The 56,639-nt window shown below is 73.2% G+C and carries 53 protein-coding genes and 1 pseudogene (2 of these 54 cut by a window edge); 37 read left to right on the top strand and 17 right to left on the bottom strand.

The features are described 5' to 3' along the window. On the top strand, positions 1-606 hold the 3' portion of the coding sequence (locus OIE75_RS00535; protein WP_307017456.1) for an AfsR/SARP family transcriptional regulator. Its footprint begins 216 nt before the window's first position; the window shows 606 of its 822 coding nt (coding positions 217-822); its start codon lies beyond the left edge, outside the window; it ends in the stop codon at positions 604-606. Positions 607-639: 33 nt separating this feature from the next. Here the strand turns inward: OIE75_RS00535 and OIE75_RS00530 are convergent, their stop codons facing one another. After that, positions 640-864 (bottom strand): DUF6059 family protein, encoded by a 225-nt coding sequence (locus OIE75_RS00530; protein WP_307017457.1) that lies wholly within the window; start codon positions 862-864, stop codon positions 640-642. A gap of 710 nt (positions 865-1,574) precedes the next feature. Between OIE75_RS00530 and OIE75_RS00525 the strand changes: the two genes are divergently transcribed. From OIE75_RS00525 to OIE75_RS00515, 3 genes are all read left to right on the top strand, one after another. Next, the gene (locus OIE75_RS00525; protein WP_307017459.1) at positions 1,575-2,552 is read left to right on the top strand and encodes an aromatase/cyclase; all 978 of its coding nucleotides are present in this window, start codon (positions 1,575-1,577) and stop codon (positions 2,550-2,552) included. A 95-nt stretch (positions 2,553-2,647) separates the two neighbouring features. Continuing rightward, positions 2,648-4,459 (top strand): acyl-CoA dehydrogenase, encoded by a 1,812-nt coding sequence (locus OIE75_RS00520; protein WP_329468947.1) that lies wholly within the window; start codon positions 2,648-2,650, stop codon positions 4,457-4,459. Between the two features lie 94 nt (positions 4,460-4,553). Next, positions 4,554-5,516 (top strand): 4'-phosphopantetheinyl transferase family protein, encoded by a 963-nt coding sequence (locus OIE75_RS00515; protein WP_329468946.1) that lies wholly within the window; start codon positions 4,554-4,556, stop codon positions 5,514-5,516. A 12-nt stretch (positions 5,517-5,528) separates the two neighbouring features. Here OIE75_RS00515 and OIE75_RS00510 read toward each other — a convergent pair whose 3' ends face one another. Then, complete coding sequence (locus OIE75_RS00510) at positions 5,529-5,996, bottom strand: nuclear transport factor 2 family protein (RefSeq protein ID WP_307017464.1); 468 nt, start codon at positions 5,994-5,996, stop codon at positions 5,529-5,531. Between the two features lie 165 nt (positions 5,997-6,161). Here OIE75_RS00510 and OIE75_RS00505 point away from each other — a divergent pair, with 165 nt between their 5' ends. The 8 genes from OIE75_RS00505 to OIE75_RS00470 all read left to right on the top strand — a co-directional run bounded on the left by OIE75_RS00505 (position 6,162) and on the right by OIE75_RS00470 (position 14,131). Then, complete coding sequence (locus tag OIE75_RS00505; protein ID WP_307017467.1) at positions 6,162-7,643, top strand: FAD-dependent monooxygenase; 1,482 nt, start codon at positions 6,162-6,164, stop codon at positions 7,641-7,643. Between the two features lie 47 nt (positions 7,644-7,690). Continuing rightward, positions 7,691-8,386: an antibiotic biosynthesis monooxygenase family protein gene (locus OIE75_RS00500; protein ID WP_329468945.1), complete on the top strand. Its 696-nt coding sequence runs from the start codon at positions 7,691-7,693 to the stop codon at positions 8,384-8,386. A 103-nt stretch (positions 8,387-8,489) separates the two neighbouring features. Continuing rightward, positions 8,490-8,819: a TcmI family type II polyketide cyclase gene (locus tag OIE75_RS00495; RefSeq protein WP_329468943.1), complete on the top strand. Its 330-nt coding sequence runs from the start codon at positions 8,490-8,492 to the stop codon at positions 8,817-8,819. Between the two features lie 98 nt (positions 8,820-8,917). Then, on the top strand, positions 8,918-9,193 hold the full coding sequence (locus OIE75_RS00490) for a phosphopantetheine-binding protein (protein WP_307017473.1): 276 nt from the start codon (positions 8,918-8,920) through the stop codon (positions 9,191-9,193). Between the two features lie 13 nt (positions 9,194-9,206). Then, a complete protein-coding gene (gene fabG, locus OIE75_RS00485; RefSeq protein WP_329468940.1) occupies positions 9,207-9,992 on the top strand; it encodes a 3-oxoacyl-ACP reductase FabG in 786 nt (261 codons plus the stop codon). Between the two features lie 68 nt (positions 9,993-10,060). Further along, complete coding sequence (locus OIE75_RS00480) at positions 10,061-11,005, top strand: aromatase/cyclase (protein ID WP_307017476.1); 945 nt, start codon at positions 10,061-10,063, stop codon at positions 11,003-11,005. 1 nt (position 11,006) lies between these two features. Beyond that, entirely contained in the window at positions 11,007-12,512 is a 1,506-nt protein-coding gene (locus OIE75_RS00475; protein WP_329468938.1) for an FAD-dependent oxidoreductase, read from the top strand. 101 nt (positions 12,513-12,613) lie between these two features. After that, complete coding sequence (locus OIE75_RS00470) at positions 12,614-14,131, top strand: FAD-dependent monooxygenase (RefSeq protein ID WP_443078434.1); 1,518 nt, start codon at positions 12,614-12,616, stop codon at positions 14,129-14,131. 172 nt (positions 14,132-14,303) lie between these two features. Here the strand turns inward: OIE75_RS00470 and tnpA are convergent, their stop codons facing one another. After that, on the bottom strand, positions 14,304-14,720 hold the full coding sequence (gene tnpA / locus OIE75_RS00465) for an IS200/IS605 family transposase (protein WP_329468936.1): 417 nt from the start codon (positions 14,718-14,720) through the stop codon (positions 14,304-14,306). Between the two features lie 25 nt (positions 14,721-14,745). Between tnpA and OIE75_RS00460 the strand changes: the two are divergent. Next, positions 14,746-15,953 (top strand): annotated as a pseudogene (locus tag OIE75_RS00460) (RNA-guided endonuclease InsQ/TnpB family protein). 34 nt (positions 15,954-15,987) lie between these two features. Here OIE75_RS00460 and OIE75_RS00455 read toward each other — a convergent pair. Further along, the gene (locus OIE75_RS00455; RefSeq protein ID WP_307017486.1) at positions 15,988-17,070 is read right to left on the bottom strand and encodes a methyltransferase; all 1,083 of its coding nucleotides are present in this window, start codon (positions 17,068-17,070) and stop codon (positions 15,988-15,990) included. A 267-nt stretch (positions 17,071-17,337) separates the two neighbouring features. Between OIE75_RS00455 and OIE75_RS00450 the strand changes: the two genes are divergently transcribed. The 8 genes from OIE75_RS00450 (at position 17,338) to OIE75_RS00415 (ending at position 26,228) form a co-directional block, all read left to right on the top strand. After that, the gene (locus OIE75_RS00450) at positions 17,338-17,667 is read left to right on the top strand and encodes a 4Fe-4S dicluster domain-containing protein (RefSeq protein WP_307017489.1); all 330 of its coding nucleotides are present in this window, start codon (positions 17,338-17,340) and stop codon (positions 17,665-17,667) included. Beyond that, entirely contained in the window at positions 17,664-19,628 is a 1,965-nt protein-coding gene (locus OIE75_RS00445) for a hypothetical protein (RefSeq protein ID WP_329468935.1), read from the top strand. The genes OIE75_RS00450 and OIE75_RS00445 overlap by 4 nt, the downstream gene beginning before the upstream one ends. Before the next feature lie 10 nt (positions 19,629-19,638). Further along, positions 19,639-21,027 (top strand): amidase, encoded by a 1,389-nt coding sequence (locus OIE75_RS00440; RefSeq protein ID WP_307017493.1) that lies wholly within the window; start codon positions 19,639-19,641, stop codon positions 21,025-21,027. A gap of 86 nt (positions 21,028-21,113) precedes the next feature. Next, on the top strand, positions 21,114-22,565 hold the full coding sequence (locus OIE75_RS00435) for a glutamine synthetase family protein (RefSeq protein ID WP_329468934.1): 1,452 nt from the start codon (positions 21,114-21,116) through the stop codon (positions 22,563-22,565). 32 nt (positions 22,566-22,597) lie between these two features. Beyond that, the gene (gene purB / locus OIE75_RS00430; RefSeq protein WP_307017497.1) at positions 22,598-23,884 is read left to right on the top strand and encodes an adenylosuccinate lyase; all 1,287 of its coding nucleotides are present in this window, start codon (positions 22,598-22,600) and stop codon (positions 23,882-23,884) included. Then, a complete protein-coding gene (locus OIE75_RS00425) occupies positions 23,868-24,272 on the top strand; it encodes a GNAT family N-acetyltransferase (protein WP_307017499.1) in 405 nt (134 codons plus the stop codon). Before purB ends, OIE75_RS00425 begins: the two co-directional genes overlap by 17 nt. 122 nt (positions 24,273-24,394) lie before the next feature. Then, complete coding sequence (locus tag OIE75_RS00420) at positions 24,395-25,192, top strand: response regulator transcription factor (RefSeq protein WP_329468933.1); 798 nt, start codon at positions 24,395-24,397, stop codon at positions 25,190-25,192. Between the two features lie 622 nt (positions 25,193-25,814). Next, positions 25,815-26,228 carry an enediyne antibiotic chromoprotein gene (locus OIE75_RS00415; RefSeq protein ID WP_329468932.1) on the top strand — a complete coding sequence of 138 codons (414 nt, stop codon included), beginning with the start codon at positions 25,815-25,817 and terminating at the stop codon, positions 26,226-26,228. Positions 26,229-26,306: 78 nt separating this feature from the next. Here the strand turns inward: OIE75_RS00415 and OIE75_RS00410 are convergent, their stop codons facing one another. Further along, positions 26,307-26,753 carry a helix-turn-helix domain-containing protein gene (locus tag OIE75_RS00410; RefSeq protein ID WP_307017505.1) on the bottom strand — a complete coding sequence of 149 codons (447 nt, stop codon included), beginning with the start codon at positions 26,751-26,753 and terminating at the stop codon, positions 26,307-26,309. Beyond that, the gene (locus tag OIE75_RS00405) at positions 26,753-27,196 is read right to left on the bottom strand and encodes a VOC family protein (protein ID WP_307017507.1); all 444 of its coding nucleotides are present in this window, start codon (positions 27,194-27,196) and stop codon (positions 26,753-26,755) included. Before OIE75_RS00405 ends, OIE75_RS00410 begins: the two co-directional genes overlap by 1 nt. 182 nt (positions 27,197-27,378) lie before the next feature. On the opposite strand from OIE75_RS00405, the gene OIE75_RS00400 reads away from it, so the two are divergent. Next, positions 27,379-28,203: an AraC family transcriptional regulator gene (locus OIE75_RS00400; protein ID WP_329473907.1), complete on the top strand. Its 825-nt coding sequence runs from the start codon at positions 27,379-27,381 to the stop codon at positions 28,201-28,203. Here the strand turns inward: OIE75_RS00400 and OIE75_RS00395 are convergent. The 3 genes from OIE75_RS00395 to OIE75_RS00385 all read right to left on the bottom strand — a co-directional run bounded on the left by OIE75_RS00395 (position 28,192) and on the right by OIE75_RS00385 (position 31,278). Beyond that, positions 28,192-29,379 (bottom strand): ParB N-terminal domain-containing protein, encoded by a 1,188-nt coding sequence (locus OIE75_RS00395; protein ID WP_329468931.1) that lies wholly within the window; start codon positions 29,377-29,379, stop codon positions 28,192-28,194. The genes OIE75_RS00400 and OIE75_RS00395 overlap by 12 nt on opposite strands. Positions 29,380-29,515: 136 nt before the next feature. After that, a complete protein-coding gene (locus OIE75_RS00390) occupies positions 29,516-30,355 on the bottom strand; it encodes an ABC transporter permease (RefSeq protein WP_307017511.1) in 840 nt (279 codons plus the stop codon). Next, positions 30,352-31,278, bottom strand: coding sequence for an ABC transporter ATP-binding protein (locus tag OIE75_RS00385; protein WP_329468930.1), 927 nt, complete (start codon positions 31,276-31,278; stop codon positions 30,352-30,354). The genes OIE75_RS00390 and OIE75_RS00385 overlap by 4 nt, the downstream gene beginning before the upstream one ends. 227 nt (positions 31,279-31,505) lie before the next feature. On the opposite strand from OIE75_RS00385, the gene OIE75_RS00380 reads away from it, so the two are divergent. Beyond that, positions 31,506-32,261 (top strand): gamma-glutamyl-gamma-aminobutyrate hydrolase family protein, encoded by a 756-nt coding sequence (locus OIE75_RS00380; RefSeq protein WP_329468929.1) that lies wholly within the window; start codon positions 31,506-31,508, stop codon positions 32,259-32,261. 62 nt (positions 32,262-32,323) lie between these two features. Then, the gene (locus tag OIE75_RS00375; RefSeq protein ID WP_114533038.1) at positions 32,324-32,830 is read left to right on the top strand and encodes a carboxymuconolactone decarboxylase family protein; all 507 of its coding nucleotides are present in this window, start codon (positions 32,324-32,326) and stop codon (positions 32,828-32,830) included. 64 nt (positions 32,831-32,894) lie between these two features. On the opposite strand, the gene OIE75_RS00370 is transcribed toward OIE75_RS00375, so the two are convergent. From OIE75_RS00370 to OIE75_RS00360, 3 genes are all read right to left on the bottom strand, one after another. Beyond that, positions 32,895-34,268: an NDP-hexose 2,3-dehydratase family protein gene (locus OIE75_RS00370; RefSeq protein ID WP_329468928.1), complete on the bottom strand. Its 1,374-nt coding sequence runs from the start codon at positions 34,266-34,268 to the stop codon at positions 32,895-32,897. Beyond that, a complete protein-coding gene (gene rfbB, locus OIE75_RS00365; RefSeq protein ID WP_307017516.1) occupies positions 34,265-35,245 on the bottom strand; it encodes a dTDP-glucose 4,6-dehydratase in 981 nt (326 codons plus the stop codon). The genes OIE75_RS00370 and rfbB overlap by 4 nt, the downstream gene beginning before the upstream one ends. A 247-nt stretch (positions 35,246-35,492) precedes the next feature. Continuing rightward, positions 35,493-35,840 carry a VOC family protein gene (locus OIE75_RS00360; RefSeq protein WP_307017519.1) on the bottom strand — a complete coding sequence of 116 codons (348 nt, stop codon included), beginning with the start codon at positions 35,838-35,840 and terminating at the stop codon, positions 35,493-35,495. 180 nt (positions 35,841-36,020) lie between these two features. Between OIE75_RS00360 and OIE75_RS00355 the strand changes: the two genes are divergently transcribed. Further along, positions 36,021-37,562 carry an alpha/beta fold hydrolase gene (locus OIE75_RS00355; protein ID WP_329468925.1) on the top strand — a complete coding sequence of 514 codons (1,542 nt, stop codon included), beginning with the start codon at positions 36,021-36,023 and terminating at the stop codon, positions 37,560-37,562. A gap of 81 nt (positions 37,563-37,643) precedes the next feature. Here OIE75_RS00355 and OIE75_RS00350 read toward each other — a convergent pair whose 3' ends face one another. Beyond that, the gene (locus tag OIE75_RS00350; protein ID WP_307017524.1) at positions 37,644-38,963 is read right to left on the bottom strand and encodes a nucleotide disphospho-sugar-binding domain-containing protein; all 1,320 of its coding nucleotides are present in this window, start codon (positions 38,961-38,963) and stop codon (positions 37,644-37,646) included. Between the two features lie 457 nt (positions 38,964-39,420). Between OIE75_RS00350 and OIE75_RS00345 the strand changes: the two genes are divergently transcribed. The 6 genes from OIE75_RS00345 (at position 39,421) to OIE75_RS00320 (ending at position 46,737) form a co-directional block, all read left to right on the top strand. After that, positions 39,421-40,770 (top strand): formylglycine-generating enzyme family protein, encoded by a 1,350-nt coding sequence (locus OIE75_RS00345; RefSeq protein WP_307017527.1) that lies wholly within the window; start codon positions 39,421-39,423, stop codon positions 40,768-40,770. Then, positions 40,767-41,546, top strand: coding sequence for a phytanoyl-CoA dioxygenase family protein (locus OIE75_RS00340; protein WP_307017529.1), 780 nt, complete (start codon positions 40,767-40,769; stop codon positions 41,544-41,546). Before OIE75_RS00345 ends, OIE75_RS00340 begins: the two co-directional genes overlap by 4 nt. Beyond that, the gene (locus OIE75_RS00335) at positions 41,543-42,937 is read left to right on the top strand and encodes a formylglycine-generating enzyme family protein (protein ID WP_307017532.1); all 1,395 of its coding nucleotides are present in this window, start codon (positions 41,543-41,545) and stop codon (positions 42,935-42,937) included. The genes OIE75_RS00340 and OIE75_RS00335 overlap by 4 nt, the downstream gene beginning before the upstream one ends. After that, positions 42,934-44,223 carry an MFS transporter gene (locus OIE75_RS00330; protein WP_307017534.1) on the top strand — a complete coding sequence of 430 codons (1,290 nt, stop codon included), beginning with the start codon at positions 42,934-42,936 and terminating at the stop codon, positions 44,221-44,223. The genes OIE75_RS00335 and OIE75_RS00330 overlap by 4 nt, the downstream gene beginning before the upstream one ends. Before the next feature lie 113 nt (positions 44,224-44,336). Beyond that, positions 44,337-44,828: a pyridoxamine 5'-phosphate oxidase family protein gene (locus OIE75_RS00325; RefSeq protein ID WP_307017536.1), complete on the top strand. Its 492-nt coding sequence runs from the start codon at positions 44,337-44,339 to the stop codon at positions 44,826-44,828. Positions 44,829-44,985: 157 nt separating this feature from the next. After that, entirely contained in the window at positions 44,986-46,737 is a 1,752-nt protein-coding gene (locus tag OIE75_RS00320) for an FAD-dependent monooxygenase (RefSeq protein ID WP_329468922.1), read from the top strand. Positions 46,738-46,811: 74 nt separating this feature from the next. On the opposite strand, the gene hemG is transcribed toward OIE75_RS00320, so the two are convergent. The 3 genes from hemG to OIE75_RS00305 form a co-directional block, all read right to left on the bottom strand. Further along, positions 46,812-48,290, bottom strand: a complete 1,479-nt coding sequence (gene hemG / locus OIE75_RS00315) for a protoporphyrinogen oxidase (RefSeq protein WP_329468921.1) — start codon at positions 48,288-48,290, stop codon at positions 46,812-46,814. A gap of 115 nt (positions 48,291-48,405) precedes the next feature. Continuing rightward, positions 48,406-49,872 carry an FAD-dependent monooxygenase gene (locus OIE75_RS00310; RefSeq protein WP_329468919.1) on the bottom strand — a complete coding sequence of 489 codons (1,467 nt, stop codon included), beginning with the start codon at positions 49,870-49,872 and terminating at the stop codon, positions 48,406-48,408. A 35-nt stretch (positions 49,873-49,907) separates the two neighbouring features. After that, the gene (locus OIE75_RS00305) at positions 49,908-51,389 is read right to left on the bottom strand and encodes an FAD-dependent monooxygenase (protein WP_329468918.1); all 1,482 of its coding nucleotides are present in this window, start codon (positions 51,387-51,389) and stop codon (positions 49,908-49,910) included. Between the two features lie 221 nt (positions 51,390-51,610). Here OIE75_RS00305 and OIE75_RS00300 point away from each other — a divergent pair, with 221 nt between their 5' ends. Next, entirely contained in the window at positions 51,611-52,366 is a 756-nt protein-coding gene (locus OIE75_RS00300) for an SDR family oxidoreductase (RefSeq protein ID WP_329468917.1), read from the top strand. Positions 52,367-52,474: 108 nt separating this feature from the next. Continuing rightward, positions 52,475-53,353 carry an NmrA/HSCARG family protein gene (locus OIE75_RS00295; protein ID WP_307017546.1) on the top strand — a complete coding sequence of 293 codons (879 nt, stop codon included), beginning with the start codon at positions 52,475-52,477 and terminating at the stop codon, positions 53,351-53,353. Positions 53,354-53,363: 10 nt separating this feature from the next. Here the strand turns inward: OIE75_RS00295 and OIE75_RS00290 are convergent, their stop codons facing one another. Further along, entirely contained in the window at positions 53,364-53,981 is a 618-nt protein-coding gene (locus OIE75_RS00290) for a mycothiol-dependent nitroreductase Rv2466c family protein (RefSeq protein WP_329468916.1), read from the bottom strand. A gap of 210 nt (positions 53,982-54,191) precedes the next feature. Here OIE75_RS00290 and OIE75_RS00285 point away from each other — a divergent pair, with 210 nt between their 5' ends. The 4 genes in view from OIE75_RS00285 to OIE75_RS00270 are tightly spaced (at most 52 nt apart) and all read left to right on the top strand, a layout consistent with a single transcriptional unit that may run on beyond the window. Continuing rightward, positions 54,192-55,220, top strand: a complete 1,029-nt coding sequence (locus OIE75_RS00285; RefSeq protein ID WP_307017550.1) for a methyltransferase — start codon at positions 54,192-54,194, stop codon at positions 55,218-55,220. A gap of 52 nt (positions 55,221-55,272) precedes the next feature. Continuing rightward, positions 55,273-55,716 carry a carboxymuconolactone decarboxylase family protein gene (locus OIE75_RS00280; RefSeq protein WP_307017552.1) on the top strand — a complete coding sequence of 148 codons (444 nt, stop codon included), beginning with the start codon at positions 55,273-55,275 and terminating at the stop codon, positions 55,714-55,716. An 18-nt stretch (positions 55,717-55,734) separates the two neighbouring features. Next, positions 55,735-56,400 carry a sulfotransferase family protein gene (locus tag OIE75_RS00275; protein WP_307017554.1) on the top strand — a complete coding sequence of 222 codons (666 nt, stop codon included), beginning with the start codon at positions 55,735-55,737 and terminating at the stop codon, positions 56,398-56,400. A gap of 18 nt (positions 56,401-56,418) precedes the next feature. Then, positions 56,419-56,639, top strand: partial view of a dTDP-4-dehydrorhamnose 3,5-epimerase family protein gene (locus OIE75_RS00270; RefSeq protein WP_307017556.1) — the beginning only. The gene runs 388 nt beyond the window's last position; 221 of the gene's 609 nt are visible here — the first part of the coding sequence; the start codon lies at positions 56,419-56,421; its stop codon lies off the right edge, out of view.

Here is a 56,639-nt window from a genome sequence, read left to right as displayed (position 1 = left end):
CTGGGTACCGCGATGGGGCCCGGCGCTCCGGGCACCGCCAAGGACGTCCTGGCCACCCGGCACGGCGGCTATCTGCTGCAGATACCGGCCGAGGCGGTCGACGTCCACGCCTACGAACGCCTCGTCGCCGAGGGCCAGCAGGCCTTCGAGGACGGCGAGGACGAGCGGGCCGCCCGCACCTACCGCACCGCGCTCAGCCTGTGGCAGGGGCCTCCGCTGGTCGACGTTCCCGTCGGCCCGGTCCTGGAGATCGAGGCGATGCGGCTGGCGGAGAGCCGGCTCGTCACGCGCGAGCGCCGCATCGACGCCGACCTCAGGATCGGCCGGCACGCCGAAGTCACCGCCGAACTCACGGACCTGATCGCCCGCCACCCCGAACACGAGGGGCTGCACTCCCAGGCCATGGTGGCGCTCTACCGCTGCGGGCGGCAGGCCGCCGCGCTCGACGTCTTCCACCGGCTGCGCCGCCGCCTGGTCGACGAGCTGGGCGTGGAGCCCTCGCCGCAGCTGCAGCGGCTGCACCAGGCGATCCTCGCCGTGGACCCCCAGCTCGACCTGGCGTCCGGGCCGCGACGCACCTCTACCTTCGACCTGTACGCGGCCTGACCCGGCGACGGCCCGGCGGCTGCACCGCGTCCGTCAGCGTGCCGGGCCGATGTCCTTCAGCAGCGCGCGCTCCAGCGCGGTCAACGGCACGTCGGGGCGCAGGCGTTCGGGGTGACCCGGCGCAGGCGCGTCCACCAGGCGGGTGTCGGCGCGGGCCGTCTCGCCGGCGAGCTGGACGGCGCCGACGGCGACCATGGACTGCCAGACAGTGGTGGCCAGGGCGCGGGACAGCCGGAGCAGACGCCGGGCGATCGTCATCGGGGCCCCCTTCGGTCGGCGGATCGTCGTGCCACTCCGCTCAGGCTGGAAGCGGCCCCTCGAGGACCGTCTGACGTCCTCTGGACTCCGAGTCGAGCGTTCGGTGACCGGGCTGGAGGTCCCGGCGCAGTGATGGTCGCGGGGGCCGGTGTTCCGTGACCCGACGTGGTGTCACCCGGTGCGGGAAGCGGCCGTGGGACGGGTGTGAGTGGGGCGGGCGCAACTCCTCAGGCGAGCGTGAAGGCCCTGGGCCGGTGTCGGTGTGGGCGGTGGGGGAGTGGCCGGGCTCTGGGCCGGTGTGGGTGTGGGCGGTGGGGGAGTGGCCGGGCTCTGGGCCGGTGCCGGTGTGACGCGGCGGGGGAGCGGCCGGGCCCGGTCTTGGGGTGAGGAGAGCGCCCGGACGAGTGGCCGGGTCGGGTGCGGGGGCGGCGTGGCGTTTGCCCGGCGCGGCCGTCCGGACACCGGTGTGGGGGAGCGGTGCCGCAGGGTGGGGCAGGGAGGTCGTGCCCTAATCGATCCGGCGTCCAGCACGGTCGTCGTTCACGGGGGCGCCCCGTGTTCCGCTGCGGATTCCAGCGGTGTTCGAGAAGCGGACGAGTCGTTCTCCACCGGATCAGGACACAGTCCATGGCGAGCCTGTACCCACAGGCGGGCGGCGTCCACGGCGGCCCGCCCCGCCTTCCGGACGCCGAGACGAGAGAGGTGTGGGGATGTATCTCGCGCCCGTGCACCGCATGGCCCAGCACGCGCAGGTCGACGCCCCCGCCGGCGTGCTCTACGGTCTGATCGCCGACGCGCTGCGCTGGCCCATCTTCCTGCCGCCGACCCTCCATGTCGAACAGCTCGAGTTCGACGGTGAGTCGGAGCGGCTGCGGATGTGGGTCATGGCCAACGGCGAGGTCAAGTCCTGGACCACCCGACGTGTCCTGGACCCGGTGGCGCACCGGGTCGACTTCCGCCAGGAGGTGCTGCCCCGGCCGGTGACCTCGATGGGCGGCAGCTGGACCGTCGAACCGCGAGGCCCCGAGCGGTCGCTCGTCACCCTCAGCAACGACTTCACCGTGACCGACAACGCGCGCGCCGACGTGGACTGGGTGAAGAGGGCCACCACCGCCAACAGCCGGGCCGCCCTCGACAACCTCCGGCAGCTCGCCGAGCGCTGGCGCCGCCTCGACGACCTGGTCCTGTCCTTCGAGGACGCCGTGAGCGTCGACACCCCCGTCGAGCCGGTGTACGACTTCCTGCACCGGTTCGGCGACCGGCCCGACGCGGTACCCGGCGCGAAGGGGATCGACATCGCCGAACGCGGGCCCGGAGTGCAGCTGATGACCGTGGAACTCGACGGCGCCGACGGGACCGCGCGGACGACGGAATCGGTACGGATCGGATTCCCGCACGCCGGGCGCATCGTCTACAAGGACATCAGGGACACCGAGGAGCCGGCGCTGCTCGCCGCGCACGCGGGGGAATGGTCGGTCGAACCCAACCCCTGGGGCGCGGGGGTCACCGTCGTCGCGCGGCACCACGCGGTCCTCGACGAGGACGGTGTCCGCGAGCGGTACGGCGACGGCGTGGACGCGGTACGCCTCGCACGTAAGGCCCTGCGCTCCCGGCTCGCCCGGGAGAGCGGCGTCGCGCTGCGGCTGGCCAGGGAGCACGCCGAGTGCGCGCCGGCCCGCCGGGCCTGAGCCGCACCGCCTCCCCCCGGGCCGCACCCCTCCCGCTCATCGCGCTGTTCTTGCCCCTCCGCCCCCGCCGGACGGGCCGACGTTGGAGGTCGCACGTGAACGACAGTCTCACCGCGGGTTCCGGCACGACCGTGGCCGCGGGTGTGACCGCTCACGCCCGGGTCCCGCGGGTCTTTGGTGACGGAGCCGCCCGGGCCCGGTACCTCGAGGACCTGCTCGGCGACCCCTTCGCCGACGGCAACCCGCACGGCCAGCAGGCGCTGCTCGCCGCCGACGAACGGCGCGAGGTACCCGCCGCCACCGAAGACCTGCTCGGCCGCTTCAAACTGGCCGCCGAGTTCGTGCCCACCGTCCTGGGCGGCCGCTTCACCGGCGTCGAGGCACTCACCCAGGTGCTGCGGCCGGTCTTCCGCAGGGACGTCGCGCTCGGCTTCGGCGCCGGGGTGACCGCCCTGTTCGCGGCGTCCGTGGTGTGGACCGCGGGCGACGAGCGCCAGCGCCGGGACACCGCGTCGCTGCTGCTCGGCGGCGGCCGGATCACGATCCTGCACCGCGAGTTCGCCCACGCCAACGCGATCCTGCGCGGCGAGTACACCGCACGGCCCGCGCCCGACGGCTACGTGGTCGACGGCCGCAAGGACGTCGTCATCAACGCCGACCGCGCCGACACCTTCGTCGCCTACGTCCGCACCGCGCCCGGCGACGGCCCGGACAGCCACTCCGTGTTCCTGCTCGAGAGCGGCAGGCTGCCGGCGCACGCCGTGCACCGGCTGCCCCGCGCCCGCACCCACGGCATGCGCGGCGCACACTACGCGGGGCTGCGGCTCGAGGACTGCCCGGTGCCCGCCGACGCCCTGGTGGGAGAGCGGGGCGAGGGCGTCAGCCTCTCCCTGCGCACCTTCCAGGTCAGCCGGGCGCTGGTGTCCGGCGGTGCTCTGGTCGGCGGAATGGACAGCGCGCTGCGCTACGCCGTCCGGGCCGTCAGCGAGTCCCGGCGCGGCCTGACACTGCGCGGCCGCCGCGGCCGGGTGCTCGCCGGAGTCTTCGCCGACCTGCTCGCCTGCGACAGCCTCGCCGTCACCGGTCTGCGGCTGCTCGACCTGGCGCCCGAGCACGCACTGGTTCCCTCCGCCGCCGTCAAGTACGCCGTGTCGGCACTGCTCCATGAGGACCTCGACGAACTCGCCGCGGTGCTCGGTGCGCGCGGGTACGACCGCGGCCCCGCCTACGGCGGCTTCCAGAAACTCGTGCGCGACCTCCCGGTGGCCGGGCTCGGACACGCCGGCACCGCCGACACCCAGGCCGTGCTCGTCCCCCATCTGCGCACCCTCGCCCACGCGGCCCGCGACGCAGACAACGGACAGGAAGCACCCGGCGCCCTCTTCACCCCGGGTGCCGGGCGCAGCGCGCTCGACTTTAGACGGCTCGACGCAAAACCCCGCGATCCGCACAGCGGCTGCGACGGTCTGCTCGCCGTACTGCCCGGCGCCGCCGCCCGGCTCGACGGCACGCGGGACCGCGGCCCCAGGTGGGCCGCGCTCGCCGACCTCGCCCGCGCCTTCGCCGCCGAGGTGCACAGCCTCGCCCAGCGGTGCGCCACCCTCCTGGGGCGCCCGGACACCGGGGCGCTCGCACCGGCCGCGTACGTCCTCGTCGACCGGTACTGCCTGCTGCTCGCGGCCGCGTCCTGCCTCGGGGTCCGCGAGAACGCCGGCCTCGGCACCCCGGACGGCGGCCTGCTCGCCGAGCCCGAGTGGGCGCTGATCGCCCTGACCAGGTTCGGCCGCCGCCTCGGACTGGACGTGCCTGACCTGCCGGACGGCATCACCCAGGAGCTGGCGGCCCGGCTCGTGGACCGGTACCGCGACGGGCGCAGCTTCGACCTCTACGGGATGCGGCTCGCGTGAGGCCCCCACTGGGCAGAAACGATCCGGCCCGGGATGCCGGCCGGCCCGGGAGCCGGCCGCCGGACCCGCAGGACGACGCTGGGAGGCGAACACCATGAACCACAGGGAGCCTGTGGCCGCACGCGGGGACGACGGCCGCGTCACGGACGACATCGACTCCCGTGACGCCGTGGGCGTCCTCGACACCCTGCGGCGTCTGAGCGCACTGGGCGTCGTCGCCACCGCGCACGGTTCCGCCGTCGCGCCGCCCGTGCACATCCCGCGCCCGGACAGCTCCTGGCTGCGCATACGCGAGGACCTCCTGGAGCGCGGGACCACGGTGGCGTACGCGACGTGGACCGAGTGGTTTCCCGCGGTGCTCACCACGCCGCGCCTCGAGGCGCTGCTGGGGCGGGACTGGAACCGCTACACCGGCACGAACGACCCCGCCGTCCGCAGCCGGTTCGCCGCTTCCCGGCTGCTCATCAAGTACACCGCGGCGGCCGCGCTCGGCATCCGGCCCGAGGACATCGACATCGCCTACCGTCTCGGCGGCCGCCCCTACCTGCGCGGCCTCGACCAGGTGGAGGTCGCGCTGACGCACACCGGTGAGCTGATGGCCGTCGGGATCAGCCGGATGGGCCGGATCGGACTGGACGCCGAGTGCGCGGACCGGCGCTTCGACCTGGACCTGATGCTCGGCCGGATGTGCACGCCGGCCGAGGTGGCCGAACTCGACGCGCTGTCCGCGCAGCAGCGGGCGGCGTGCGTGCTGCGGCTGTGGACCCTGAAGGAGGCGTACACCAAGGCGCTCGGGCAGGGCATGCGGCTCGCCTTCACCGAGTTCGGCTTCGGCCTCGCCCTCGGCGGCCTGCGCACCCCCGACGGTGCCGCGGCACTCGGCGACGAGTGGGCGTTCGCCACCCATCCGGTGCTCGGCCGCTACCTGATCAGCGCGGCCTGCCACGACGCCGGGCTCGACCCGGCCGGGGACACCTCGGTCACCACCATGCTGGACCCGCGCCTGCTCACGGCGATGACCCCGCCCGGGGAGGAGGGCCCGGCCGTGGACATCTGAGCCCCGCGGTGATCAGCCCCGTACGGGGGGCTCGCCCTCGGTGAACAGGACCCGGAACGACAGCTCGCCGATCCGCCACCCGGCAGCCGTCCTGCGGGCCTCGCCGGAGGCGAGCGTCCCCGCACGAAAGAGCGGCGGCCGGTCCCCGCCCGGGTGATGCACGTGCGTGGTCAGCACGTTGGCGCGGAACACCGCGCTGTCCCCGGTGACGGTCACCACCGCCGGCGAGCCCAGGTGCTGGGTGCGCGCGAACGCCGCGAGCGAGGCGCGGTGCCACTCGGCGAGTCCGGCGCACCCCTGGTGGCGGCTCATCGGGAAGGCGACGGTCGCGTCCTCGGTGAACAGGCTCCGGGCCCACGCGTCGTCGGGCTCCTCGTCGTCGAGCGTGACCAGATAACGGCCCATGAGTTCGGCGACCACTGCGGCGTCCGCGGAATCGGCGGCCGCGGCCGAATCGGCGGGCAAGAGAGGGGAAGTCACCGCTCGAGCATGGCGCCGGGCGCGGCCGGCGGACCAGCACCCTGCCAGAGATCTGACATTACCGGCGAAGTTCTGTAATGGATTGCGCAAAGCCTGTACCGGACTCGCTTTACCGTTCCTCCATGGTCCGGCAATACTCATCAAACACCAGTCGGAAGAGGGAAGATGGACACCTTTGACGCGGACGTGATCGTAGTAGGAGCAGGGCCCACCGGACTCATGCTCGCGGGCGAGTTGAGTCTCCATGGAGTCTCCGCCCTGGTCGTGGACCGGCTTGCCGAACCCATCAAGGAATCCCGCGCCCTCGGCTTTTCCGCGCGCACGATCGAGGAATTCGCACAGCGTGGACTCATATCCCGGCTCGGCGATGTCGACGTCATTCCGTTCGGTCATTTCGGTGGAGTGCCGCTCGACTACCGGGTCATTGCGAACGGCTCGTACGGAGCCCGCGGAATCCCCCAGTCGCGGACCGAGGGCATGCTCGCCGGCTGGATCGCGGAGCGCGGTGTCGAGGTGCGCCGCGGAGTCGAGGTCACCGGCGTCGAACAGGACGACGACGAGGTCCGCGTCCACGTGGCCACCGCCGAGGGCACCGGCACGCTCCGCGCCCGCCACGTCGTCGGCTGCGACGGCGCCCGCAGCGTCGTGCGCACCAGCGCCGGGATCGACTTCGACGGCACCGCGCCCACCGTCGAACTGCGCTTCGCCGACATCGCCGGCGTACAGCTGCGCCCGCGCTTCAGCGGCGAGCCGGTGCCCGGCGGCATGGTCATGGTGCTGCCGCTCGGTCCGGACCGCAGCCGCGTCATCTACTACGACCGCGCACAGCCGATGCGCACCGGCCAGGGCCCGATCACCTTCGACGAGGTCGCCGAGGCGTTCCACCGCCTGTCCGGCGAGGACATCAGCGGCGCCACACCGCTGTGGGTCTCCTCGACCACCGATGTCAGCCGGCAGGCCACCCAGTACCGCAAGGGCCGCGTCTTCGTCGCCGGCGACGCCGCCCACATCCACCTGCCGATCGGCGCCCAGGGCATGAGCGCCGGCATCCAGGACGCCGTCAACCTCGGCTGGAAGCTCGCGCTGGACGTCAAGGGCCTGGCCCCCCAGGGGCTGCTCGACAGCTACCACTTGGAGCGCCACCCGGTCGCAGCCCGCATCCTCGCCAACACCCTCGCCCAGCGCACCCTTTACCTCGGCGGCGAGGAGGTCGCGCCGCTGCGGCAGGTCTTCGCCGAGCTGGTGCGGCACGAGGAGGTACAGCGCCACCTGGTGGGCATGGTCACCGGGCTCGACATCCGCCACGACGTCGGATGCGACCGCCACCCGCTGCTGGGCCGCCGCCTGGAGGACAAGCAGGTCACCCGGGACGGCGTGAAGCAGGGCGTCTTCTCCTTCCTGCAGCCGGGCCGTGGCCTGCTGCTCGACCTCACCGGGAGCGAGGATCTGCGTGCCGCCGGCCACGGCTGGTCCGACCGCGTGGACACCGTCACCGTGCAGGACGCCGAAGACGGCCTCGGCGCCGTGCTCGTCCGTCCCGACGGCTACATCGCCTGGGTGGGCGCCGCCGGTGAGGGACCGGCCGCCGGTGCCACGGGCATGCCGCTCACCGACGCGCTCGCCCGCTGGTTCGGCCCCGCCGCCTGACCGGTCCTTTTGACCGCACACACGTATCCCGAGGAAGCGAAGGAACCATGCCGATCATCTCCACCGAGGACAACTACCTGACCGTCCTCAACCTGTTCACCACCGACACCCCCGAGCACCAGGAGCAGCTGCTCACCGAGATGGGCAAGATCGTCGACACGGCTGCCTACGAGGGATGGATCTCCTCGACCGTGCATGCCGGGCAGGACACCCCCGGCACCGCCAACCTGATCCAGTGGCGCAGCGGCGAGGACCTGGAGAAGCGTTACGCCGGCGACGAGTTCAAGCACCGCACACTGCCCGTCTTCCGCGAGATCACCACGGCCATCCGGCTGCTGCAGAACGAGATCGCCTTCTCCCAGGCCCACCCCGGTCTCGGCGGCCGCGTCGAGGTCTCGCCGGGGCGCGACGACTACACGGCCATCGAGGTCCACCGGGTCGCCGAGGCCGACCAGGCCGAGCTGGTCAAGCTCCTGGGCGAGGGCCAAAAATGGCTGGTGAACGTCCCCGGCTACCGCTCGCACAGTGTCTTCAAGGGGCTGCGCGCCATGTTCGTCGAGGGCGCCTTCGCCGTCGTCTACTCCCAGTGGGACAGCAAGGAGAGCTACGAGGCGTTCCGCGACCTGCCCCACGCGCGCAAGCCCAAGCCGCGGCAGACCAACGACGAGCGCATCGCCGAGCTGCAGATCGCGTGCGACGCGAACACCTACCGCGTCGTGCACACGCGCGCCGCGGGCGAGTAACCCGGCCCGCGCACCGGGTGGCGCGCGCCGGCCCTACGGCGTCGGCCGCCGGCCGGCACCCGTGCCCCGCGCACCCCATCGGACCCGCCAAGGAGCGAGAACTATGCACAGCACGCTGATCGTGGCCCGCATGGCGCCCGGCTCGAGCGCGGACGTCGCCGAACTGTTCGCCGAGTTCGACGCGACCGACATGCCGCACCGGATGGGCACCCGGCGGCGCCAGCTGTTCGCCTTCAACGGCCTCTACTTCCACCTCCAGGACTTCGACGAGGACAACGGCGGCGAGCTGATCCAGGGCGCCAAGGACGACCCGCGCTTCGTGCGGATCAGCGACGACCTCAAACCGTTCATCGACCCCTACGACCCCGCGACCTGGCGCTCCCCGGCCGACGCCATGGCACGGCGCTTCTACCGGTGGGAGGCGTCCGCCTGAGCGGACGGCACACCACCGGCGGGCCGCCGGCCGGCCTGTGCGCACCAGAAACGATCAGCTGGGGCGCGCCACCGCCCCGAGACCGAAGGAAGCACCCCATGGCCAGTATCCAGTTCACCCTCGACGACCTCCGGCGCATCCTTCTCGAGGCCGCGGGTGCGGACGAGAACGTCGACCTCGACGGAGACATCCAGGACACCACGTTCGCGGTCCTCGGCTACGAGTCCATCGCGCTGCTGGAGACCGGCGGCCGCATCGAGCGCGAGTACAACATCGTCCTGGACGACGACGACCTCGGCGACGACATCACGCCGCGCGACCTGCTCGACATCGTCAACGCCCAGCTGTCCCTGCCCGGGGCCCGGGCCGCCTGAAAGGGAGCACCCCATGTCCGACTCCACCCGCAGGGTCGCCCTCGTCACCGGTGCGACCAGCGGCATCGGCCTGGAAGTCGCCCGGCTGCTGGCGCACCAGGGACACCAGGTGTTCATCGGCGCGCGCGACGCGGACAACGTCGCCCACACCGCCAAAGCGCTGCGCGAGGAGGGCCTCGACGTGGACGGCCGGCAGCTCGACGTCCGCGACGCCGCCTGTGTCAAGGAGTTCGTGCTCGGTGCCGTCGCCGCGTTCGGCACCGTAGACGTGCTCGTCAACAACGCCGGCCGCTCCGGCGGCGGTCCCACCGCGGACATCACCGACGAGCTGTGGAACGACGTCATCGACACCAACCTCAACAGCGTGTTCCGGATGACCCGTGAGGTCCTGACCACCGGCGGCATGCGCGCCAAGGACCGCGGCCGGATCATCAACATCGCCTCCACCGCCGGCAAGCAGGGAGTCGTCCTCGGCGCCCCCTACTCGGCCTCCAAGCACGGGGTCGTCGGCTTCACCAAGGCCCTCGGCAACGAACTCGCGCCGACCGGCATCACCGTCAACGCCGTCTGTCCCGGATACGTCGAGACGCCGATGGCCCAGCGGGTGCGGCAGGGCTACGCCGCGGCGTACGACACCAGCGAGGACGAGATCCTCAAGAAGTTCCAGGCCAAGATTCCGCTCGGCCGCTACTCCACGCCCCAGGAGGTCGCGGGCCTCGTCGGCTACCTCGCCTCCGACACCGCGGCGTCCATCACGTCCCAGGCACTCAACGTCTGCGGCGGCCTCGGCAACTTCTAGGCCGCCCGCCCACCGGGAGCCCGCGCTCCCGCCGTCCGCACAGCCGGTACCGCCGAGGAGAAGCCGTCATGACGACTCGTGAGGTCGAGCACGAGATCACCATCAGCGCGCCTGCCGCCGCCGTCTACCGTCTCCTCGCCGAGGTGACCAACTGGCCGCGGATCTTCCCGCCCACCATCCACGTCGACCGCGAGGAGACCGGCGGCGACCAGGAGCGCATCCGCATCTGGGCCACCGCCAACGGTGAGCCCAAGACCTGGACCTCGCACCGCACCCTCGACCCCGAGGCCCTGCGCATCACCTTCCGCCAGGAGGTGCCGGCACCGCCGGTCGCCGCCATGGGCGGCACCTGGATCGTCGAACCCCTCGACGAGGGCACCTCGCGCGTCAGGCTCCTGCACGACTACCGGGCCATCGACGACGACCCCCACGACCTGCTGTGGATCGAGCGGGCCGTGGACAGGAACAGCACCAGTGAACTGACCGCGCTGAAGGAGAACGTCGAGCGCGTCCACGCCGCCGACGCGCAGGAACTGACCTTCTCCTTCACCGACACCGTGACGATCCACGGCTCGGCCAAGGACGCCTTCGCCTTCGTCAACGAGGCGGGGCTGTGGCCGCAGCGGCTGCCGCACGTGGCCCGTGTCCGCTTCACCGAGGACACCCCGGGCCTCCAGGAGTTGGAGATGGACACCCGCGCCAAGGACGGCTCCACGCACACGACGAAGTCCTACCGGGTCGTCCTGGGCCACCACCGCATCGCCTACAAGCAGGTCACGCTGCCGGCCCTGATGACCCTGCACACCGGAGTGTGGACCTTCGAGGAGACCGAGGACTCGGGTACCACGGCCAGCTCCCAGCACACCGTCACCCTCAACACGGACAACATCGCCCGGATCCTCGGCCCCGAGGCGACCGTCGCCGATGCCCGGGCCTATGTGCACGGCGCGCTCAGCACCAACAGCCTCGCCACCCTCGGCCACGCCAAGGACCACGCGGAGCGGAACCGCTGACATGGCCGGCGCCCCGCACCCTAACGGCCGGTCTTCGCGCACCGGGCCCGCCGAGACGGTCGACACCCAGGTGATCGTCGTCGGCGCGGGCCCCGTCGGCCTGCTGCTCGCCGGTGAACTGGCGCTGCGCGGCATCCAGGTGACCCTCGTCGAGCGGCGCCACGGCCCGACCACGGAGTCCCGGGCCTCCACCCTGCATGCCCGCACCATGGAACTGCTGGACAGCCGGGGTCTGCTCGCGGACCTCGGCAGCCCGCCGTGCGAGCCGCGCGGTCACTTCGGCGGCATCCCCCTCGACCTGACCCTGCCCGGTCCCTACCCCGGACAGTGGAAGGTGCCGCAGACCAGGACCGAGGCGGTCCTGGAGGAGTGGGCCCTCGGCCTCGGCGCCGACCTCAGATGCGGCCACACCCTGCACGCCGTGCGGGACCTCGGCTCCCACGTCGTGGCGGCCGCCACCAGCCGCCACGGCACCCGTGTCACCCTGCGCGCCGCCCACCTCGTCGCCTGCGACGGCCAGGACTCCACGGTGCGCAGCCTGGCCGGCGCCGGTTTCCCCGGCACCCCGGCCGCCCGCGAGCTGCTGCGCGCCGACGTCGAGGGCGTCGACATTCCGAACCGGCGCTTCGAACGCCTCCCCGGCGGCCTCGCCGTCGCCGCCCGCAACCCCGCCGGCGTGACCCGCGTGATGGTGCACGAGTTCGGTGCCGCGGTCCGCGAACGCGCCGGCGCCCCGGACTTCGACGAGCTGGCGGCCGCCTGGAAGCGCGTCACCGGGGAGGACATCACCGGCGCCACCCCGCTGTGGGTGGGCCACTTCGACGACGAGAACCGGATCCTGGCCCGCTACCGGCACGGCCGCGTCCTGTTCGCCGGGGACGCCGCCCACCGGCAGATGCCCATCGGAGGCCAGGCACTCAACCTCGGCCTCCAGGACGCCTACAACCTCGGCTGGAAGCTCGCCGCCGCCGTCGACGGCACCGCACCCGCCGCTCTCCTCGACAGCTACGACACCGAACGCGCCGCCGTCGGCGCCGCCGTCCTCGGCAACATCCGGGCCCAGGCCCTGCTGCTGCTCGGCGGCCCCGAGGTGGAACCGCTGCGCACGGTCCTCGCCGAACTCGTCGCCCACGAGGAGGTGCGTGCCCCTCTCGCCGCAATGATCAGCGGCCTCGACGTCCGCTACGACGTCGGGGGACCCGAGCACCCACTGCGGGGGGCGCGGCTGCCGCACGTGCGGCTGCGCGTCGGCGAGATCGTCTGCACCACGGCCGAACTGCTGCGCTCCGGGCGCGGGCTGCTCCTGGGTCTCGGCGCCCCGCCGCCGCGGCTCGACGCCACCGCGGCCGGCCGTGTCGACACGGTCACCGCGCACCCGGCCCCCGGCTCACCGCTCGAACGGACACCGGCCCTGCTGGTCCGGCCCGACGGCCACGTCGTCTGGGCGGGCGGCAGGGACGGGAACGGGCTCGCCGAGGCGGCCGGGCGGTGGTTCGGCATTGCCTGAGCCGTTCGTCCCCGGACCGGACACTTCCCGCCCTCGCACGCCCCCGCCGAGCACGGACCACTGAAGATGAGAGGGATTTGACCACCATGCAGGACACCACGATGGACGCCGACGTCATCGTCGTAGGCGCAGGCCCGACCGGACTGATGCTCGCGGGCGAACTGCGCCTGGGCGGGGCGGAAGTGATCGTCCTCGACAAGCTGCCCGAGCCCACCGGCCAGTCCCGCGGCCTGGGATTCACCGCCCGCGCGATGGAGGTCTTCGACCAGCGCGGGCTGCTGCCGCGCTTCGGGCAGGGCGAGACCCTGGAGGTCAGCCCCGTCGGCCACTTCGGCGGGGTCCAGTTCGACTTCACCGCCCTTCAAGGCGCCCACTTCGGTGCCCGCGGTATCCCGCAGAGCCAGACCGAGGCCGTCCTCGCCGCATGGGCCACCGACCTCGGTGCCGAGATCCGCCGCGGGTACGAGGTCCTCGCCGTCGCCGACGGCTTCCTGGACGGCGACCACGTCGAGGTCACCGTGGGCACCGCGGACGGCGTGCGGCAGCTGCGCGCGCCCTACCTGGTGGGCTGCGACGGCGGCAAGAGCACGGTGCGCAAGCTCGTCGGCATCGACTTCCCCGGGACCGAGGCCACCCGGGCGATGTTCCTCGCCGACGTGACCGGCCTCGACCTCAAGCCCCGCTACCTCGGCGAGACCCTTCCCAACGGCATGGTGATGGCCGCCCCGCTGGGCGAGGGCGTGCACCGCATCATCGTGTGCCCGCACGGCGCCGCCGCCCGCAGCGCCGACGACACCGTCACCTTCGAGGAGGTCGCCAAGGCCTGGGAGCACATCACCGGCGAGGACATCAGCGGCGGCGGCGCCGAGTGGGTCAGCTTCTTCAGCGACGCGACCCGCCAGGCCGCCCAGTACAGACGCGGCCGCGTGCTGCTGGCCGGCGACGCCGCGCACATCCACCTGCCCGCCGGCGGCCAGGGCCTGAGCACCGGCGTCCAGGACGCCGCCAACCTCGGCTGGAAGCTCGCCGCCGTCGTCACCTCACGCGCCGACGAGGCCCTCCTCGACACCTACCACGCCGAGCGCCACCCCGTCGGGCGCCGCCTGCTGATGAACACCCGCGCCCAGGGCATGGTCTTCCTCGGCGGCGACCAGGCCGAGCCGCTGCGCCGGATCATCACCGAGCTGACCGGCCACGACACGGTCCGCCGCCACCTCGCGGGCATCGTCTCCCACCTCGACATCCGCTACGACGGCATCGACGGCAGCGAGCCCGGCGACGGCGGGAGCACGCACCCGCTCCTCGGGCGCCGCCTCGGCAAGACGCCGCTGACCGGGCCCGACACAGAGACCGACACCTTCGCCCTGCTGCACGCCGGACACGCTGTCCTGCTCGACCTCGTCGGCGACCCCGGCCTGCGCGAGGCCGCCGCGCCCTGGGCCGGCCGCGTCGACGTCGTGACCGTCACCGCCCGCACGGCCGACCGCGGTGCCGTGTTCGCGGGCGCACAGGCGGTGCTGGTCCGGCCTGACGGACACGTCGCGTGGACCGGCGCCGGCGCCGTGGACGGCCTCGCCACCGCCCTCGCCCGCTGGTTCGGCGAGCCCGCCGGACACTGACGTACGCAGTGAGGGGTGCCGCCCAAACCAGCGGGCGGCACCCTCACTGCTGCGCCAGAGCTACCGGGACTGTTCGCAGTGCAGCGGGCTTCAGCCCGGTGGTGAAGCGAATCTGAGAGCTGCTCTGACCTCAGCTGTGTGCACGGATCCGCATCGTTCACCTCAGCCCAGGTCAGAGCGGCCGGTTCTGCTGCTCGATGTACTGCTTCACGATGCTGGGCGGTGCGCCGCCGACGGAACCGGCGAAGTACGAGCCGGACCAGAGTCGTTGTGCCCGCCAGTAGTGGCGGACGAGGTCGGGGAACTCCTGGCGCAGCCGCCGGGAAGAGACGCCCTTGAGGCTGTTGACCAGCTTGGACACGGCGACCTTCGGCGGGAAGTTCACGAGCAGGTGGACGTGGTTGTTCTCGCCGTTGAACTCGACCAGCTCGGCCTCGAAGTCCTCGCACACGGCCCGCATGATCTCCTCGCACCGCGTCAGGTGTCGATCGGCGAAGACCTTGTGCCGGTACTTCGTCACGAAAACCAAGTGGACATGCATGCGGAAAACACAGTGACGACCAGTACGAACATTCTCATCAATACCCATAAACCAATTGTGTACCGTGATCCGCGTGCAGCTTCGGTACAGCTTCCGTCTGTACCCGAGCGCCGGTCAGCGCAGCGCGTTGGCGAGGGCGTTCGGGTGTGCGCGGGTGGTCTACAACGACGCGCTCCGCGCTCGGGAGACCGCCCGCAGCGAAGGCATGCCGTTCCCGAAGGCCGGGGACCTGTCGAAGGCGCTCATCACCGAGGCGAAGAACACCCCGGAGCGGGCCTGGCTCGGCGAGGTGTCGGCGGTCGTCCTCCAGCAGTCCCTCCGCGACCTGGACACCGCGTACAAGAACTTCTTCGACGGGCTCAAAGGCAAGCGCCCCCGTATGGGCGCACCCCGGTACAAGTCGCGGAAGGACACCCGGCAGGCCGTCCGGCTTACCGCGAACGCCCGCTGGTCGATCACGACCGGCGCAAAGCTGCGTCTGCCGAAGATCGGCGACGTCAAGGTGAAGTGGTCGCGGACGCTGCCCTCCGTGCCGTCGACGGTGACGGTGGTCAAGGACAGTGCGGGCCGGTACTTCGCGAGCTTCGTCGTGAAGACCGGCCCGGAGGAAGCCCTTCCCGAGGTCACACCCGAGCTGGGCATCGATCTCGGGCTCGGGCACTTCGCGGTCCTCTCCGACGGGACGAAGGTCGACAGCCCGCGCTTCCTGCGCCGCGCCGAGAAGCGCCTGAAGAAGGCACAGCGCGCCCTCTCCCGCAAGGAGAAGGGCTCCAGCAACCGGGACAAGGCCCGGATCAAGGTCGCTCGCGCACACGCGAGGGTGGCCGACGCACGCCGCGAGTTCCACCACCAGCTCTCCACGAAGCTGATCCGCGAGAACCAAGCGGTCGCCGTGGAGGACCTGGCGGTGAAGGGACTCGCCCGCACGCGCTGGCCAAGTCCGTCCACGACGCCGGATGGTCGGCGTTCGTGAACATGCTGGAGTACAAGGCCGCACGGTACGGGCGCACCTTCGTGAAGACCGGCCGCTTCGAGCCGACCTCCCAGGTGTGCTCGCAGTGCGGCGTGAAGGACGGCCCGAAGCCGCTGCACGTCCGTGTGTGGACGTGTGGGGCGTGCGGGTCGGTCCTGGACCGGGACATCAACGCGGCGGTCAACGTCGCCAAGGCGGCCGGACTGGCCGTGTCAGCCTGTGGAGCGCAGGTAAGACCGGGACTCGTCCCGGCACCGCGCAGCGAAGCAGGAACCCACCCGACACCGCAGCCTTCAACGCCGCGGTAGGCGGGAATCGCCGTCCTTCAGGGCGGCGAGGATGTCAACGGAGACTGGCCTCCACCACCGAGATCGCCGCGGGCGTCTGCACCACCCGCTCCAGCCGGAAGCCGGCCTTCGCCAGCAGTTCCCCGTACTGCCCGGCCGTCCGCTCCCGGCCGCCCACCAGCAGCATCAGCCACAGGTCGACCAGCTTCGAGGAGTGCGCGGCGTTCGGCTTGTCGGGCACGACCATCTCCATCAGCAGCAACCGTCCGCCCGGCCGCATAGCGGCCCGCACGTTGCGCAGGATGCGCAGGGCCTGCTCCTCGGGCCAGTCGTGCACGATGTGCTTGAGCACATAGGCGTCCCCGCCCCCGGGCACCGGCCCGAACAGATCGGCGGACACCACCTCGCACCGGTCGGCGACCCCCTGCCCGGCCAGGTAGTCGGCCGCACCGTTCTCGTCCACCCGGGGATCGGCCAGGATGCCGCGCACGCCCGGCGACTTCCCCAGGATCCCGGCGAGCAGCTCGCCGCGGCCCGCGCAGAAGTCGACGACCGTGCCGAAGCGCGAGAAGTCGTACGCCGCGAGAACCGGCTCGGTCTCGGTGGCGGACATCGCGCCCATGCCCTTCATGAACACCTCGCCGTACTCCGGCTTGGCCTCCATGAACTCGAAGGCGGTCATACCCCGCAGCTTCGGCAGGCTCGGCTCGCCGGTGCGCACCGCGTCGACGAAGTGCGACCAGTCCTCCCAGTGGATCGGGTGGCCCATGAGCCGGGCGATGCCGCGCATCGACATCGGCGCGTCCTCGAGCAGCGCCGCCCCCATCGGGGACATCTCGAAGGAGCCGTCCCCGCGCTCGGCGAACACGCCGTTCGAGGCGAGCAGCCGCATCAGCCGCTGCAGGGTCTGCGGATGGGCGCCGACGCGCTCGGCGAGCCGTTCGGCGGACAGCGGACCGTCTCTCAGCGCTTCGGCCACGCGCAGTTCCGCGGCGGCGTAGAGGGCCTGGCTGAGCATGGCGCCCTGGACCATCTCGAGCAGCGAGAACGGTGCCGGGGCCAGCTTGCGTGCCAGCCGCTGCAGACCGGTACGCACGCCTTCGACGACCCGCACGACGCGGGCGGGCGGCAGGGGCATGGGTTCCTCCGTGGTGGGCGGCGGGCGGCCGGACGGCTTGCCCGCGGGCGGGCGGGTCGACGCGCAGCGGACGCGACGGTCCGCGTGCACGAAGGACACCAACGGTCCGGCGGCGCGCACGGGCCGCGCTCGCAGCCGACTCGAGCGGACGTCGCGGCCCTCCAGTTGGTCCCCACCCGCGCTCCGGGGGCAGTCGAGGCAGCCCGGTGACGATCGGGACCGTCCGGCTCGGCTTGGCCGAGCAGAGTCCCGGAGGGGGCCGATCCCGTGAAGAAGCTTGCTTCGTCCGCCGCGCTGTCGGAGCGCGCCGATCGCATCGCCGCACGCTCTCGCGCCGGCAACTGGAAGAAGCCCCCGCGACGCATCGAGGCGTCCGAGTGCATCACCTGCGACAGCTGCCTGCGCGGCTGCCCCGCGGAGTTCGGCGCGATCTTCGACCGGGGCCTGGACGTGGTGATCGTCCCGGAGCTGTGCTCGGGCTGCCCCGCCTGCGTGCTCGAGTGCCCGGTCGACTGCATCTACGTCGACGAGGACTGGACCCCGACCGACGACGCGCTGTGGAACCACGTCGAACTCACCGCCGCGAGGGCCGCATGAAGGAGCCCGCGGGGCGCCCCGAATCCCGCCGCGCCGCCAACGCGAGGAAGCGAATCAGCCGCCGTCCCAGCCGGCTCGGCACCCCCGCCGGCAGCACGGCCAAGCCGGACCGGGTGAGCGACCCCGACGCGGGGTTTTCCGGGCTGCTGCGACGCGTGTGGCGACGGGCGAGCGAGGCCGGGGACCCGCGAGCCGCGCTCGACGTCCTGCTCACCCTCGACGGACACGTCCCCGCGGACGTCCCGTTGCGGGCCCTGAACCGTGCGGAACAGGCGGCCCTCCTCGCGCTGTTCGGCCTGAGCTGGCGTGACCCGGACGACCTCGGTGACAGCCCCGCCGACTCGCCCGGGGCCCGTGCGGCAGCGCCCGCGCGATCGGCCTCCCGTCTGTCCGGACGCCCCGCCTTCCTCGGCGAGATCGGGCTCACCACCAACGGCCGCATCGCCCTGCGCACGCCCGGCGCCCGCCCCCTGGACCCCCGCGACCTGGTCGGCGGAGTGCTCCGCGTGCCGTACGACCGCGCCGCGCTCGCCGCCTACCGGCGCGAACTCGAGCGCGCCCGGCAGCACAGTGCCGACAGCGTCGCCGACTGCCGCTTGTGGCTGGCCGGGCAGGGTCCCGAGGGCCGGGCCGCGCTGGTCGACCAGGCCCGGGAGGCGGCGCTGCGCACCGCACCGTTCGTCCTCCACCAGGAGGACACGCAGTACACGAACTTCCGGGGGCAGAACACGCTGACCGGCAAGACCCTGTGGCCCGGCCACCCCGACTGCGCGCTGAGCGCGCTGCAAGACCTCCCGTTCGACCTGTGGTCGGACCAGGACGTCCAGCTCGTCGTCTGCCTGACCCTGCTCATCCACTCGGCCGGCTTCGGACGGATCGAAGAGGCCAACGGCACCCAGCTGACCGTCGACCACGTCGCGTACACGCTGGAGCGGGTGCGCCGCGCCTACAACGCCGTACCCGGGCCCGAACCCGTGCCCGCGGCGGCCTCGCGGCGCGTCGCCGACCTGGACCGGCTCGCCGTGGCGCTGCGCGAGCGACGCCGGGAGCTGGGTGGGCGCGCCCAGTTGTACCGCGAGATCCACGGGGTCCTGATGCACAAGGTGGAACGGGTGGCCGCTCCTGCGGGGCCCGTCGCCGGGGCCCGCGAGGACGCCGTCGCCGAACGCCTGCGCGCGAGGCTGCCGCTGGCCGGCGGCACGCTCGCCGAACTCGGCCGGGAGCTGGCCGCCGCGCCCGGCTGGCTCGCCGAACCGCACGGAGCCTTCGGCACCGGCCTGGAGTCCCTGGTGTACGAGACCGTGGCCGCCACCGTCGACGCCTTCGGTGCCGACTTCGCGATGAGCCGCGGCATGCGCTCACTGCCGGACCTGGTGCGCGCGCTGCGCGGCGGGAGCTGGGCGGAGATCTGCGACTGGGACATCACGCACTTCTTCTGCTGCGTGGTGCCGCGGCCGGCGGCCGCCGCCCACTTCGGCGGCTCCGAAGCCGCACTCGCCGACGCCGCCTGGGCGATGTCCTCGCGCATGCAGTACAACTCCTGGCACTTCGTCGCCGGCAATCTGCCCAGGGTGCCCGAGGTGGTGGCCCGCGACCACTTCGTGCCGCCCCTCATCCCGGACGTCGCGTTCTTCTCGGACCAGCACCACCACGGGCACGTCAGCAACAACGTGCGCTTCTCGCTGCGCTCCCCGCAGTCCGTCGAGGTCGACGGCCGCCGCTTCGACGGCTTCATGGACCTCAGACTGCTGCGCTGCGCCGGGGACCCGTTCGGCGAGCAGGACCTGCTCGCCGCCCACCGGGTGTCGGGGTTCATCGCCCGCGCCACCTCGCTGGCCGCCGGGCTCGTCGCCGCCGGAACGGACCTCGAGGTCACCGCGTTCGACGCCGGCTGGCACTGGAGCGCCGTCACCGGCCGGCAACCCGCGTCCGCGGCCGGCCAGGAACGCCGAGCGTCGTGAAGGGAGACCGATGACCGCCCACGGCGTCAGCCGCACCAGGGAACTCCTGCGGCGGGGCGAGGTGTCCGCCGTCGAACACACCGCCGCCGTCCTGAGCGCGGCGCGCGAGCGCGACACCCTCGAGGCGTACGTGGCCGTTGCGGGCGAGGAGGCACTGCGCGCCGCACGGCGCGCGGACGCCCGTATCCGGGAACTCGGCGCCGACGCCTGGCGGACCATGCCGCTGCTCGGGACCACCGTCTCCGTGAAGGACCTGCTGCAGACCCGTCACCTGCCCACCCGGCGGGGCTCGCTGCTGCCCAACGACCGTCCCCGTGAGGATGCGCCCGCGGTGGCCCGGCTGCGCGCCGCCGGTGCCGTCGTCGTCGGCAAGACCGCCACCTCCGAGTACGGCTGGAGCGCCTCGACGGTCAGCCGCGTCGCCCCGCCCACCCGCAACCCCTACGACCCCCGCCTGACCGCGGGCGGCTCCAGCGGCGGCGCCGCCGCCGCCGTGGCGACGGGCCTGTGCGACGCGGCCCTCGGTACCGACGGGTCCGGGTCGATCCGGATACCGGCGGCGTTCTGCGGCGTCGTCGGCTTCAAGCCGTCCCTCGGCCGCATCCCGTACGTGCCCAACAGCGCCGACCGTCTCGCCCACCAGGGCCCCATCGCCCGCACCGTCGCCGACGCCGCGCTGCTCGCGCAGGTCATGGCCGGTCCGCACCCGGCCGACCCCGACTCCGGCCTCGGCTCCCTCGACGCGCCACGCACCGCGCGGGCGCTGCGGATCGGCTGGATCGAGTACGACGGCACCGCCGGCGAGGTCCGCCGCGTCACCGAACAGGCCCGCCTGGCCCTGACGGACCAGGGACACCTGGTCGAGGACGTCGAGGTGCGCTGCACCCACCTGTACCCCGCGCTCGTCGACCTCCTCGCCGCCTCCGAGGCGGCCGGGGCCCGTCCCGAGGACGACGAGCGGGCCGACCCCGGCCGCCTGGCGGTGATCCGGCACGGACGCACCCTCGGGGGCGCCGACGTGATCCGTGCCGAGGAGGTCCGCCAGAACCTGCGCGCCACCCTGCGCACGGTCATGGACCGCTACGACATCCTCGCCATGGCCACCGTTGCGGTCGAGCCGTTCGCCGCCGACGCCGTCGGTCCGCCCTGGGCGGCCGATGCCCGGGACCTTCAGTGGCTGGCCTGGGCACCCGCCTCGTACCCCTTCAACATGACCGGCCAGCCGGCCCTGTCGCTGCCCGCCGGACTCACCCGCGCCGGCCTGCCGGTGGGTGTCCAGCTGGTCGGTCCGGTCGGCGCCGACGACCTGGTCGTGCAGCTCGCCGGACGCCTGGAGGCCGACCTCGGCACACCGGTCCCGCCGGGCGCGCGCGTGCCGGAACCCGCGATCGCCCGATGACGCACGCCCGTGGAAAGGACGTTCCCATGTACGCCAGGTCATGGTCCTCGCCCGCAGCGCAGGGCAGTGTCGGGCAGCCTTCGTTCGTGGCCGATCACGGGCTGTGGGACGAGGCCCGGACCGCCGCGGCCGAGCGGGTCGAGGCGAGCCTCGCCGGCCTCGACTTCGTGCGCCTCGTCTTCGGCGACCCGCACGGTCTGGCCCGTTCCAAGACCCTCACCGCCGACGCGTTCCGCACCGTGCTGCGCAACGGCATGAACTTCAGCCCCGGCCCGTTCGTCTTCGACACCGGACACGCCGTCGCCGTCGACTTCCTCGGCGACCACGGCATCGGCGTCGACGAGATCGCCGGCGCCGGGAACTTCGTCCTGGTCCCCGACCCGCTCACCTTCCACCCGCTGCCGGGCGGCGACGCACGCACCGCCTGGGTCATCGGGGACGAGTACCTGCGCGACGGCAGCCCGCACCCGCTCTCGTCGCGGACCGTGCTGCGGCGCGTCGTCGACCGGTACACCGAGCGGGATCTCGCGCCCGTCCTCGGCCTCGAGGTCGAGTGGTACCTCACCCGGCGCCTCGACGACGCCCCCGGCAACACCGGCAACGGCTTCGGGCTGCAGGGCGGGGCACCGCGCGTGTCCGCCCTGAACGCCGGCTACCAGTTCAACCTCGACGCGTACTACGACACCGTCGCCCCCCTCACCGACCCGCTCGCCCTGCACCTGCTCGCCCTCGGCCTGCCGCTGAGGTCGATGGAGCACGAGTCGGGGCCCGGCCAGGTCGAGACGACGTTCGCCCCGATGTCCGCCCTGGACACCGCCGACGCGATGCTGCTCTTCCGCACGGTCACCAAGAGCTGGTGCGCCCGACGCGGACACCACGCCTCCTTCATGTCGCAACCGCTCCTGGACGCCGCCGACCCCAGTGGCTGGCACCTCAACCAGTCGGTCACCGACCTCACCACCGGCACCAACCTCTTCGGCACCGAAGGCCCCTCCGGCGGGCTGTCCCCGCACGGCAAGGCGTACGCGGAGGGGCTGCTGAACTGGGCCCGCGAACTGTTCCTCCTCTCGGTGCCCACCGTCAACGGCTACCGGCGGCTCGCCGCCGAGCACACCCTGGCGCCCACCCGGCTCGGCTGGAGCGAGGAGGACCGCAGCGCCATGCTCCGCGTCGTCGGCCGCGGTGCCGGGGCGCACATCGAGAACCGGATCGGCGAGCCGTGCGCCAATCCGTATCTCGCCGTCGCCGCCCAGCTGTTCGCGGGCCTCGAGGGGATCGCTGCGCCGGCCGCACCCGTGGAGGCCGCCGGGGCCGCGGTGCCGGGCGATGCCGGCCTCGTACCGCAGGGGCTGCGCGAGGCCCTGGACGCCTTCCGCGCCGGCCGTGCCGCCCGGCTGCTCGGCGACCCGCTCGCGGCCTGCCTGGCCAAGCTGAAGGAGAGCGAACTGCGCCGCTTCGAGGCCTGGTGCCACACCTGCCCGCCGGCGCCCGGACAGGTCACCGAGTGGGAACAGCGCGAGTACTTCGGCGCCTACTGACCCCCCCCGCCCCCCCAGACGAAGGGCGTCGCATGATTGCCCGCTACACGCTGCCCGACATGGCCCGCCTCTTCGACGACCGCACCCGCTACGCCACCTGGGCGCGGGTGGAGATCCTCGCCTCCCAGGCCCAGGCCGACCTCGGCCACATCCCCGCCCGGGCCGTCCAGGACATGCGCCGTGCCCGCGTACCCGACCCCGAGCGGGTCGCGGAGATCGAACGCGAACGCGACCACGAGGTGCTCTCCTTCCTCGCCGCCTGGTGCGAGGACATCCCCCAGCCCTCCGCCCGCTGGGTGCACCACGGCATGACCAGCTACGACCTCGTCGACACCGCGCTGGGCCACACCCTGGCCCGCGCCACCGACCTGCTCACCGCCGCCGCCCTGCGCCTGCGCCGCGTCCTGACCGGCCGCGCCCTGGAGCACTGGGACACCGTCATGGCCGGCCGCACCCACGGCATGCACGCCGAACCCACCACGTTCGGCCACAAACTCGCCACCCACGCCTTCGCCGTCGACCGCAGCCTGCACCGGCTCGCCGCCGCCCGCCAGGCCGTCGCCGTGGGCACCGTCTCCGGCTCCGTGGGCACCTACGCCCTGATCGACCCGCGCGTGGAGGAACACGTCCTGGCCGCCCTGGGCCTGGCCGCCGAACCCGCACCCAGCCAGGTCGTCGCCCGCGACCGCCACGCCCAGCTCCTGCAGGCCGTGGCCACCCTCGGCGCCTGCGTCGAACAGATCGCCCTGGAACTGCGCCTGCTGCAGCGCACCGAGGTCCGCGAGGTCGAGGAACACCGCACCGGCGCCTACCAGGGCTCCAGCGCCATGCCCCACAAACGCAACCCCACCACCAGCGAACGCCTGTGCGGCCTGGCCCGACTGCTGCGCGGCTACGCCGACACCGCCCTGGAGAACGTCGCCCTGTGGCACGAACGCGACCTCGCCCACCAGAGCGTGGAACGGGTGATCCTGCCCGACAGCCTCTGCGTCGGCCACTTCCAGGTCACCAGGGCCGCCGACCTCGTCGACTCGCTCACCGTCGACGCCGACCGCATGCGCGCCCACCTCGATGACACCGGCGGCCTCCTCTACAGCTCCGCCGTCCTCGCCGACCTCCTCGCCGGCGGCACGGAACGCGAACACGCCTACCGCAGCGTGCAGGCCGCCGCCCACCGCACCCTCGCCGGCGGCGAGGACTTCGGCGCCGCCCTGGCCGCCCACGGCATCCACACCACCGCCCTGGCCCCCGAGCGCTACCTCACCCACCACGACGTCATCCGCACCCGACTGGAGAAGCTGCATGAGCTGGAAGACTGAACGCGTCACGGGCGCCGCCCTCGACCTGGACGAGGCCCTTCGCGTCTACCGCGACTCCGGCCTCGGCGCCCGCCGCCCCCTGGCCGACCGCGCACGCTTCGCCGCCATGCTCGCCGGCGCCAACCTCGTCCTGGCCGCCCGCGACGAACAGGGCACCCTGCTGGGCCTGGTCCGCGCCGTCTCCGACTTCTCCTACGTCACCTACGTCAGCGACATCGCCGTCGTCCGCGCACACCAGCGCCTGGGCATCGGCCGCGCCCTCATCAACGCCACCCGCGACGCGGCACCCGCCGCCAAACTCGTCCTGCTGTCCGCGCCCGCGGCCGCCGGCTACTACCCGCACATCGGCTTCACCCGCCACGAGTCGGCCTGGGTCCTCACCCCCTGACCGGCACGCCGCCCAGACGGCCAGCAGGGCTGTACCGGCACTCCACCGCGCGTGCCTAGATTCACCCCCCGGGGGCCGCCCACGCGCCCGCGGCCCGCCGTACCGGACCCCCCGGGGGAGGCATGACCCACACACCGGCACAGGCCTTGCTCGCCGCCCGCCCGCCCGAGCGTGCCGCCCCGCGGACCGCGGGCGGGCACGAGCCGGCCGCCGCCCACGCGGCGGCGGCCCTCAGCCGGCCCTCCGGGCGCCGCGTCCTGGTCGTCGACGCCGACACCGGCAGCGCCGACCTGCTCCTGACCCAGCTGCGCCGCCACGGCCACCACGCCCTCGGCGTACGCCGCGGCGGCGACGCGCTGCGCGCCCACGAGGACGCCGACCTGGTCCTCCTCGACCTCGAACTGCCCGACCTGGACGGCCTGGAGGTCTGCCGGGCCCTGCGGGCCGTCAGCCGGGTGCCCGTCATCATCGTCACCGCCCGCGCCTCCGAACTCGACTGCGTCCTGGGCCTGCAGGCGGGTGCCGACGACTACGTGGCCAAGCCCTACGGCCTGCGCGAGCTGATGGCCCGCATCGAGGCCGTGATACGCCGCGCCGAGTGGCAGCCCGCCGCCGCCCGCGAGATCCGCCACGGCCTCCTGCACATCGACACCGGCTCCCGCGAGGTCCTCGTCGGCGGCGAGGAAGTCGCCCTGACCCGCAAGGAGTTCGACCTGCTGTGCCTGCTCGCCTCGCACCCCGGCACGGTCGTCCCCCGCAAACAGCTCCTCCAGCGCATCTGGGGCGACTCCTGGTCCCGCCGCACCGTCGACACCCACGTCAGCAGCCTGCGCGGCAAACTCGGCGACAGCGGCTGGATCGTCACCGTGCGCGGCGTGGGCTTCATGCTGGGCAGCCCCCAGCCCGGTGCCCGGCCCTGAAGGCCCGAGAACGGGGACCGGGCGGTGCGTGCCGCCGCTGGATCTTTCCGGCCGGCGCAGCATGTGCGGCCGCGCCCGCGGCCGGTGCGCGTCACAGGGACGCCAGCCAGAGTGCGGCCGCGTCCGGGTGGCCGAAACGGAAGGTCTCCACAGGGGCGAAACGGGGATCGCGCAGGCGGCGCCCGACTTCGCGGCGGCGGGCCGCGTGCTGGGACCAGGCCCACAAGTGGATGTGCCCGCACCGGTGACGCCCACCGCCAAGACCCGTCCCACGGGTGCACGCCAGCGCGGAGACCGGAACGTGGTCACAGCTGCGGCAGCCGGTCCGCCGCCGTGGGGGAGCGGCAACGCTCGAGCCGGAAGAACTGAGCCCACCCCACCCCGGGGCGGCCCGGTGATCCGGCCCCGGGGTGGGCCGTGCGGCAGACCAGGCGCCGGCTCGGCGGGCGGCCGCACCACACCTGCGCCGCCGTCGAGGACGGCCTGTGACCCGTACCCCCCAGCGCGGCTGGGCGGGCACTTGAGGAGTTCTCAAGCCGGTCTCATGCGCCGCCGCCGACCCTGAGTGAGGCGTGATCACCAGAACGCGCCGTTCCGCTCACACCCGTTGGGGAGACCAGCCATGCAGATCCGCTCGCGTCTGACCAGGTCCGGCCTGCTGGGCGCCGCCACCGTCGCCGCCCTCGCCTTCACCGCCGCCCCGGCCTCCGCGGCCCCGGCCGTGACCGCCACCCCCGCGGCCGGCCTGGCCGACGGCCAGTTGGTGACCGTGTCCGGCACCGGCTTCCCGGCCGGCGCCGAGGTCGCCGTCTCGCAGTGCCGGGAGGCCACCACCTGCACCGACACCCTGGCCAGGGCCACCGTCGGAGCCGACGGCACCTTCCGCACCCCCTACACCGTGCGCCGGCAGTTCACGGCCACCGACTGGAGCACCGGCACCGGTTCCACCGTCACCGTGGACTGCGCCGCACAGGCCTGCCAGCTGGTCGCCTACCTGGAGGCCACCGGCCCGGTCGGCACCGGCATCTCCTTCTGACCGCCCGGCAGGCCCGTGCGCGGACCCGGGCCCGCCGGCCGGTGCCGCGACCGGCGGGCCCGGGCGGGCCGGGGGCGTTCACGCCGGCCGGGCCGGGGCGCGGGAGTCCGGCGGCGCCGGCCGGCCCGCACACCACGGCAGCCCGCCGGCGCCGGCCGCTGCCCGCCTGCGGTAGTCCTGGACGCTCATGCCGGCCAGTTCGGCGAAACGGGCGGCGAGGACCTGCGCGCAGGGGCAGCCCACGGCCCGGGCGAGCTGCGCCGTGCCCAGCTCGCCCTGGCGCAGCAGTTCCATCGCCCGCTCCACCCGCCGCACCGTCACATAGGCGTACGGGGACAGGCCGTAGGCCTCCCGGAACCGCGCGGCGAGCAGCCCGGCCGGCAGGCCCTCCGCGCGGGCGAGTGCCTCGACGTCCAGCGGCCGCGTACTGTCCCGGTCGATGCGGTCGCGGACGCGGCGCACCTGCGCGAGGTCCCGCAGACGCTGCGCGGCGCACATCGCCTGCCGCCATCCCGGATGGCACATCACGCGCCCCCTCGCCCGGTGCCGCCGGTGGCGCGGGGCACCTCCCGGATACGGACCAGGTTGCCCGCGGGATCGCGGACCGCGCACTCCCGCACCCCGCCCGCGCGCCGTGCCGGCTCCTGGACGATCTCCGCGCCGGCGGCCTGCACCCGGGCGAACGTGGCGTCGAGGTCGCCGGTGGCGAGGACGATGAGACCCCAGGTGCCCTTGGCCATCATCTCCAGGACACGGCCGCGCTCGGCGTCGGTGACCTGCGCGCCGGCCGCCGCCGGCGCCAGCAGCAGGGCGGTGTCCGGCCGGCCGGCGGGAGAGACCGTGATCCAGCGGGTGCGGCCCCGCCCCACGTCCTGGCGGACTTCGAAGCCCAGGACGTCCCGGTAGAAAGCGAGGGCGGCGTCCGGATCGTCGTGCGGCAGGGAACTCGTATGCAGGCGGAGGTCCATGACCGCACGCTAGCCGCGCCCCGGCCCGGGCGGCTTCTCCGTTCCTGACGCCTTCCCCCGGCCGCCACCTGGACGGGTCGTGCAGCGGGGCGCGAGCCGGACTCGAGCACATCCCCACCGGTGCGAGCCATCCTGTTGAGCCGACCGGCCCGGGAGAGGTGACTGTGGACGCGGCAGTGGACATGGCGATCGACCGCATACGCGAGCTTTTCGGTGAACCGCTGAGCGTTTCCCGCCTCGCCGAAAGAGCCCGGCTCGGCCGTTTCGAATTCTCCCGCCGGTTCAGGGAGACGACCGGCATGAGCCCCGCCCAATTCCTCACCGCCGTGCGGGTGCACGAGGCGAAACGGCTCCTCGAGTGCTCCGGCGCCCTGACCGCCGAGGTCGCCGCCGCCGTGGGGTTCGCCGGCCCCCAGGCGTTCTGCGCCGCCTTCACGGCCGCGACCGGACTGTCGCCCGCCCGCTACGGCAGGCTGTGCCGCGAGCAGGGGCAGGCCCCGCCCGCCCCGGACCCCGGCCCCGGCCCGGAGCGCGGCGCGGTCGCCGGAACGGTCCGCCTGCCGGCGGGCCACGGCGACGCCCGCGTCTACCTGGGCGTCTTCGCCACGCCCGTCGTGCGCTACCCGGCCCTCGCCGAGACGATCGTCGACGTGCCCGCCGACCGCCCGTCCTGCTACCTGCTGTCCGGCGTCCCGGCGGGGCACTGGCACCTGCTCGCGGTGGCGGCCGCGGCGCCCGGCGCCGGCCACCCTCCCCGCACCGGCCCGGTGCCGCTGGCGGGCGGGGCCGGCGCGGCCGTGACCGTCACCGCGGACAGCGTCACCAGCGCGGCGGTGCGGCTGCGCCCGCCGCGGCCGGCCGACCCGCCCGTCCTGCTGGCCCTGCCCCCGCTGCGGCCGCCCGCCGACGTTGTGCCCCCGGCCCCGTGCGCGGCCTTCACCCAGCCCGAGCCGCACCCGGCGGGCATCGTGCGGACGGTGGCGGACGGGCCGCCCTCAGGAGCCTGAGGGCGGCGGGGTGCGGCACAGCTCCTGGCGGGCCCTGAGCTGCTCGGCGAGCAGCAGCCACTCCCTGCCGATGTGATCGGCGATCGGCGCGATGACGGCGAGCCAGTGGGGCGGGACGGCGTCGGCCAGGCGCCGCCAGTCCTCGCCGGGCCCGGCGGCGTGGGTCTGCATCCAGCGCAGCAGCTCCCGGCCGCCCGCGGTGTAGCGGACGGCGGGGTCGGTGGCCATCCGGGCGGTCACCGTCGCCCAGGTGGGCGGGGTGTCGGTGTGGTTGCGGCGCTGCCCCCGGCTCTCGGCCGGCCCGGCCACCCGCAGCGGCGGACGGCCCCCGCCGTCACCGGCCGCGGCGGCGGGTTCGGCCGGCGGCGCCTGGGGCGGGAGCGCACTGGGCACCGGCCGCACGTGCGGCGGCCGCAGGGCGCCGGCCCGCCGCCCGCCGCGCTCGGGGCCCTCGCCCCGGCGCAGCCGCGCGCTGACGTCGTGGACCGTGCCCAGCGACACGTCGGTGGCCCGGGCGACCTGGCGCAGCGGGGCGTGGGGGTGGGCGGCGATGTACTCGGCGGCCCGCCGCCTGCCCTCACCCGCGTCCACCGGACGCCGCCGGCCGTCCTGCCCGACGCGTTTGCCGGCCGGCGGCCCGGTGAGCGCGGACCTCTCGCGCAGCGACGCGATCGTCTTCGCGCTCAGACCGGTGACGGAGGCGATGGCGCGGTCGGACCAGTCGGGGTGGGAGCCCAGGACCCGCTCGGCGCCGGTGACCCGGTCCGCCTTCGCCAGCGGCAGGCCGTGCGAGCCGTTGGTCTGCAGGGCGATGACCAGGGCTTCGGAGTTGGAGCAGTCCACGAAGCGGGCCCGGATGCTGTGCGCGCCCATGAGCCGGGCGGCCTCCACGCGGTGCAGCCCGTCGATGACGCGGCAGCCGTCGGCCTGGACGAGGATGGGGGGAAGGTCCGCCGCCTCCGCGGCGTCCACCAGCAGCCGCACATGAGCGGCGTCCGTGCCGCCCTGGCGCAGCAGGACACCCGGGGCGAGCGCGGCCAGCACAACGTCGCGGGCCGGCAGTCGCTCGAAATTCCCCGGGTCGAATGCGCGGTGCGCGGGCGCCGCGACGCCCTCCATCCGGACGGGACTCAATGCACTCGTTATCGGCACGGCGTGCGCGTTGCTCTGAGCCATTCCTGTAACTCCCTCTCTGCTGCCGCTGGCGACGAGGGTCGCAGGAGGGTGTCCAGCCGTGGTGGAGAGCAGGTCGACGGCGCCTCGAAACGGGCCGGGAGGGGGGCCCGCCGCGCCGGCGGCGGACACCCCCCGGTCAGGCGTCGCGGCGCCGCAGCTGCACCGCCGCGACGGCCAGCAGCGCCGCCGTCCACAGCGCGAGGACCCCCAGGCCCTGCCACGGCCCCAGCAGGTCGCCCGCGCGGGCCTGCTGCTGAGTGATCATGAAGCCGGCCTCGGTGGGAAGGGCGGCGTACACGTGCTCGCCGACGCTGCCGGGCAGCAGGCCCGCCATCGGGGTGATCACCAGGACGAAGCCGACGACGGCGGTGATGCTCGCCGCGGTGTGCCGGATGATCGCGCCCACGGCCAGCGCGAACAGGCCCAGCAGCGCGAGGTAGAGCCCGCAGCCGAAGACGGCCCGCGCCACGCCGGGGTCGCCGATCGAGACCGGCGCCTTGCCGTCCAGGATCGGCGCGCCGATGAAGAAGGAGCCGAACGCGGTCACTTCGCCCACCGCCCACACCAGCAGCGCGAACACCGTGCCCTTGGCCGCCAGCATCGGCAGCCGCCCGGGCACGGCCAGCAGGCTGGCCCGGATCATGCCGGTGGAGTACTCGGAGGCGATCGCCATCACGCCCAGCACGCACACGGCGAGCTGGCTGAGCAGGATGCCGCTGCCCAGGATGGTGCCCGTGGGGTCCATCCTCATCTCCGCCTGCTGGGACGCATCGGTCTTGTCCCAGTTCGCGATGCCCATCTTCATGAACAGCGCAGTCAGCAGCCAGGTGAACACGACCAGCACGGCGAGCGACCACACGGTCGAGCGCACCGAGCGGATCTTGGTCCACTCCGACAGCATCAGGCTCGCGAAGCCGGGCGCGCGGTCCTCGGCCCGCGGCGCGGACGCCCGGCCGGGCGCGGTCGTGGCACTCACTTGACACCTCCGGCGGTGGGCACGCCGGCTTCGTACTCGACGGCGTCCTTGGTCAGTTCCATGAAGGCGTCCTCGAGGGAGCCGCGCCGCGTCGACAGCTCGTGCAGCACCAGGTGGCCGGCGGAGGCGAGTTCGGCGATCCGGGCGGCCTCGAGCCCGGTGACGTCCAGGTCGGCGTCGGCGGTGGCGGTCACGGTGGCGCCGGCCTCCCGCAGCAGTTGCGCCAGCTTCTCCCCGTCGGGTGTCCTGACCAGCACGGACTGCTTGGTGCTGCGCTCGATGAACTCCTGGGTGGAGCAGTCGGCGACCAGCCGGCCGCGCCCGACGACGATGAGGTGGTCGGCGGTGACGGCCATCTCGTTCATCAGGTGGCTGGAGACGAACACCGCCCGGCCCTCGGCCGCCAGCGACTTCATCAGCGTGCGGATCCACAGGATGCCCTCGGGATCGAGGCCGTTGACCGGCTCGTCCAGGACCAGCGCCCTGGGATCGCCCAGCAGCGCGGCGGCGATGCCCAGCCGCTGGCCCATGCCGAGGGAGAAACCCCCCGCGCGTTTGCGGGCCACCGACGCGAGCCCCACCTGCTCGACGACCTCTCCGACCCGGCGCCGGCCAAGGCCCTGGCTCTGGGCCAGGCACAGCAGGTGGTCCCAGGCGCTGCGGCCGGTGTGCAGGGCCCGCGCCTCCAGCAGGGCCCCCACCACCCGCAGCGGACGGGCCAGTGAGCGGTAGGGCACCCCCTCGACGGTGGCGGTGCCGGCGTCGGGTGCGTCGAGCCCCAGCAGCAGACGCATCGTGGTGGACTTGCCTGCGCCGTTGGGGCCCAGGAAGCCGGTGACCCGGCCGGGCTCGACCGTGAACGACAGGTCGTCCACGGCGGTCTTGTCGCCGTAGCGTTTCGTGAGGTTCTTGGCCTCGATCATGGTCACCTCGGTTGAATGGCCGGCGAGAGTTCTCGCCGGAAAAAAATCCCCGGCCACCTGTGATAGCAGGACCGCTATCTGTTCAGTAGTCGCAGCCTGGAGCCCGTCGTGAACGATGGCCCGCACAGCGGCGCGCAGATTAATTTGGCCACGGTGGCCGTCTGGCAGAGCGCGTGTTTCATCTGCTGCATTTCCTCAGTTGAACCCGGAAACCCACGAGGGTGGTCATGAATTCCAACACGAACGGCCCGGCCCGCTCCGGGCGCCGGCCGGTGGTCGGGATCTGCGCGCGGACGGCGCCCGTCACCCTCCAGGGCAGCGACCTGGTCGTCTCGCTGGCGCTCGGCACGCACCTGACCTACCTGTCCGAGGCGGGCTGCACACCGCTGCTGCTGCCGCTGCTGCCCGGCGCCGAGGACATCGCCGGCCGCCTCGACGCCCTGCTGGTGCCCGGCGGCCCCGACCTGGACCCCGCCCTGTACGGCGCGCCGGCGCATCCCTCGACGCGGGCCGTGGACCCGGCCGCCGACCGGGTCGAACTCGCTGTTGTCGCACGGGTGTTGGAGGCGCGGCTGCCCGTCCTGGCCGTCTGCCGGGGCATGCAGCTGCTCAACGTGCTGCACGGCGGCACCCTGCACCAGCACCTGGCGGACGTCACCGGCCACGACGGCCACCGCCCGCGCGGCCGGTCGTTCACGCTGGGCCGCCGCCCGCTCAAGCTGCGGCCCGGCAGCCGCGTCGCCGGCGTCCTTGACGAGGCCGAGCCCATGACGGCCTGCCACCACCACCAGGCGGTCGACCGCCTCGGTGAGGGCCTGGTCGCCACCGGCTGGGCCGAGGACGGGACCGTCGAGGCCGTGGAAGTGGCCGGCCACCCCTTTGCGGTGGGCGTGCAGTGGGAGGCGGGGCAGACCGCCGACCGGCGGCTGCACCGGGCGCTGGCCCAGGCGGCCCGGGCCGGCCAGGCCGTGCCGCAGAAGTGAACCAACCGGAAAACGGCGCCTGGACGGGCCGCCTGATGTCGATCCCCATGCGAAGGAGAAACATGTCGCCGCGGATGCCCAACCCCTCGTTGGTGGTTCCCGACGTTCTTCCGCCGATGCGCGCGCTGGTCAAGGCCGTCAACAGCGTCGGTGTGCCGCTGCAGACGCTCGTGCTCATCCACCTCAGGGTGAGCCAGATCAACGGCCGCACGGTGCAGCTGCCCACCAAGCAGCGCGAGTTCGAGGAGGCGGGGGAGGAGGACCACCGTCTGCCGCTGGTGGAGGTCTGGCGGGAGCAGACCTGCTTCACCGACGCCGAACGCTCCGTGCTGGCCCTGGCCGAGGCGGCCACGCGCATCGACGGCCGCCCGGACCCCGTCTCGGACGAGGTGTGGGAGGAGGCCGCGCGGCACTGGAACCAGGTGCAGCTGGCCGCCGTCGTCATGCACATCGGCCTGGTCAACCTCTGGAACCGGGTCAACGTCGCCACCCGGCAGGAGCCGGTGGACTGGCGGATCAACCCCAAGACGTGGACCCCGATGACCAGCCGGCTCACCCCGGCGCCGTAACCCGCGACGCGTTCGGGGCCTGGCCCGGCGGCCGCAGCCGCCGGACCAGGCCCCGAACGCGTTTTCAGCGGCCGGCGGTGGCCGTGCCGAGGACGGCGAGCAGCGTCCGGGCCTGCACGTTGACGTAACGGCTGTGCCCGGCCAGCCAGTTCAGCTGGCCCGGCGTCACCCACAGGTAGCCGCGCGGAGCCCGGGCGGGCGTCGTCGCCTCGTCTGTCTCCACGATCAGGTAGCGGCTCTCGGCGTTCAGGAAGCGGCCGCCCTCCTCCGAGTGCACCGCCGAGTACCGCACCCGGTCGGGGCGGGCACCGAGGAACGCGTCGAGGAACGGCGGGCGCGGCCCGCCCGCGGGCGGCTCGTGGTTGGAGGGCACGCACTGCACGGTCGGCGCGAGCTCGACGGTGTCGAGGAAGCCGCCCTCAAGGCGGGCGTGCACCAGGACGTGCCCCACTCCCTCGAACACCCGGTAGGCGAAGCCCACGACACCGCGCTCCACCGGCTCGATGAGCGGCTGGCTCCACCCGGCGACCTCCCGCCCGGCGCCCTCGACCGAGACCGCCACCACCCGGAAGAACCGGCCGTCCGGGCGGCCGATCTCCCGCGCGCCCCGTCGCCACCCCTCGACGCCGGCCAGGGGAACCCGGCGGGCGTGGACGTCGTGGCGGGCCCGCTCCCCGGTGAACCAGGCCAGCAGCTGGCCGTCGGAGGCCAGCGCCCGGGTCCCGTCCGCGGGCGCCGGGGCGCTCGCCAGGACGGTGCGCGCGTCCATGTTCACGACGTTGTCCTGCCCCAGCAGTTCGAGGATCTGCCCGAGCGTGAGCCAGCGGAAGGAGTCGTCGGCCGCAACGTCGCCGTCCACCTCGACGATCATGTTGCGGTTGCGTTTGCGGTAGAACCAGGCGCCGTGCTCGGACTGCAGGACGTCGGTCAGGACCCGGCCGGCAGCGGGGTCGAGGAAGTGCTCCAGGTACTTCACCTCCGCCCCGCCGTGCGCCTTGGTGTAGTTGCTGCGGGTGGCCTGCACGGTGGGGGAGAGCTGCACCAGGTTGGGGTTGCCGGGCTCCATCTTCGCCTGCATCAGGAAGTGGAGGACACCGTCGAACTCCTTGGCCAGGATGCCCAGGATGCCGATCTCCGGCTGCACGATGATCGGCTGCTGCCACCCGGCCCCGTCCACCGTGACGTCGAGTCCCTCGACGGTGAAGAACCGCCCGCTGCGGTGGTGGAGGTTGCCGGTGCCCGCCGCGAACGACCACGCGTCCAGCTCGGCGAAGGGGATCTTGCGCACCACCGCCGCGGTGCGCAGGCGGTGCTCCTCCAGCCAGCCCGGTATCCGCGCGGTGGCCGTGTGCGCCCCCTCGGGCGCCGCGGCGGAGCGCGCGAGCCGCTCGGCGGTGCCCGCCCGGGAACGGTCGACCAGCAGCAACGTCGCGCTCATGCCCGCACCCCGCCGTCCGTGAGCGGCTTCCACCAGCGGGGGTTGTCCCGGTACCAGGCGACGGTCTGCGCCAGGCCCGCCTCGAAGGCGGTCAGCGGCCGGTGGCCCAGCTCGCGTTCGATCTTCGCCTGGTCCAGGGCGTAGCGCCGGTCGTGGCCCTTGCGGTCGGTGACGTGGCGGACCATGTCCGCGCCCGCCCCGCACAGCTCGGCGATCCGGTGGGCCAGCGTCAGGTTCGCCACCGCCGTGCCGGCACCGATGTTGTAGACCTCGCCCGCCCGGCCGCCGGTCAGTACCCGGTGCACCGCCCGGCAGTGGTCGTCCACGTGCAGCCACTCCCGCACCTGCCCCCCGTCCCCGTACACGGGCACCGGACGCCCCTGGAGCAGGTTGGTGACGGCCAGCGGGATGAACTTCTCGGGATGCTGGTAGGGGCCGTAGTTGTTGGAGCAGCGGGTGACTGACAGGTTCAGCCCGTGCGTGCGCACGTACGCCAGCGCCACCAGGTCGGAGGCCGCCTTGGACGCGGCGTAGGGCGAGTTGGGAAGCAGCGGGGACTCCTCGCTCCACACGCCCTGCTCGATGGAGCCGTACACCTCGTCCGTCGAGATGTGCACCACCCGCCCGACACCGGCCGCCAGACACGCCTCCAGCAGCGCCTGGGTGCCCTCCACGTTGGTGCGGACGAAGACACCGCCGCCGCGGATGGAACGGTCCACGTGGCTCTCGGCGGCGAAGTGCACCACCGCGTCCTGGCCGCGCACCACGCCGGCCAGCAGCTCCCGGTCGAGGATGCTGCCGCGCACGAAGGCCAGCCGCGGGTGCGCGGCGGGCAGGTTGTCCCGGTTTCCCGCGTAGGTCAGGTCGTCCAGGACCGTGATGTGGGCGTCCTCGAACTGCGCGAACCCGCCCTCCAGCATGGTCCGTACATAGTGCGAGCCGATGAATCCGGCACCGCCCGTGACGAGAATGTTCATGAGACCACGTCGCAGTCGCCGTACCGCGCTCGGAGCATGTCCGTTTCCCCTTGTGTGTTCCGGCCGGAAGAAGAAAAAAAAGGGGGGACTCGTGACGGGCGTCCCCGTCCGCCGATGCTGAACGGCCGCCCTCGAAACCCTCTCGAGACGTGCTCGAAAGGAAGACTTCCGAAGACGGCCGCCGGCCGGAAACAAAAAAGCGGGGAAAGCGAGAGAAGGCGAAAAGGGGGGAGTGGGGGAGCGGGGGTCAGCTGTCCTGCAGCAGCCCGACGACGTTGCCGTCGAGGTCGGTGAAGGTCGCCACCCGGCGGCCGCCGCCGACGTCCTTGGCCGGGCCGGTCACCGTGGCACCCGCGGCACTCACCTCGGCGAGCTTGCCCTCGATGTCGGCCACGTGCCAGTAGGCGACCTGCGCGTCCTGCGCCCCCGCCGGCACCAGCCCGACGTGCTGGCCCGCGACGTCGAAACCGACGTAGTACTCCGAGTCGGTCTGCGGCTCGATGCCGAACAGGACGCTGTACAGCTTCTTCGCCGCCGCCACGTCCGCCACGGGATGCAGCACGGTCTTGATTCCCTGGATGGCCGAGTCAGCCATGGTCACTCCCGGGGGGGTTGGAATGGGTTCGCCTCATGCTAGGGAGCCCCGCCGGCGCCCCGCACCCTCACACCCCCTGCCTCGAGCCGGTCTCCAGGCGCTCTTGAGCGTGAGCCGACAGGGCGGTGCCACGCTGCCAGCGCGCTGAAATCAGGAGGGGAAACTGTGAGAAGACTTGCGTTGGTCTCGCCAGTGATCGCGGCCGGACTGCTGGGCTCGGCCCTCGTCCCGGCCGCATCCGCCGACCCGGCCGCCGCCACGCCCGCCGCCGGGCCCGCCGCGGTGGCCTGGACGCCGTGCCCGGGCGGGGACCCGGTCCTGGGCGACATGCTCCAGGGCCTGGAGTGCGGCACCATCGAGGTGCCGCTCGACTACGGCGACCCCGGCGGCCGGCAGATCAGCCTCGCGCTGACCCGGGCCCGGCACACCGCCCCCGACAGCGAGTACAAGGGCGCCGTCATCCTCAACCGGGGCCAGTGGCCCGGCGGCATCGGCCGCGACCTGCCCACCCGCTACGCCCAGGGCACCACCGGCCTGGCCCAGGACGTCGGAGACGCCTACGACTGGATCGGCTTCGACCCGCGCGGTGTCGGTGCCAGCGAACCCTCCGTCGTCTGCGACAGCGACTACCTCGACCCCGGCCACGCCCAGCCCGACCCGGTGCCCGCCACCCCCGCGGCCGAACGCGAATGGACCGAGCGGGCCCGCGCCTACGCCGCCAGCTGCGGCGAGGAGTACGGCGACGTCCTCGCCCACCTGGGCACCGAGGAGGCCGCCCGCGACCTCGACCGGATGCGCGCCGCCCTCGGCCTGCAGAAGATCACCTACTTCGGCACCGACTGGGGCACCTACCTCGGCTCCATGTACGCCACGCTCTACCCCCACCGGGTGCAGCGGATGGTCCTCGACAGCGTGGTGCGCCCCAGCACCGTCGGCTACCGCGGCAGCCTCCACAAGAACGTGACGTCCCAGCGCAACGCCGAGATCTTCTTCGCCTGGGTCGCCAAGTACGACGCCGTCTACCACCTGGGCGACACCGCCGCCGAGGTCGAGGCGCACTACTACCAGGGCCAGGACGCCCTGCGCGCCGCACCCGTCGACGGCAGGATCGGCCCCTCCGAGTGGGCGGACGTCTTCGAACCGGTCGTCTACCGCAGCTGGACCTGGCTCTCGCGCGCGCAGATCCTCTCGGACTGGGTGGTCGACCAGGACCCGGCCTCCCTGCGCGCCAACTACTCCCCGCCGGGCTTCCCCCACCAGAACCGGCACGCCATGACCAACGCCGTCAACTGCATCGACGGCCCCTGGCCCAGCGACTGGAAGAAGTGGCACCGCGCCCACAGCCGCCAGTACGACGCCGGCAACCGCTTTTTGACCTGGACCAACGCCTGGTACAACGCGCCGTGCGCGTTCTGGCCCCAGCCCGACCGCAGCGAGCCGCACTCCATCGGCAACCCCTCGGTCGACGTCCTGCTGGTGCAGCCGCAGTACGACACCGCGCACGGCACCGCCGGCGCCACCGAGACGCACCGGCTGTTCCCCAACTCCCGCCTGGTGCTGGAGAAGGGCGGCCACAACGTCGGCGCGGCCCTGTCCGCGAACAACAACACCTGCCTCAACACCCATGTCGGCGACTTCCTGCGCGACGGCACCCGCCCCGCCTCCCGCAGCGGAGCCGACGCCACCTGCCAGGCGGCACCGGACCCGGTCCCGGCTTCCTGACCCGCCGTACCCGCCGTAGCCGCCACACCCTTCGGGCCCCGCACGGCGACCGTGCGGGGCCCGACCGGCCCGCCCGCCAGGTCAGCGCGGGGCGAGAACCGGGCCGGTCCGGCGGGCGGCGACCACGCCCTCCAGGGTGCGCGCCAGCTCGCCCGGCGAGGGCAGGGCCAGCGTCTCCTCGCCCAAACGGCGGGCGTTCGCGCGCAGATCCGGGTCCCCGAGCAGGCGGACCAGCGCGGCACGGACCGCGGGTCCGTCCGCCTGAGCGGGTGTCATGGCCAGCCCCGCGCCCGCGCGCTCGAGGCAGCCGAACTTCAGCGGAGCGTCGAACGCCCGGCCGATCAGCAGCTGGGGAACGCCGTGACGCAGGGCGCAGCCGAACGACCAGGTGCCGCCGTGGTGCACCACCGCCGAGCAGGTCGGCAGCACCTCGGACAGGGGAACGGACTCCACCGCACGGGTGTTGGCCGGCACCTCGCGCAGCTCCCGCCGGGTGCGCGGCGGCAGGGCCAGGATCAGCTCCATCTCCAGACCGGCCACCGAGTCGAGGATCTCCTGGACGCGCTCGACGGGCAGCAGCCGTACCGGCCCGTCGTCGAGCGAGTCGCCGAAGGTCATCAGGACCCGCGGCAGGCGCGGCGGTCCGGCGAGCCATCCGGGCACGACGGCCTGACCGTTGTAGGGGACGAACTGCACGGGAAGCGTGTCCGGCCGCGGGTCGGGCCGGAAGGCCTCGGGGAACGGGGCGATGGTGAACTGCCCGTTGACCAGGTCCTCGGAGAACTCCACGCCGTACCGCGCGGACCAGCCGGCCAGCCAGTCGCGCAGCGCGTCGGCGCGCCCCTGCGGTGGCTGCAGGGCCTTGGCACGCAGGAAGTCCTCCCGCAGCCGGGTGTACACGTCGACGGAGTACAGCACCCGGGCGTGGGCCGCGCCCACCGCGGCGGCGGCCACCGCCCCCGCGAAGGCCTTGGCGCCCCAGAGCACCAGATCCGGCCGCCAGGCGCGGGCGGCGGCGACCAGGTCCTCCATCATCGGGTCGTTGGACCTCCGGGCCTGCGGCAGCACCAGGTCGTCGAAGACCCGGGAGGCCTGCTCCCAGCTCAGCCGCTCGCGGTCCGGCCGCAGGTCGAACAGCGGGTCCAGGCCGCCCTCCTGCGGGGCCCTCCTCGCGGCGGAGGCGCGCTCCGACGTCTGGCGCCGGTCCCGCTCCGCGCGGACCCGCGGTGCCTCACCGGGACCGACGCCCAGCCCCGTCAGGCCGGCTCCGGTGACGGCGTCGAGGAGGTCGGGCCAGCCGGCCACGCGCACCTCGTGCCCGGCCGTCCGCAGCGACCACGCCAGCGGCACCAGGTTGTACAGATGAGTCTTCCAGGGAAACGGCACGACGAGAACGCGCACGCCGTACTCCTCTCGAATCGTGGGGGGCGGAATGGAACGCACCCAGGAGAATGGCCCCTGAACCCGCCGTTCAACCGCTGAATCGGCGCAGTTGAACAAGCCGTTCCGCGTGGTCAAAAGGACGTAAAAATTCGAGAACTTGACAGAGCGGATCGCTGAAAGGGACCGTCGGTGCACTCGGTTGCCGATTCAGCATCAGGAGGTGAAACAGATGAAGACGCTTCGTCAGTGGAACGCGCTGCGCTCGCAGCGCAAGGGCGGTGTCCGCCCGGCCGGCTCGCACTTCAAGTGGGCGGCCTGACCAGGGCAAGCTCTTAGTCTGTGGAGGGCCGTACGGGCCCTCCACAGACTGGGTTTTCGACCTCATGAATCACTGACCCGGGCAATCGAGGTGGAACCAGTGCACCGATGGAGTTACGAGCGCTTTTCCGTTGAACAGAAAACCCTGAGTGGGCTGGTGGACCGTTTCCTGGCCCACGAGCCGTGGCAGAAATCCCGCGATCCGCTGACCGACCGGGAACGCGCCGAACTGCGAAAGACGATCGCCGGGTTCCGGCATCCCCGGATCGTCGAGGAACTCTGTGCGCTGGCGGCCACCCACCCGCGCGCGGACATCCGGCTGTCGGTGCTCGAGGGCGTCGAACCGTTCCTGGCCACCCATCCCGCGGCGCGGGAGTTCCTGGTCTGGCTGCTCGGCGACGACGAGGACTTCGTCGTGTTCACCGCCGCGAGGATCGCCGGACGAAACCGCGTCGGCGAGGCCTACGAGGAACTGGTGCACATCACCGGGCCGGCCGAGGCCGGCCTGTTCCGCAGCACCAAACCGGTGGGCATCGGGGCCGCGGTCGTGGCCAAGGCGATGGACCGGATCCTGGGTGCCGACGACCGCGCGGCCCGGCTGGGCATCGAGCGGGAGCACTCCGGGACCGGGCAGCTGCCGCCAGAGACCGCGCTGGACGAGCACTGGGACTACGACCCGGAGAACCTGCCCCCCGTCCCCGACGGCATGGTGCGCATCCCGGCCTCGGAGTTCGTCGTCGGCATCGGCATGGACGACGTCGTGCACCCGCTGTACGACGTGGACGACGCGGTCCCCCGGCAGACCCGCCACCTGCCCGACTTCCTCATCGACCGGTACCCGGTGACCAACGGGCAGTACGACGCGTGGGCGGACGGCCCGCAGGCCGCCGAGCACGCGCTCTGCCACCCCGAGGAGCCCGAGGGCAAGGACCACCGCCGCGGGATCGCCGGCGACACCCGGTTCGGCCCCGACCACCCCGCGACGGGCGTCGACTGGTTCGACGCCTACGCCTACCTCGCCCACCTCGGCAAGCGGCTGCCGACCGAGCTGGAGTGGGAGAAGGCCGCACGCGGCGAGCGGGGATCGCGCTATCCGTGGGGCGACGAGTTCGACCCGGACGCCCTGCGGTGGTTCGGCGCCTCCTTCGGACCGGCGCGGAGCCTGGAACACTGGCGCGACGTCCTGAGCACCTTCGACGAGAAGACCCCCGAGGTCACCACCGTCCCGGTCGGCTCCCACCCCAGGAACGTCAGCGCCTACGGGGTCGCGGACCTGGTCGGGAACTGCTGGGAATGGACGGACACCAACTTCTTCACCCGCGACCGGATGAATCCGATGATCTCCGGCAGGCCCCGTACCGAATGGGCGACGGCCGAGGAGACCTCGGTGGTGATCCGGGGCGGCGCGTGGACCTCCATGCGGGAACAGGTCACGGCGTACTTCCGCGGCAAGGACCTCTTCACGGACCGGCACAACGAGATCGGATTCCGGGGGGTGATCCGGTGAGCTCCCCGCAGCGCATCCCGCGATTCACCTACGACGGCACGGTGACGGCGGAACAACGCGCCTTCTACGAGCAGTACGGGTTCGTCGTCTACCGCGGCGTGTTCGACGCGCAGGACGTGGACATCATCCGGCGCGACGCCGAACGCCTGGAACGCGACACCCTCGACGGGAAGGTGCCGGCCGCCCGCCGCGACCGGGTGATCAAGCCGTCGTACGACGAGGACGGCCGGGCGACCCTGCACCGGCTGCCCTATTTCACCCTGCACTGCGACGCCACCCGGGACCTGATCGGACGCCGGAACCTGGACGCGCTCGGCCCCGGCCTGCTGGGCGGGCCGACCTGGCGGTTCGAGGACGCCATCGACGGAGCCGTGTGGCAGATGAAACGCGGCAGGCGCAGCTCGTACAGCGCGCTGGACTGGCACCTCGACTTCCCGCACGATCTCCCGGTGACCCCGCTGGTGAACGTGGGCATCTACCTGGACGACGCCACCGTCCGCAACGGCTGCCTGGTCCTCGTGCCCGGATCCCACCGCTACCCGCCGCGACGCCTCGAGCCCGAGGGGCTTCCGCTCGAGGCGCAGGCGGGCGACGTCATCTGCCACACCTACAACATCCTCCACCACTCGGGCCCGGTGCTGGACGACACCAGCCGGGCGACGCTGTACGTGTACTACTCGGCGGGTCAAAAGCCCACGGCGGGCACGGAGTACAGCCATCGGGCGGGCGAGGACTTCGCCAGCATGATCACCGGAGCGGAGGCCGGCACGCGATGACGATCACCGAGCAGTTCTCCCCCGGCCCCGCCGCCTCGGACGTCCCGTCCGAGGTGCTGCGGATCGCCGGCTGGACCGACGGGCCCGCGGCGGAACGCGACGCCCTGCTCGACGGCTATGTGCGCACCCTGGAACGGCTGACCGACCCGCCGCTGCTCGAGGAGTGCCTGGCGGTCGGCCTGCTGCACGACACGCCCGAGATCCGCCGGCGGGCCCTCGCTGCCGCCGTACGGCTCGCCCCGGACCTGGCGGCCGAGGCCGTCGGGTGGGCGCTGGCCGACCCGGACGAGACCGTGCGGGGGCCCGCGCTCGCGTCCCTGGCCGGGACACCGGCCCTGCGGTCCGCGGGCGGCCCGCAGGCGCTGCACGCCCTGCTGGCCGTGCTCGGCCGCTCCCCGGACCAGATCGCCGCGGGCGTCGGCAACTACGTGACGGTGGCGGACGCGCACGCCCTCGCCTCGGCGCGGACACTGCTCGCCGAGGCGGGACCGGCCGAGTCGGTCCTGGACGACCTGCCCGTCCCGCTGTCGGCCGACCGGCTGCCCAGCCGGCTCTCCCTGGAGGGCATGCGGCACATCCCGGCCGGACGGCTGCGCCGCGGGACCCGCCCCGGCCGGGAACGCTCCTGGGGCGACCCGGCCGCAGCGGCGGTGGACGAGGTCGAGGTGGCGGGGTTCCACCTGGACACCCTGCCGGTCACCAACGACGCGTACGACGCGTTCGTCGCCGACGTCGCCGCCCACGGCCACCTGTGGTGCCACCCGGACGAGCCGCGGGGCACCGACCACACCCGTTCCACCGCCGACGACCCCCGCTTCGCCGGTGACCACCCCGTGACCGGGGTCAGCTGGTACGACGCGGTGGCCTACGCCGACTGGTGCGGCAAGCGGCTGCCCACCGAGGACGAATGGGAGCGCGCCGCGCGGGGCGACGACCACCGCCACCACCCGTGGGGCGACACGTTCCGCCCGGAGCGGGTGCGGGGCCTGCACGCGGTCCTCGCGCGGGACGCGGACGGCGACCCGGACCGCGAGACGTGGCTGAACCGGCTCGCGGACCTCCGCATCACCGAACTGACCGCGCCGACCGGCCCGGTGAACGGCCTGCCGGGCAACGAGTCGCCCTTCGGGGTCCGGGACCTGTGCGGCAACGTGTGGGAGTGGACGTCCACCCGGTACCTGGACGGCCTCCCCTTCCGGCCGCGCTTCGGCACGATGGACCCGGGCGACCTGTGGGGCGAGTGGTCGGCCGAGGTCAGCGTGCGCGGCGGGGCGTGGAGTTCACCCCCGGCCCTGCTCACCGCCGTGAGCCGGGCGGGCAAGACGCTGGTGACCAGGAGCCCGGAGATCGGTTTCCGCTGCGCGGTGAGCGAATCCGAGGCACAGCGGTGAAGACCCGAGCACGGCGGGCGCGGCGGGTGCTGCCCGAGGGCTACACCCGCTGCCTCGCCAACCCCGACTTCCGCCGGCTCCAGCCCGGCTTCCTGGTCTCCTTCCTCGGCGACGGCATGAGCTTCGTCGGTGTGGCGTGGCTGGCCGTCGAACTGGCCGATCCCGCCGACCGGTCCATCGTGGTGGGCCTGGCGGTCGCCGCCTACAGCCTGCCCGCCGCCATCGGCTCGCTCACCCTGGGACGCTGGCTGAGCGGGCGCAACGCCAGAAGCCTGATCCTGCTGAACGCCGTCCTGCGCGCGGCCGTGTTCACCCTGATCCCGGCCCTGTACTGGCTGGATCTGCTGGACGTCACCACCTACATCGCCCTGCTCGCCGCCTCCTCGGTCCTGCACGCCTGGGGGATCGCCGGACGGCAGACGTTCGTCGCCGAGACCCTGAAGGACGAGGACCGGCTGGCCGGACACGCGCTGGTGGGCAGCCAGGAGCAGCTGTCGTTCATCATCGGGCCGCCGCTGGCCGGTCTGGTGTCGGCCGCGCTCGGGCCCGCGGCGGTGCTGGCCGGTGACGCGGTCAGCTATCTGTACCTCGCCGTCGTGTCGGCCCGGGTGCGCGGCGCCGGCAAGATCGGCCGCCGTCCGCCGGTCCCGTTGCGGCGCAGCGGCCAGACCCTCGCCCGCCACCCGGAACTGATGGGCCTGCTCGCCCTCACCTTCGTGTTCTACCTGCTGTACGGGCCGATCGAGGTGGCGGTCCCGGTCTTCGTGGCCGAGGAGATGGGCGGAGATCCCACCGCACTCGGGTGGATCTGGGGCACCTTCGGCGTCGGCGCGGTCATCGGCGCCCTGGTCGCCGGAACGCTGCGGCGGCTCCCGCTGTGGCCGACCGCGCTGGCCATCGTGGCCGGCTGGGGGCTGGCGATCCTCCCCTTCGCCCAGTTCGGCACGCTCGCCGCGGGCATCGTGGGCTTCGGCCTCGGCGGACTGATCTACGCGCCCTACGGCCCGGTGACGATCACCCTGCTGCAACAGAAGGCACCCCTGGAGGAGCTGGTGAGCCTCAGCGCCTTCCGCAGCGCGATCCTGGTGATCGCGACCCCGCTGGGCGCGGCGCTGGGCGGACCGCTGGTCGGCGCGCTCGGCCCGGGGGGCACCATCCGGCTGTCCGGCCTGACCACCGTCGGCCTCGCCGTCGTGGGCGTGGTTGTGCTGCTGCTGGTGAGGACGCGCCGGCACCGCGGGGAGCGGCAGCCGGTGTCCGGGCGGCAGCACGCCGGCCGGACCTGAGCGGCCTGACGGGCCACCCGGGCCCGTACGGGCAGCGCGCACCGGCGCCGGGACCTCCGCGCCGGCCTGCTCGGCGCCGCGGCCATGCGCGGCGCCAGACACGAGGAGCGGTGATGAAACTCGGACAGGACGAGATGCGGAGCCGGTTCGAGGGGGAGCGGTCCGTCCGGCTGGGCACGGTCGACGAACGCGGCGGCACCCATATGGTGCCCGTCATCTTCGTCGTCGACGGCGACGTCTTCTACTCGCCGACCGACCGGCCGAAGAACGGCAACCCGCGGCCCAAGCGGCTGCGCAACCTGGACCACGACCAGCGGGTCACGGTCCTGGCCGACCTCTACGACGACGACTGGCTGAAGGCCTGGTGGGTACGGCTGCGCGGCACCGGCCGGGTGGTCGGCGAGAGCCCGGAGCGCACCCACGCGCTGGGTCTGATCGACCGCAAGTACGCGCAGTTCGACGGCGCCCGCTACCTCAAGGACGGCGGACCGGTGCTGGCGGTGGACATCAAGGACTGGCTCGGCTGGGCCTTCAGCGACCTCCCGGCGCAGACCGGCCGGCCGCGGCGGCCGTGGCACGAGCGGTGGCTGCGGCGTTCCCGGTGACCGGTGGGCGCAGGACGTCTCCACCCGTCCTTGACCGGCGGTGGAGACGTCCTTGCCATGCTGCGAGCACTACCAAGACCGGCACGTACGGCAGTCCCCGTCGCCCTGATGCGCAACGCCGGCGCGGGTCTGTCTGCCACCTTCCGAAAGGACGACCATGGGATCAGTCGAGGTTCCGGTTCTGATCGTGGGCGGTGGCGGATGTGGTCTGTCCGCCTCCGTCTTCCTGTCCGACCAGGGCGTCGATCATCTGCTGGTGGAGCGGCACCCGGACACGTCGAGGGTTCCGAAGGCGCACTACCTCAACCAGCGCACGATGGAGATCTTCCGCCAGCACGCGGTCGCCGACGACGTGCTCGCCGAGGCGGCACCGCTGGAGAAGTTCGGCAAGGTGCGCTGGCAGACCACGCTCGCCGGCGACGGGCCGCTGGACCGGCGCCTGATCCACGAGATGGACGCCTTCGGCGGCGGTGAACTGACCGGGACCTACGCGGCGGCCGGACCCGTGCTGCCCGCCAAGCTGCCGCAGATGTGGCTGGAGCCGATCCTGCGCCGGCACGCGGAGGACCGCAATCCGGGCCGGATCCTGTTCCACCACGAGGTGATCTCCTTCTCCGACGAGGGCGACCACGTCGTCGCCGAGGTGCGCGACCTCGACACCGGGGAGCTCACCACGGTCACGTCGAAGTACCTCATCGGGGCCGACGGGGGCCGCATGGTCGGAGCCGCGGTCGGCATCGAGATGCAGGGCCCGCCCGGGCTGGTCAACACCACGACCGCGTACTTCTCCGCCGATCTGTCCCCGTGGTGGGAGGAGGGCACGCTCATCACGCACTTCCTCAGCCCGGAGGACCCCGACCTGTCCAGCAACCTCATCGAGATGGGGCCGAGCTGGGGCAAGGCGTGCGAGCAGTGGGGCCTGCACTTCGCCCCGGGCCCGCCCGGACGCTGGGACAACGAGACGGTCGTCCCCAGGATCCGCGAGCTGCTGCGCATCCCGGACCTGGAGGTGACGGTGCACCAGGTGACGGACTGGATCGTGCACGCGCACCTCGCCGACCGCTACCGCGTCGGCCGTGTGCTGATCGCCGGCGACGCCGCGCACCGCCAGCCCCCGGCCGTCGGCCTCGGCCTCAACACCGGCATCCAGGACGCGCACAACATCGCGTGGAAGCTGGCCGCGGTGCTCGGCGGCCGGGCCACCGAAGGCCTGATCGACACCTACGAGAGCGAACGCCGGCCCGTGGGCCGGGAGAACGTGGACTGGGCGGTGTCCGCCGCCGTCCACCACCAGGCGGTCATCGACGCCGTGGGCGCCGGCCACAACATCCCGGCGGGGCGCCGCAGGCAGCGGCTCGAGTCGTACTTCGACCCCTCGCCGCTCGGTGACACCGTGCGGGCGCGCGCCCTGGAGATCTTCCACACCCACCGCGGGGGCTGCCAGTCGCTCGACATGGAGGTCGGCTTCCACTACGAGGACGGCGCGCTCGTCCCGGACGGCAGCGAGGCGCCGGCCCGCGTCCCCATGCGCAACGAGCACCGGCCGACGTCCCGCCCCGGACACCGGCTGCCGCACGCCTGGATCACCCGCGACGGACGGCGCCTGTCCACGCTCGACACCACGGACAGCACCGGCTTCACGCTGATCACGGGCCCGCAGGGGACGCCGTGGAGCGAGGCGGTCGCGCGGGTGGCGGAGAAGTTCTCGGTCCGTGTCGCCACGGTGTGCATCGGCGACGGCGGTGAGTACGCCGACGCGGACGGCGGCTGGGAGGCCGTCCGGGGGATCACCGGCGCCGGCGCGCTCCTGGTCCGTCCCGACCAGCACGTCGCCTGGCGCGGCACGGGCGCCGCCGAGGACCCGGAGCAGGTCCTGGCGAAGGCGTTCGCCGCGGTGCTGGACCGCTGACACGCCCGGCAGACCGAAGGGGGCCGTGCCCGAAGTCACCGGGCCCGGCCCCCTTCGGCATCCGCCGGGACGGCTCAGGTTGCGACCGCGACCGGACCGGCCGCGGCGTTCTGCCTCACCCAGGCCAGCACCTGGTCGGCGGCCTGGCGCGCGGAGGCCATGCACACGCCGACGCCGACACCGTCGTACAGGGCGCCGCACACCGCGAGTCCGGGCTGGGCGGCCACCGTCTCCCGGATCCGCCGCACCCGCTCGAAGTGGCCGACGGTGTACTGCGGCAGGGCGTCCTGCCAGCGGCTGACCCGGGTCGCCACCGGGGTGCCCCGGACACCGGTGGCCTCGGCCAGCTCGGCCGTCGCCAGCGCCACCAGGCCGGCGTCGTCGCGCTGCAGCAGGCCCTCCTCGCCGAACCGCCCGATCGAGCAGCGGACGATCTCCACCTCGCCGGCCAGGTGCGGCCACTTCACCGTGGTGAACGTGACCTCCTTGACCGCCCTGTTCTCCACCGCGGGCACCCGGTAGCCGGCGTAGCCGCGGCCGGAGAGCCCGCCGGGGAACGCCGCGCGGGGATAGGCGAGCGTCACCATCGCCACGCTCGAGTACGGCACCTCCCCGAACGCCGAGACGGCCGCGGAGGTGCCCGGGACCCCGGCCAGCAGCCGGCCCGCGGGACCGGCCGGAACGGCGACGACGACGGCGTCGGCGTCGATGTGCTCCGCGCCGGCGGCCGAGCCCACGGTCAGGCGCCAGCCGCCCGCGACCCGGGTGAGCTCCCGGACGGGAGCGTCGGTGCGCACCGACGCGTCGGGCGAGGCCGCCAGCACCTGGCGTACGAGCACGGGGGGCAGCGAACCGAATCCGCCGTCCAGGGTCGCCACCCGCACCGGCGGCGGCTTCTGCCCCTCGGCGAGCACCGGCGTCAGCGAGCCCGCCGCGTCCGCGAGCGAGACGTGCGCGCGCGACGCCTTGGCCAGCGGCGTCAGCGTGGCCTCGAACGACAGGTCCGCGGCACGGCCGGAGAACACCCCGGCGAGGAAAGGTTCGACGAGCCGGTCCACGACCTCCTGGCCGAAGCGCCCGCCGACGTGGTCCGCGACCGAGACGTCGCCGACCCGGTCGAAGGACGGCAGCACGAGGTCCTGCCGGGCCCGGCCGACACCCTCGGCGGAGACGACACCGGACCGGGCGAGGTCGTCCATGTCGCACGGCACGCCCATGAACTGACGGTCCGGCTGGCGCCGGATCCCGCCCCGGGACCAGATCGCCGACGCGGTCTCGCCCGCCGACATGATCGTCTCGCCGAGCCCGGCGTCCTGGATCAGCCCGGTGGTCCTGCGCCGGTTGGCGTACAGGGACTCGGCACCCTCGTCGACCGCGACCCCCGCCACCTCGGAGACCGACAGTTTCCCGCCGAGCCGGGACGACGCCTCCAGGACCGTCACCCGCACCGGCTCGTTGCGGAGCCGGAACGCCGCCGCCAGTCCCGCGATACCACCCCCGATGACGACCACATGGGGCTTTGCGCTCACCTGATCCTGTTCGGTGCCAGCCATTCCACCAGATCCTTCGTGGTTGGAGTCGTAGAGGCCGTCCCGGCGCCGGGCGCCCGGCGCCCGGACGGGTGCCTGGCAGTCTGGCCGGAAGGACCGGCCCACCGGTCGAGAGTGCCTAGAGGGCCGTGCGGGCGGCGCCGAACCAGCGCTCGAGGGCCTGGCCGAGGTCGTCGGTGGTGCCGGGTGCGGTCCAGGCGACGTAGCCGTCGGGGCGGACGAGGACGGTGTCGGGGGTGGTGGCCGCTGTGCCGGCCGCGGTTGCGGTGACGATGTCGACGCGGTCGGTGTGGTGGCGTGCGGTGTGTGCGGCGGTGTCGTCGGTGGTCAGGAGCAGACCGCGTCCGGTGCGCAGGAGTTCGGCGACGCGGGCGCGGGTGCCGTCGGGGAGGGCGAGGGTGTGCTCGGGGGGCATGCGCCGGCCGAGCAGCGGGTGCTCGCCCTTGGCCAGGTCGTAGCGGACACCGAGGTTGCTCAGCATGCCGGCCGCGTACTCGGCGGCGTCCCGGTGGGCCAGCAGCTCGCCCACCACCTCGCGGACCGGGTCCATGTCCTCGCCGGTGAGCCGCAGTTCGATCGCCGCACGGGCGTTGCGCGCCAGCTGCTCGCCGACGGGGTGACGCTCGGCGTGGTAGGTGTCGAGCAGGCCCTCGGGGGCCCACCCGCGGACCGCCGCCGCCAGCTTCCAGCCCAGGTTCACCGCGTCCTGGACGCCCACGCTCAGCCCCTGCGCCATGGCCGGGGGCTGCACGTGCGCCGCGTCGCCCGCCAGGAACACCCGCCCGCGCCGGTACTCGGCGGCGGCCCGCGAGGCGTCGGTGAAGCAGCTGATCCAGCGGCACCGCCCGTGGTGGATGGACTCGCCGGTGAGCCGCTGCCAGGCGTCGGCGAGGTCGGAGAAGGAGAGTGAGCCGCGCTCGCGCGGCGGCGGCGTACCGGCCTCGTGGACGACGACCCGGGTCACGCCGTTCTCCAGGTCCATCGCCATCACCATGCTGCCGCCCGGCAGGTTCTCGCCGATGCGCCGCTTGCGGGTGTCGATGCCGGTGACGTCGGCCGTGAGGAAACCGCGCCGGCCGTCGGTGCCGGGGAAGCCGATCCCGGCCAGTTTCCGGACGGTGCTGCGCCCGCCGTCGCAGCCGACGAGGTAGGCGGCCCGCTCCTGGGCCGGTCCGTCGGGTCCGTCGACGCTCACCAGGACGCCGTCGTCGTCCTGCCGCAGACCGGTCACCTCGCGGCCGCGCAGCACCGGTACGCCGAGTTCGCCCACCCAGTCCTCCAGCATGCGCTCGGTGCGGAACTGGGAGACCCCCCGGTGCCCGTAGTGGTCCTCGGCCAGCATGCCGAGGTCGATCGGGATGCCGCCGAAGTGGCTGTCGGCGGGCTCAGTGGCGCCGAGACGGCCGAGCAGGCCCCGCTGGTCGAAGCACTCGGCGGTGCGCCTGGTGAAGCTCGCGCCGCGCGACTGGCGCGTCGGGGCGGGCAGCGACTCGTGGACGGCGACGTCCACGCCGCCGAGCTTGAGTTCGCCCGCCGTCATCAGCCCGACCGGGCCGGCCCCGACGACGATGACATCCCTGGCCATGTGTCTGCTCCTCTTCGATGGGTTTCGCCGGGCGCTCACCGGTCGGCGTACTGCGGGGTGGCGGCGCCGAACCAGCGCTCGAGGGCCTGGCCGAGGTCGTCGGTGGTGCCGGGTGCGGTCCAGGCGACGTAGCCGTCGGGGCGGACGAGGACGGTGTCGGGGGTGGTGGCCGCTGTGCCGGCCGCGGTTGCGGTGACGATGTCGACGCGGTCGGTGTGGTGGCGTGCGGTGTGTGCGGCGGTGTCGTCGGTGGTCAGGAGCAGGCCGCGTCCGGTGCGCAGGAGTTCGGCGACGCGGGCGCGGGTGCCGTCGGGGAGGGCGAGGGTGTGCTCGGGGGGCATGCGCCGGCCGAGCAGCGGGTGCTCGCCCTTGGCCAGGTCGTAGCGGACACCGAGACCGCTCACGACTCCGGCGGCCTGCTCGGCGGCGTCCCGGTGGGCCAGCAGCTCGCCCACCACCTCGCGGACCGGATCCATGGCCTCGTCACCGAGGTAGAGCTTGGACGCCGCGCGGGCGTTGCGGATCAACTGCTCGCCGACGGGGTGGCGTTCGGCGTGGTAGGTGTCGAGCAGGCCCTCGGGGGCCCACCCGCGGACCGCCGCCGCCAGCTTCCAGCCCAGGTTCACCGCGTCCTGCAGTCCCGCGCTCAGTCCCCACGCGGCCAGCGGCGGGATCTCGTGCGCCGCGTCGCCCACCAGGAACACCCGCCCGCGCCGGTACTCCGAGGCCAGCGCCGCGGAGTTGCCGCACGCCCACAGCCACTGGCAGTCCGCGTCGTCGATCGACTCGCCGGTCAGCCGCCGCCACGCGTCGGCGACCTGGGAGAACGTCAGCGCACCCGGCTCCGGACGGGCGGGCAGGCCGGGGTCGTGGACGACCACGCGGCAGCGGCCCGCGCCCAGCGGGGTGCACACCACCATGCGGCCGCCGGGAAGCCGTTCACCGATCGGCCGGGGGCGCGGGGTGACACCGCTGATCTCCGCGGTGTACATGCCCCTGGTGGGCTCCCAGTCCCGGGTGGGGATGCCGGCCAGCGCGCGTACGGTGCTGCCCGCCCCGTCGCAGCCGGCCACATACCCGGCGCTCTCCTCGCCGGGCCCGTCGGGACCGGTGTAGGACACCACGACACCCTCGGGCGTTGGCCGCAGAGCGGTCACCTCGCGGCCGCGCAGGACCGGCACGCCGAGGTCGGCCAGCCAGCCGCCCAGCGCCTGTTCGGTCCTGGCCTGGGACAGGCCCAGCACCCCGCTGTGGTCCTCGTCGAGCATGCCGAGGTCGAAGCGGACCCCGCCGAAGTGGCCCATCGGGCCCCACCGGAACTCGCCCAGCCGCTCCAGCAGCCCGCGCTGCCCCAGCGACTCGGCCGCCCGCCGGTTGAAGCCGAGTGCCCGAGACTCCCCGGCCGGGGCGGGCAGCCGGTCGTAGACGGCCACGTCCGCTCCGCCCAGGCGGAGCTCTCCGGCCAGCATCAGGCCGGCCGGCCCCGCACCGACCACTATGACGTCAGTCTTCTTCATTTCATGAGGCCCTCTGCGCTGCGGCAATGGTTGGCCTTTGTGAAGCTACTCAGGGCGATGTCCGGCCGCAACGATTCCGAATTCCGCGGGCGCGGGCGAGGCGTTCGACCGCGTATTCGGCGCCTTTGAACGCGGCGGTGAACGCTTGAACGTGGAGAGTGCACCGCAGCAATATCGTCGGGTGTCTTCGGTTTTCGCTTCTTCCCACGGTGAATACGCGCATGACCGGCCGCAGAAAGGAAGCTGACGTGACGGTCGAGAAGGTCGCCCTGGTCACGGGGGCCAACAAGGGCATCGGTTTCGCCGCCGCACGGCGACTCGGTGAGCGGGGGATCGCCGTCCTCGTCGGCTCGCGCAACGAGGTGCTCGGCAAGCAGGCCGCCGACGCGCTGGCCGCCGACGGCATCGCCGCGACGCCGCTGCGGCTCGACGTGACGGACCCGGCCTGCGTGGCCGAGGCCGCCCGCGAGATCGAACGGCGCCACGGACGCCTGGACATCCTGGTGAACAACGCCGGTACCGCCGGCGGCTTCACCGGCGCACCGAGCGAGGCGAGCGCTGCCGATCTGCGGGAGGTCTACGAGACCAACGTCTTCGGCGTGGTCACGGTGACCGGCGCGATGCTGCCGCTGCTGCGCCGCTCCCCGGCCGGGCGAGTCGTCAACGTGTCCAGCCACGTGGGGTCGTTGACCCTGAACTGCGACCCCGGCTCCCCGCTGGCGAACGTCAGCATGATCGCCTACCAGTCCTCGAAGACCGCCCTGAACGCGGTCACCGTCGCGTACGCGAAGGAGCTGCGGGGGACCCCGGTCAAGGTCAACGCCGCCCTGCCCGGAGTGGTGGCCACCGACCTCAACCGCCACCGCGGTCGCCGCACGCCCGCGGAAGGGGCCGAGATCGTGGTCCGGCTCGCCCTGCTGGACGAGGAGGGCCCGTCGGGCGCGTGCCTGTCGGACGAGGGGCCCGTCCCCTGGTGACGCCCGACCCCTGACCCCGACCCCCGACGCACGGCGGCCGCCCCGCGGCCGCCGCATCCGACCGCACCACCGGGCCGGCCCCGGTGGGCACGAGACTTGGAGAAGACAGTGGCGCTTGACCGAACGATCCTGGTGCTGGGCGGTACCGGCCGGCAGGGCGGGGCGGTGGCCCGCGAACTGCTGCGGCGCGGGCACACCGTGCACGCCCTGGTCCGCGACCCCGCCAAGGCGGCGGCGAGGGAGCTTCAGGAGTCGGGCGCGGTCCTGGTCCGCGGGGACATGGACGACGAGGCGTCGCTGACGGCGGCGATGCGGGGCGTCCACGGGGTGTTCAGCGTCCAGACCTTCCGGGGCCCCGGCGGCGTCGAGGCCGAGGAGCGGCAGGCCAGGGCGGTGGCCGACGCCGCGGTACGGGCCGGGGTGCGGCACTTCGTCTACAGCTCGGTCGGCGGCGCGGACCGCGACACCCGGGTCCCGCACTTCGAGAGCAAGCACCGCACCGAGCAGTACCTGCGCACCCTCGACCTGCCGACGACGGTGCTGCGGCCGGTCATGTTCCACGACATCCTGCTCGACATCGCCCCGCGCCCCGTCGAGGGCGAGCTGGTGCTTGCCATGTGGCTGGACCCCGAGACCCCGGTACAGCTCATCGCCACCGCCGACATCGGCGTGTTCGCGGCCGACGCCTTCGAGGACCCGGACGCCTGGCTGGGCCGGGTGGTCGAGATCGCCGGCGACAGCCTGACCGGGCCGCAGATGGCCGCGGCGTTCGAGTCGGCCGCCGGCGTCCCGGTCCGCTACCAGCGGCTGCCGATCGAGCCGCTGCGCTCGGCCCGCCCCGACCTCGCCAACATGTTCGACTGGTTCGAGCGGGACGGATACCGCGCCGACCTCGAGCAACTGCGCCGCAACCGGCCCGGCCTCGTCTCCCTGGAGACCTGGCTGGCCGGCAGCTGGACGCCTCCCGTCACCACGGCGGGCCGCTGAGAGCGGCCCCTCAGGTGAGGACCGGCTTCCCGGTGCGGGTGCGCTTGAGTTCGAAGAACCCGTCGGTCGCGGCCACGGCGCGTACGCCGTCCCACAACCGGGTCGCCGCTTCACCGAGCGGGGTGGGGGAGACCACCGGGCCGAAGAACGCGACGCCCCCCACCGCGACGACGGGCGTGCCCACATCGGTACCGACCCGGTCGACGGCGTCCTGGTGCGAGGCACGCACCGCGTCGTCGCAGGTGTCGCGGAAGGCCGCGTCGGCGAGGCCGGGATCGAGGTCCGCGGCGGCCAGGGCCGCCGCGTAGGTGGAGCGCTCCTTGGGCGCCTGCTCCAGGTGGAAGCGGGTGCCGAGTTCGGTGTAGAGCCGGCCCAGCGTCCCGGGACCGTACTTCCCTTCGGCGGCGGCGCACACCCGCACCGGCTCCAGCCGCAGGGCCAGGTCCCGGTGCCAGCGCTCGGGCAGATCGGTGCGCCCCTCGTTGAGCACGGTCAGGCTCATCAGGTGCCAGCGGATCTCCAGGGGCCGCTGCCGGGCGACCTCGAGGACCCAGCGGGAGGTCAGCCACGCCCAGGGGCAGGTCGGGTCGAACCAGAAATCCACCGTGGTCGGGGTGTCGTGCCGCAACGGGTGCCTCCTCGATGTAGCCGGGCCGGAACAATTTGACAAGCCAGGCCGGAATTGTGCTGGAGCGGTACTGGACCCAGCCCGTTCAACCGCTCACATTCCCCGGTTGAACGGCCTGCGTGCAATTACGTGAATGCCGAGGTTGCGGTTTTGAGAAGTGCCCGCCTATCGTCTGGAATCCGCGAGAAGAGGCGCTTGGAAAGGAAAGGCATGTCCGTGCTGCCCGAGGTTCGTGACCAGTCCGACTCGTACTCACTGCTGCATCTCATCCAGGGCGCGGTGATCACCCAGGCGATTTCGGTCGCGGCCCGGCTCGGCATCGCGGACGTACTGGCCGACGGCCCGCTGTCCGCCCGGGACATCGCGGCCCGGGTCGGGTCCGACACCACGGCGACCCACCGCGTCCTGCGCGCGCTCACCGGCCACGGGGTGTTCGCCGTCCGCCCGGACGGCCGGTACGAGCAGACCCCGCTGTCCGACAAGCTCCGTGAGGACGCGACGGACTCGATGCGCGGCTTCGCCCTGCTGATGAACCACCCCACGCTGTGGGAGGAGTGGGGCCACCTGATCGACACCGTGGAGACCGGCGAGGCCAACCTGCCCAAGCTGCGCGGCATGGGCGCGCTGGACTTCTTCCACGCCAACCCCGACTACGCGCGGGTGTTCTTCCAGGCGTTCGGGGGGCTCTCGGTCTCGGAGACCGCCCCGATCCTGGCCGCCTACGACTTCTCCGGGTTCGGCACCGTCGTGGACGTCATCGCCGGCCGCGGCAACCTCCTGGCGGGCATCCTCCAGCAGGCGCCCGACACCAAGGGCGTGCTGTACGACTCCGAGATCGCGACCGTGGACTCGCCGGCGCTCTTCGAGGCCGCCGGGGTCGCGGACCGGCTCACCATCGAGCACGGCGGTTACCTCGGCACGCTGCCCGCTGGCGCCGACGCCTACCTGTTCAAGCACATCATCCACGACTTCTCCGAGGCCGACGCCGTCACGGCGCTGCGCAACGCGCGCGAGGCGATCGCCCCCGGCGGCAAGCTGCTCGTCGTGGAGTACGTGGTCCCGGAGAACAACGAGAAGCACCTCGGCCACACCATCGACCTCTGGCTGATGCTGATGCTCGGCGCCCGCGAACGCACCCGCGCCCAGTACGCCGAGCTGTTCGCCCAGGCCGGCTTCGAACTCACCCGGGTCGTTCCCACCAGCGCGCCGATCTCGGTCATCGAGGGCATCCCGGTCTGAGGCCGCCGCGAGCATCCGACCCATCCACGCATACCGCACAGGAGAAGACCCGATGACCCCACGGACGGAAAACCCCTCCCTGGTCGTTCCCGGCGCCCTGCAGCCCCTGCTCGACCTGACCGAGGTCATCGGCAGGGTCGGCGTGCCGCAGACCACCCTCGACCTGGTCCGGCTGCGCGTCAGCGAGATCAACGGCCGCACCTACACCTTCCCCGACGGCCCGGAGCACGCGGCGGCGGACGAGCGCCTGCCGCGGGTGGCCGGCTGGCGCACCGAGACCTGCTTCGAGGACGCCGAACGCGCCGCGCTGGAGATGGCCGAGGCCGTCACCCTGATGACCGACCCGCAGGACATGGCCTCCGACGAGATCTGGGAGAAGTCCGCCCAGTACTACACCGACGAGCAGCTCGGAGCGCTGGTCATGCACATCGGCCTGGTCAACTTCTGGAACCGGGTGAACGTCGCCACCCGCCAGGAAGCCGCGGCCTGGCGCTGAGACAAGGGAGAGAGCACTGTGCTCAAGCTCATCAACGCCGGCCTGGGCAGGACCGGCACGACCTCACTGAAGGTGGCCCTGGACCGGCTCGGTCTCGGCCCCTGCTTCCACATGTTCGACATCGTCGGCGACACCGACCGGCTGCGGCAGTGGGAACGCATCGTCTGCGACGGCGACAGGCCCGACTGGGCCGCCGTCTTCGACGGCTACGGCTCCGCGGTCGACGGCCCCTGCGCCGTCCACTACCGGCCCATCAGCCAGGCGTTCCCCGACGCCAAGGTGGTCCTGACGGTCCGTGACCCCGACAGCTGGTACCGCAGCACCCACGACACCCTCTACCAGTTCGCCCTGCGCAGCACGGCGAACCCGCCCGAGCCCGGCAGCCCGCAGGCACGCCTGTTCCGCATCACCAACACCATGGTCTGGGACGGACTGTTCGGCGGCCGCTTCGCCGACAAAGACCACGCCGTCGACGTCTACCACCGGCACAACGAGGAGGTCGTACGCACCCTGGGCGCGGACAACGTCCTCGTCTACGACGTGCGCCAGGGCTGGGAGCCGCTGTGCGACTTCCTGGGCGTCGACACCCCGCGCGAGGCGTTCCCGCGGACCAACGACACCGCCTCCATGCGGCAGCGGATCGCCCGGGCGGCCGGCGCCGCCGCGGCGCCGGCCGCCGGCTGACGGGACGAGGAGCCACCGGTGCTGATAACGGAAATGACGGTCCCCGGCGCCTACCGCGTCGAACCCGAGCCCCTGAGCGACCGGCGGGGCCACTTCTTCGAATCCGTGCGGGCCGACCTGCTGCTGGCCCAGACCGGCTGGCAGTTCACGGTCCGCCAGGTCAACTACTCCGTCTCCCACCGCAACACCCTGCGCGGCATCCACGGAACCACCCTCCCGCCCGGACAGGCGAAGTTCGT

The sequence above is a fragment of the Streptomyces sp. NBC_01723 genome (assembly GCF_036246005.1).
In the GTDB taxonomy this organism is placed as follows: Bacteria; Actinomycetota; Actinomycetes; order Streptomycetales; family Streptomycetaceae; genus Streptomyces.
Note: the sequence above shows the minus strand (reverse complement) of the source record. Positions and strands in the feature narration are given on the sequence as shown.

Coding starts and splice junctions, on each gene's coding strand:
- OIE75_RS00530 (WP_307017457.1), bottom strand. CDS start 864: ATGACGATCGCCCGGCGTCTGCTCCGGCTGTCCCGCGCCCTGGCCACC.
- OIE75_RS00525 (WP_307017459.1), top strand. CDS start 1,575: ATGTATCTCGCGCCCGTGCACCGCATGGCCCAGCACGCGCAGGTCGAC.
- OIE75_RS00515 (WP_329468946.1), top strand. CDS start 4,554: ATGAACCACAGGGAGCCTGTGGCCGCACGCGGGGACGACGGCCGCGTC.
- OIE75_RS00505 (WP_307017467.1), top strand. CDS start 6,162: ATGGACACCTTTGACGCGGACGTGATCGTAGTAGGAGCAGGGCCCACC.
- OIE75_RS00500 (WP_329468945.1), top strand. CDS start 7,691: ATGCCGATCATCTCCACCGAGGACAACTACCTGACCGTCCTCAACCTG.
- OIE75_RS00495 (WP_329468943.1), top strand. CDS start 8,490: ATGCACAGCACGCTGATCGTGGCCCGCATGGCGCCCGGCTCGAGCGCG.
- OIE75_RS00490 (WP_307017473.1), top strand. CDS start 8,918: ATGGCCAGTATCCAGTTCACCCTCGACGACCTCCGGCGCATCCTTCTC.
- fabG (WP_329468940.1), top strand. CDS start 9,207: ATGTCCGACTCCACCCGCAGGGTCGCCCTCGTCACCGGTGCGACCAGC.
- OIE75_RS00480 (WP_307017476.1), top strand. CDS start 10,061: ATGACGACTCGTGAGGTCGAGCACGAGATCACCATCAGCGCGCCTGCC.
- OIE75_RS00475 (WP_329468938.1), top strand. CDS start 11,007: ATGGCCGGCGCCCCGCACCCTAACGGCCGGTCTTCGCGCACCGGGCCC.
- OIE75_RS00470 (WP_443078434.1), top strand. CDS start 12,614: ATGGACGCCGACGTCATCGTCGTAGGCGCAGGCCCGACCGGACTGATG.
- tnpA (WP_329468936.1), bottom strand. CDS start 14,720: ATGGGTATTGATGAGAATGTTCGTACTGGTCGTCACTGTGTTTTCCGC.
- OIE75_RS00455 (WP_307017486.1), bottom strand. CDS start 17,070: ATGCCCCTGCCGCCCGCCCGCGTCGTGCGGGTCGTCGAAGGCGTGCGT.
- OIE75_RS00445 (WP_329468935.1), top strand. CDS start 17,664: ATGAAGGAGCCCGCGGGGCGCCCCGAATCCCGCCGCGCCGCCAACGCG.
- OIE75_RS00440 (WP_307017493.1), top strand. CDS start 19,639: ATGACCGCCCACGGCGTCAGCCGCACCAGGGAACTCCTGCGGCGGGGC.
- purB (WP_307017497.1), top strand. CDS start 22,598: ATGATTGCCCGCTACACGCTGCCCGACATGGCCCGCCTCTTCGACGAC.
- OIE75_RS00425 (WP_307017499.1), top strand. CDS start 23,868: ATGAGCTGGAAGACTGAACGCGTCACGGGCGCCGCCCTCGACCTGGAC.
- OIE75_RS00420 (WP_329468933.1), top strand. CDS start 24,395: ATGACCCACACACCGGCACAGGCCTTGCTCGCCGCCCGCCCGCCCGAG.
- OIE75_RS00415 (WP_329468932.1), top strand. CDS start 25,815: ATGCAGATCCGCTCGCGTCTGACCAGGTCCGGCCTGCTGGGCGCCGCC.
- OIE75_RS00410 (WP_307017505.1), bottom strand. CDS start 26,753: ATGTGCCATCCGGGATGGCGGCAGGCGATGTGCGCCGCGCAGCGTCTG.
- OIE75_RS00405 (WP_307017507.1), bottom strand. CDS start 27,196: ATGGACCTCCGCCTGCATACGAGTTCCCTGCCGCACGACGATCCGGAC.
- OIE75_RS00400 (WP_329473907.1), top strand. CDS start 27,379: ATGGCGATCGACCGCATACGCGAGCTTTTCGGTGAACCGCTGAGCGTT.
- OIE75_RS00395 (WP_329468931.1), bottom strand. CDS start 29,379: ATGGCTCAGAGCAACGCGCACGCCGTGCCGATAACGAGTGCATTGAGT.
- OIE75_RS00385 (WP_329468930.1), bottom strand. CDS start 31,278: ATGATCGAGGCCAAGAACCTCACGAAACGCTACGGCGACAAGACCGCC.
- OIE75_RS00380 (WP_329468929.1), top strand. CDS start 31,506: ATGAATTCCAACACGAACGGCCCGGCCCGCTCCGGGCGCCGGCCGGTG.
- OIE75_RS00375 (WP_114533038.1), top strand. CDS start 32,324: ATGTCGCCGCGGATGCCCAACCCCTCGTTGGTGGTTCCCGACGTTCTT.
- OIE75_RS00370 (WP_329468928.1), bottom strand. CDS start 34,268: ATGAGCGCGACGTTGCTGCTGGTCGACCGTTCCCGGGCGGGCACCGCC.
- rfbB (WP_307017516.1), bottom strand. CDS start 35,245: ATGAACATTCTCGTCACGGGCGGTGCCGGATTCATCGGCTCGCACTAT.
- OIE75_RS00360 (WP_307017519.1), bottom strand. CDS start 35,840: ATGGCTGACTCGGCCATCCAGGGAATCAAGACCGTGCTGCATCCCGTG.
- OIE75_RS00335 (WP_307017532.1), top strand. CDS start 41,543: ATGACGATCACCGAGCAGTTCTCCCCCGGCCCCGCCGCCTCGGACGTC.
- OIE75_RS00325 (WP_307017536.1), top strand. CDS start 44,337: ATGAAACTCGGACAGGACGAGATGCGGAGCCGGTTCGAGGGGGAGCGG.
- OIE75_RS00320 (WP_329468922.1), top strand. CDS start 44,986: ATGGGATCAGTCGAGGTTCCGGTTCTGATCGTGGGCGGTGGCGGATGT.
- hemG (WP_329468921.1), bottom strand. CDS start 48,290: ATGGCTGGCACCGAACAGGATCAGGTGAGCGCAAAGCCCCATGTGGTC.
- OIE75_RS00310 (WP_329468919.1), bottom strand. CDS start 49,872: ATGGCCAGGGATGTCATCGTCGTCGGGGCCGGCCCGGTCGGGCTGATG.
- OIE75_RS00305 (WP_329468918.1), bottom strand. CDS start 51,389: ATGAAGAAGACTGACGTCATAGTGGTCGGTGCGGGGCCGGCCGGCCTG.
- OIE75_RS00300 (WP_329468917.1), top strand. CDS start 51,611: ATGACCGGCCGCAGAAAGGAAGCTGACGTGACGGTCGAGAAGGTCGCC.
- OIE75_RS00285 (WP_307017550.1), top strand. CDS start 54,192: ATGTCCGTGCTGCCCGAGGTTCGTGACCAGTCCGACTCGTACTCACTG.
- OIE75_RS00280 (WP_307017552.1), top strand. CDS start 55,273: ATGACCCCACGGACGGAAAACCCCTCCCTGGTCGTTCCCGGCGCCCTG.